Source organism: Microbacterium sp. X-17, assembly GCF_039615055.1.
Genome location: NZ_JBDHNI010000007.1, coordinates 1 through 55,683, shown reverse-complemented (window position 1 = coordinate 55,683; position 55,683 = coordinate 1). Strand labels below are relative to the sequence as shown.

At 70.8% G+C, this 55,683-nt stretch carries 56 protein-coding genes and 3 tRNA genes; 37 read left to right on the top strand and 22 right to left on the bottom strand.

Features of this window, described 5'->3' with window-relative positions:
- The 4 genes from ABCS02_RS29220 to ABCS02_RS29205 all read left to right on the top strand — a co-directional run bounded on the left by ABCS02_RS29220 (position 1) and on the right by ABCS02_RS29205 (position 4,849).
- Positions 1 to 1,425 (top strand): sensor domain-containing protein, encoded by a 1,425-nt coding sequence (locus tag ABCS02_RS29220; protein ID WP_345839234.1) that lies wholly within the window; start codon positions 1 to 3, stop codon positions 1,423 to 1,425.
- Between the two features lie 86 nt (positions 1,426 to 1,511).
- A complete protein-coding gene (locus ABCS02_RS29215) occupies positions 1,512 to 2,180 on the top strand; it encodes a response regulator transcription factor (RefSeq protein WP_345839233.1) in 669 nt (222 codons plus the stop codon).
- Between the two features lie 177 nt (positions 2,181 to 2,357).
- Positions 2,358 to 3,110 carry a glycosyltransferase family 2 protein gene (locus ABCS02_RS29210; protein WP_345839232.1) on the top strand — a complete coding sequence of 251 codons (753 nt, stop codon included), beginning with the start codon at positions 2,358 to 2,360 and terminating at the stop codon, positions 3,108 to 3,110.
- A 2-nt stretch (positions 3,111 to 3,112) separates the two neighbouring features.
- Entirely contained in the window at positions 3,113 to 4,849 is a 1,737-nt protein-coding gene (locus ABCS02_RS29205) for a DUF6798 domain-containing protein (protein ID WP_345839231.1), read from the top strand.
- A 117-nt stretch (positions 4,850 to 4,966) separates the two neighbouring features.
- On the opposite strand, the gene ABCS02_RS29200 is transcribed toward ABCS02_RS29205, so the two are convergent.
- Positions 4,967 to 5,037, bottom strand: a tRNA-Gly gene (locus ABCS02_RS29200).
- Between the two features lie 100 nt (positions 5,038 to 5,137).
- On the opposite strand from ABCS02_RS29200, the gene ABCS02_RS29195 reads away from it, so the two are divergent.
- The 6 genes from ABCS02_RS29195 (at position 5,138) to clpX (ending at position 10,065) form a co-directional block, all read left to right on the top strand.
- Positions 5,138 to 5,212 (top strand) — tRNA-Pro (locus ABCS02_RS29195).
- A 60-nt stretch (positions 5,213 to 5,272) separates the two neighbouring features.
- On the top strand, positions 5,273 to 6,649 hold the full coding sequence (gene tig, locus ABCS02_RS29190) for a trigger factor (protein WP_345839230.1): 1,377 nt from the start codon (positions 5,273 to 5,275) through the stop codon (positions 6,647 to 6,649).
- Between the two features lie 87 nt (positions 6,650 to 6,736).
- The gene (locus ABCS02_RS29185; protein ID WP_345839229.1) at positions 6,737 to 7,222 is read left to right on the top strand and encodes a tetratricopeptide repeat protein; all 486 of its coding nucleotides are present in this window, start codon (positions 6,737 to 6,739) and stop codon (positions 7,220 to 7,222) included.
- A 110-nt stretch (positions 7,223 to 7,332) separates the two neighbouring features.
- Complete coding sequence (locus ABCS02_RS29180; RefSeq protein ID WP_345839228.1) at positions 7,333 to 7,926, top strand: ATP-dependent Clp protease proteolytic subunit; 594 nt, start codon at positions 7,333 to 7,335, stop codon at positions 7,924 to 7,926.
- Between the two features lie 29 nt (positions 7,927 to 7,955).
- Positions 7,956 to 8,615: an ATP-dependent Clp protease proteolytic subunit gene (locus ABCS02_RS29175; protein WP_345839227.1), complete on the top strand. Its 660-nt coding sequence runs from the start codon at positions 7,956 to 7,958 to the stop codon at positions 8,613 to 8,615.
- 175 nt (positions 8,616 to 8,790) lie between these two features.
- Positions 8,791 to 10,065 (top strand): ATP-dependent Clp protease ATP-binding subunit ClpX, encoded by a 1,275-nt coding sequence (clpX, locus tag ABCS02_RS29170; protein WP_345839226.1) that lies wholly within the window; start codon positions 8,791 to 8,793, stop codon positions 10,063 to 10,065.
- Here clpX and ABCS02_RS29165 read toward each other — a convergent pair.
- On the bottom strand, positions 10,022 to 11,329 hold the full coding sequence (locus ABCS02_RS29165; RefSeq protein ID WP_345839225.1) for an ion channel protein: 1,308 nt from the start codon (positions 11,327 to 11,329) through the stop codon (positions 10,022 to 10,024). The genes clpX and ABCS02_RS29165 overlap by 44 nt on opposite strands.
- 80 nt (positions 11,330 to 11,409) lie before the next feature.
- On the bottom strand, positions 11,410 to 13,449 hold the full coding sequence (locus ABCS02_RS29160) for a M3 family metallopeptidase (RefSeq protein ID WP_345839224.1): 2,040 nt from the start codon (positions 13,447 to 13,449) through the stop codon (positions 11,410 to 11,412).
- A gap of 75 nt (positions 13,450 to 13,524) precedes the next feature.
- Here ABCS02_RS29160 and ABCS02_RS29155 point away from each other — a divergent pair, with 75 nt between their 5' ends.
- From ABCS02_RS29155 to ABCS02_RS29140, 4 genes are all read left to right on the top strand, one after another.
- The gene (locus ABCS02_RS29155) at positions 13,525 to 14,331 is read left to right on the top strand and encodes a methyltransferase domain-containing protein (protein WP_345839223.1); all 807 of its coding nucleotides are present in this window, start codon (positions 13,525 to 13,527) and stop codon (positions 14,329 to 14,331) included.
- A gap of 99 nt (positions 14,332 to 14,430) precedes the next feature.
- Positions 14,431 to 15,045 carry a helix-turn-helix domain-containing protein gene (locus ABCS02_RS29150; protein WP_345839222.1) on the top strand — a complete coding sequence of 205 codons (615 nt, stop codon included), beginning with the start codon at positions 14,431 to 14,433 and terminating at the stop codon, positions 15,043 to 15,045.
- Positions 15,042 to 16,325 (top strand): MFS transporter, encoded by a 1,284-nt coding sequence (locus ABCS02_RS29145; RefSeq protein ID WP_345839221.1) that lies wholly within the window; start codon positions 15,042 to 15,044, stop codon positions 16,323 to 16,325. The genes ABCS02_RS29150 and ABCS02_RS29145 overlap by 4 nt, the downstream gene beginning before the upstream one ends.
- Positions 16,322 to 16,507 carry a hypothetical protein gene (locus ABCS02_RS29140; protein ID WP_345839220.1) on the top strand — a complete coding sequence of 62 codons (186 nt, stop codon included), beginning with the start codon at positions 16,322 to 16,324 and terminating at the stop codon, positions 16,505 to 16,507. Before ABCS02_RS29145 ends, ABCS02_RS29140 begins: the two co-directional genes overlap by 4 nt.
- Before the next feature lie 12 nt (positions 16,508 to 16,519).
- Here ABCS02_RS29140 and ABCS02_RS29135 read toward each other — a convergent pair whose 3' ends face one another.
- The 5 genes from ABCS02_RS29135 to ABCS02_RS29115 all read right to left on the bottom strand — a co-directional run bounded on the left by ABCS02_RS29135 (position 16,520) and on the right by ABCS02_RS29115 (position 21,892).
- Positions 16,520 to 16,786, bottom strand: coding sequence for a hypothetical protein (locus ABCS02_RS29135; RefSeq protein WP_345839219.1), 267 nt, complete (start codon positions 16,784 to 16,786; stop codon positions 16,520 to 16,522).
- Complete coding sequence (locus ABCS02_RS29130; protein ID WP_345839218.1) at positions 16,786 to 17,256, bottom strand: GNAT family N-acetyltransferase; 471 nt, start codon at positions 17,254 to 17,256, stop codon at positions 16,786 to 16,788. The genes ABCS02_RS29135 and ABCS02_RS29130 overlap by 1 nt, the downstream gene beginning before the upstream one ends.
- 70 nt (positions 17,257 to 17,326) lie before the next feature.
- The gene (locus ABCS02_RS29125; protein ID WP_345839217.1) at positions 17,327 to 17,773 is read right to left on the bottom strand and encodes a GNAT family N-acetyltransferase; all 447 of its coding nucleotides are present in this window, start codon (positions 17,771 to 17,773) and stop codon (positions 17,327 to 17,329) included.
- Complete coding sequence (gene valS / locus ABCS02_RS29120; protein WP_345839216.1) at positions 17,770 to 20,379, bottom strand: valine--tRNA ligase; 2,610 nt, start codon at positions 20,377 to 20,379, stop codon at positions 17,770 to 17,772. Before valS ends, ABCS02_RS29125 begins: the two co-directional genes overlap by 4 nt.
- A 142-nt stretch (positions 20,380 to 20,521) precedes the next feature.
- Positions 20,522 to 21,892 (bottom strand): MFS transporter, encoded by a 1,371-nt coding sequence (locus ABCS02_RS29115; RefSeq protein ID WP_345839215.1) that lies wholly within the window; start codon positions 21,890 to 21,892, stop codon positions 20,522 to 20,524.
- A 46-nt stretch (positions 21,893 to 21,938) separates the two neighbouring features.
- On the opposite strand from ABCS02_RS29115, the gene ABCS02_RS29110 reads away from it, so the two are divergent.
- The 5 genes from ABCS02_RS29110 to ndk all read left to right on the top strand — a co-directional run bounded on the left by ABCS02_RS29110 (position 21,939) and on the right by ndk (position 28,360).
- Positions 21,939 to 22,589 (top strand): TetR/AcrR family transcriptional regulator, encoded by a 651-nt coding sequence (locus tag ABCS02_RS29110; protein WP_345839214.1) that lies wholly within the window; start codon positions 21,939 to 21,941, stop codon positions 22,587 to 22,589.
- A 218-nt stretch (positions 22,590 to 22,807) separates the two neighbouring features.
- Positions 22,808 to 26,194: an isoleucine--tRNA ligase gene (ileS, locus tag ABCS02_RS29105; protein ID WP_345839213.1), complete on the top strand. Its 3,387-nt coding sequence runs from the start codon at positions 22,808 to 22,810 to the stop codon at positions 26,192 to 26,194.
- On the top strand, positions 26,191 to 27,558 hold the full coding sequence (locus ABCS02_RS29100; RefSeq protein WP_345839212.1) for a folylpolyglutamate synthase/dihydrofolate synthase family protein: 1,368 nt from the start codon (positions 26,191 to 26,193) through the stop codon (positions 27,556 to 27,558). Before ileS ends, ABCS02_RS29100 begins: the two co-directional genes overlap by 4 nt.
- Positions 27,555 to 27,941: a DUF4233 domain-containing protein gene (locus ABCS02_RS29095; protein WP_345839211.1), complete on the top strand. Its 387-nt coding sequence runs from the start codon at positions 27,555 to 27,557 to the stop codon at positions 27,939 to 27,941. The genes ABCS02_RS29100 and ABCS02_RS29095 overlap by 4 nt, the downstream gene beginning before the upstream one ends.
- Positions 27,938 to 28,360 (top strand): nucleoside-diphosphate kinase, encoded by a 423-nt coding sequence (ndk, locus tag ABCS02_RS29090; protein ID WP_345839210.1) that lies wholly within the window; start codon positions 27,938 to 27,940, stop codon positions 28,358 to 28,360. Before ABCS02_RS29095 ends, ndk begins: the two co-directional genes overlap by 4 nt.
- 66 nt (positions 28,361 to 28,426) lie before the next feature.
- Here ndk and ABCS02_RS29085 read toward each other — a convergent pair whose 3' ends face one another.
- A complete protein-coding gene (locus ABCS02_RS29085) occupies positions 28,427 to 29,071 on the bottom strand; it encodes a vitamin K epoxide reductase family protein (RefSeq protein ID WP_345839209.1) in 645 nt (214 codons plus the stop codon).
- 319 nt (positions 29,072 to 29,390) lie between these two features.
- Here ABCS02_RS29085 and ABCS02_RS29080 point away from each other — a divergent pair, with 319 nt between their 5' ends.
- A complete protein-coding gene (locus tag ABCS02_RS29080; protein WP_345839208.1) occupies positions 29,391 to 31,889 on the top strand; it encodes an Rne/Rng family ribonuclease in 2,499 nt (832 codons plus the stop codon).
- Between the two features lie 30 nt (positions 31,890 to 31,919).
- Here the strand turns inward: ABCS02_RS29080 and ABCS02_RS29075 are convergent, their stop codons facing one another.
- A complete protein-coding gene (locus ABCS02_RS29075; RefSeq protein WP_345839207.1) occupies positions 31,920 to 32,195 on the bottom strand; it encodes a DUF4031 domain-containing protein in 276 nt (91 codons plus the stop codon).
- 259 nt (positions 32,196 to 32,454) lie between these two features.
- On the opposite strand from ABCS02_RS29075, the gene rplU reads away from it, so the two are divergent.
- The 14 genes from rplU to ABCS02_RS29005 all read left to right on the top strand — a co-directional run bounded on the left by rplU (position 32,455) and on the right by ABCS02_RS29005 (position 42,249).
- Positions 32,455 to 32,763 (top strand): 50S ribosomal protein L21, encoded by a 309-nt coding sequence (rplU, locus tag ABCS02_RS29070; RefSeq protein ID WP_345839206.1) that lies wholly within the window; start codon positions 32,455 to 32,457, stop codon positions 32,761 to 32,763.
- Positions 32,764 to 32,794: 31 nt separating this feature from the next.
- Positions 32,795 to 33,052: a 50S ribosomal protein L27 gene (gene rpmA / locus ABCS02_RS29065; protein ID WP_345839205.1), complete on the top strand. Its 258-nt coding sequence runs from the start codon at positions 32,795 to 32,797 to the stop codon at positions 33,050 to 33,052.
- A gap of 81 nt (positions 33,053 to 33,133) precedes the next feature.
- Positions 33,134 to 34,705 (top strand): GTPase ObgE, encoded by a 1,572-nt coding sequence (gene obgE / locus ABCS02_RS29060; RefSeq protein WP_345839204.1) that lies wholly within the window; start codon positions 33,134 to 33,136, stop codon positions 34,703 to 34,705.
- A complete protein-coding gene (gene proB, locus ABCS02_RS29055) occupies positions 34,702 to 35,550 on the top strand; it encodes a glutamate 5-kinase (RefSeq protein WP_345839203.1) in 849 nt (282 codons plus the stop codon). Before obgE ends, proB begins: the two co-directional genes overlap by 4 nt.
- Positions 35,551 to 35,559: 9 nt before the next feature.
- The gene (locus ABCS02_RS29050) at positions 35,560 to 36,828 is read left to right on the top strand and encodes a glutamate-5-semialdehyde dehydrogenase (protein WP_345839202.1); all 1,269 of its coding nucleotides are present in this window, start codon (positions 35,560 to 35,562) and stop codon (positions 36,826 to 36,828) included.
- A gap of 73 nt (positions 36,829 to 36,901) precedes the next feature.
- Complete coding sequence (locus ABCS02_RS29045; RefSeq protein WP_345839201.1) at positions 36,902 to 37,144, top strand: hypothetical protein; 243 nt, start codon at positions 36,902 to 36,904, stop codon at positions 37,142 to 37,144.
- Between the two features lie 20 nt (positions 37,145 to 37,164).
- Positions 37,165 to 37,767 (top strand): nicotinate-nucleotide adenylyltransferase, encoded by a 603-nt coding sequence (gene nadD, locus ABCS02_RS29040; RefSeq protein ID WP_345839200.1) that lies wholly within the window; start codon positions 37,165 to 37,167, stop codon positions 37,765 to 37,767.
- The gene (locus ABCS02_RS29035; RefSeq protein WP_345839199.1) at positions 37,764 to 38,996 is read left to right on the top strand and encodes a hypothetical protein; all 1,233 of its coding nucleotides are present in this window, start codon (positions 37,764 to 37,766) and stop codon (positions 38,994 to 38,996) included. The genes nadD and ABCS02_RS29035 overlap by 4 nt, the downstream gene beginning before the upstream one ends.
- 49 nt (positions 38,997 to 39,045) lie before the next feature.
- A complete protein-coding gene (rsfS, locus tag ABCS02_RS29030) occupies positions 39,046 to 39,420 on the top strand; it encodes a ribosome silencing factor (protein ID WP_345839198.1) in 375 nt (124 codons plus the stop codon).
- A gap of 126 nt (positions 39,421 to 39,546) precedes the next feature.
- Positions 39,547 to 39,619, top strand: a tRNA-Ala gene (locus ABCS02_RS29025).
- A 135-nt stretch (positions 39,620 to 39,754) separates the two neighbouring features.
- Complete coding sequence (locus tag ABCS02_RS29020; RefSeq protein ID WP_345839197.1) at positions 39,755 to 40,399, top strand: hypothetical protein; 645 nt, start codon at positions 39,755 to 39,757, stop codon at positions 40,397 to 40,399.
- Positions 40,400 to 40,441: 42 nt separating this feature from the next.
- Entirely contained in the window at positions 40,442 to 41,368 is a 927-nt protein-coding gene (locus ABCS02_RS29015; protein ID WP_345839196.1) for a S26 family signal peptidase, read from the top strand.
- Complete coding sequence (locus tag ABCS02_RS29010; RefSeq protein WP_345839195.1) at positions 41,365 to 41,544, top strand: hypothetical protein; 180 nt, start codon at positions 41,365 to 41,367, stop codon at positions 41,542 to 41,544. Before ABCS02_RS29015 ends, ABCS02_RS29010 begins: the two co-directional genes overlap by 4 nt.
- Positions 41,545 to 41,667: 123 nt before the next feature.
- Positions 41,668 to 42,249 carry a LamG domain-containing protein gene (locus tag ABCS02_RS29005; RefSeq protein ID WP_345839194.1) on the top strand — a complete coding sequence of 194 codons (582 nt, stop codon included), beginning with the start codon at positions 41,668 to 41,670 and terminating at the stop codon, positions 42,247 to 42,249.
- A 25-nt stretch (positions 42,250 to 42,274) separates the two neighbouring features.
- On the opposite strand, the gene ABCS02_RS29000 is transcribed toward ABCS02_RS29005, so the two are convergent.
- From ABCS02_RS29000 to ABCS02_RS28965, 8 genes are all read right to left on the bottom strand, one after another.
- Positions 42,275 to 42,847 (bottom strand): signal peptidase I, encoded by a 573-nt coding sequence (locus tag ABCS02_RS29000; RefSeq protein WP_345839193.1) that lies wholly within the window; start codon positions 42,845 to 42,847, stop codon positions 42,275 to 42,277.
- The gene (locus ABCS02_RS28995; protein WP_345839192.1) at positions 42,828 to 43,511 is read right to left on the bottom strand and encodes a hypothetical protein; all 684 of its coding nucleotides are present in this window, start codon (positions 43,509 to 43,511) and stop codon (positions 42,828 to 42,830) included. Before ABCS02_RS28995 ends, ABCS02_RS29000 begins: the two co-directional genes overlap by 20 nt.
- Complete coding sequence (locus ABCS02_RS28990; protein ID WP_345839191.1) at positions 43,511 to 45,013, bottom strand: hypothetical protein; 1,503 nt, start codon at positions 45,011 to 45,013, stop codon at positions 43,511 to 43,513. The genes ABCS02_RS28995 and ABCS02_RS28990 overlap by 1 nt, the downstream gene beginning before the upstream one ends.
- Positions 45,010 to 45,567 (bottom strand): hypothetical protein, encoded by a 558-nt coding sequence (locus ABCS02_RS28985; protein ID WP_345839190.1) that lies wholly within the window; start codon positions 45,565 to 45,567, stop codon positions 45,010 to 45,012. The genes ABCS02_RS28990 and ABCS02_RS28985 overlap by 4 nt, the downstream gene beginning before the upstream one ends.
- Positions 45,564 to 46,193 (bottom strand): hypothetical protein, encoded by a 630-nt coding sequence (locus tag ABCS02_RS28980; protein ID WP_345839189.1) that lies wholly within the window; start codon positions 46,191 to 46,193, stop codon positions 45,564 to 45,566. Before ABCS02_RS28980 ends, ABCS02_RS28985 begins: the two co-directional genes overlap by 4 nt.
- Complete coding sequence (locus ABCS02_RS28975) at positions 46,190 to 46,774, bottom strand: hypothetical protein (protein ID WP_345839188.1); 585 nt, start codon at positions 46,772 to 46,774, stop codon at positions 46,190 to 46,192. The genes ABCS02_RS28980 and ABCS02_RS28975 overlap by 4 nt, the downstream gene beginning before the upstream one ends.
- 4 nt (positions 46,775 to 46,778) lie before the next feature.
- The gene (locus tag ABCS02_RS28970; protein ID WP_345839187.1) at positions 46,779 to 47,444 is read right to left on the bottom strand and encodes a hypothetical protein; all 666 of its coding nucleotides are present in this window, start codon (positions 47,442 to 47,444) and stop codon (positions 46,779 to 46,781) included.
- Between the two features lie 238 nt (positions 47,445 to 47,682).
- On the bottom strand, positions 47,683 to 48,888 hold the full coding sequence (locus ABCS02_RS28965) for a hypothetical protein (protein ID WP_345839186.1): 1,206 nt from the start codon (positions 48,886 to 48,888) through the stop codon (positions 47,683 to 47,685).
- A gap of 157 nt (positions 48,889 to 49,045) precedes the next feature.
- Here ABCS02_RS28965 and ABCS02_RS28960 point away from each other — a divergent pair, with 157 nt between their 5' ends.
- Positions 49,046 to 50,362 (top strand): LCP family protein, encoded by a 1,317-nt coding sequence (locus ABCS02_RS28960; RefSeq protein ID WP_345839185.1) that lies wholly within the window; start codon positions 49,046 to 49,048, stop codon positions 50,360 to 50,362.
- Positions 50,363 to 50,378: 16 nt separating this feature from the next.
- Here ABCS02_RS28960 and ABCS02_RS28955 read toward each other — a convergent pair whose 3' ends face one another.
- A complete protein-coding gene (locus ABCS02_RS28955; RefSeq protein WP_345839184.1) occupies positions 50,379 to 50,585 on the bottom strand; it encodes a DUF6186 family protein in 207 nt (68 codons plus the stop codon).
- Positions 50,586 to 50,598: 13 nt separating this feature from the next.
- A complete protein-coding gene (locus tag ABCS02_RS28950; RefSeq protein ID WP_345839183.1) occupies positions 50,599 to 51,225 on the bottom strand; it encodes a hypothetical protein in 627 nt (208 codons plus the stop codon).
- 65 nt (positions 51,226 to 51,290) lie between these two features.
- Between ABCS02_RS28950 and ABCS02_RS28945 the strand changes: the two genes are divergently transcribed.
- Entirely contained in the window at positions 51,291 to 52,700 is a 1,410-nt protein-coding gene (locus ABCS02_RS28945; RefSeq protein ID WP_345839182.1) for an MFS transporter, read from the top strand.
- On the opposite strand, the gene ABCS02_RS28940 is transcribed toward ABCS02_RS28945, so the two are convergent.
- Positions 52,687 to 53,523 carry a UbiA family prenyltransferase gene (locus ABCS02_RS28940; RefSeq protein ID WP_345839181.1) on the bottom strand — a complete coding sequence of 279 codons (837 nt, stop codon included), beginning with the start codon at positions 53,521 to 53,523 and terminating at the stop codon, positions 52,687 to 52,689. The genes ABCS02_RS28945 and ABCS02_RS28940 overlap by 14 nt on opposite strands.
- A gap of 81 nt (positions 53,524 to 53,604) precedes the next feature.
- On the opposite strand from ABCS02_RS28940, the gene ABCS02_RS28935 reads away from it, so the two are divergent.
- Positions 53,605 to 54,759 (top strand): glycoside hydrolase family 3 N-terminal domain-containing protein, encoded by a 1,155-nt coding sequence (locus ABCS02_RS28935; RefSeq protein WP_345839180.1) that lies wholly within the window; start codon positions 53,605 to 53,607, stop codon positions 54,757 to 54,759.
- Positions 54,760 to 54,825: 66 nt separating this feature from the next.
- On the opposite strand, the gene ABCS02_RS28930 is transcribed toward ABCS02_RS28935, so the two are convergent.
- Positions 54,826 to 55,683, bottom strand: an 858-nt coding sequence (locus tag ABCS02_RS28930; RefSeq protein ID WP_345839179.1) for a hypothetical protein, incomplete at its 5' end; no start/stop codon positions are given.

Sequence of the window (55,683 nt, the reverse complement as noted above, 5' to 3'; positions counted from 1 at the left end):
ATGAACGAACAGAGCACCGTCCCGCTGCCCGCGGGCGACATCCCCGGCCCGGTCGCCGCGTCTGCCAGTCTGGATGCCGTGACCGCACCCTCCGCCGCCCCGCGCGCCGTCTCCCGTACGTCGTACGGGTCGTTGTGGCGCGGGGTCCCGCGCGAGCTCGGCTTCCTGCTGCTGACCATGCCCATCGCGATCATCGGCCTCTCGGTGCTGGCGTCGCTGTTCTGGACCGGCCTCGGCACCATCGTCATCTACGTCGGCTTCTTCATCGTCGTCGCCACCTTCTACACGGCGCGCGCGTTCGGCGTCGTCGAGCTGACCCGCCTGGACTGGGCGGGGAGGCCGGCCATCCCGCGCCCGGTGTGGGAGCCCGCCGACAAGCCGCGCACGTTCTGGCGCATCCTCTTCGGTCCGTGGGCGAACGGCCACTACTGGCTGTACCTGCTGCACGGGATGATCATCAACCCGATCGTCAGCGTTATCAGTTGGAGCATCACGATCGCCTGGACCTCCGTCGCCCTGGGCGGCCTCACCGGCTGGCTCTGGCTCGGCTTCATCCCGAACGGGAACCGCGAGTTCTACCTCTCCCGGGTCGTCGCGGACGCGGTCTTCGGCATCCACTCGACGTTCGACCCGGTCGCCGGGGACCGCATCCTCTACCTGATCGCCGGCATCCTGTTCGCCGCGACGCTGCCTTTCGTCACCCGCGCCCTCACCCTGGTGCACCACGCCGTCGCCCGCGGCCTGCTCGGCGCCTGGCCGTCGGAGGCCCTGCAGCGCGAGGTCGCGGACCTGTCTTCCCAGCGCGGCGCCGCCGTCTCCGCCGAGGACCGGTCGCTGCGCCGCCTGGAGCGCGACCTCCACGACGGCCCGCAGCAGCGGCTCATCCGGCTGCAGATGGACATCGCCGCCGCCGAGCGCAAGCTGTCCGACGACCCGGAGGCCGCCGCGTCGCTGCTCCGCGAGGCGCGCAAGCAGGCCGGGGACACCCTGGAGGAGCTGCGCGCCCTGTCCCGCGGCTTCGCCCCGCCGATCCTCCAAGACCGCGGCCTCGGCGCGGCGGTCGACTCGCTCGCCGCGCGCAGCACCATCCCGCTGACGGTCGAGTCGACGCTGGAGCCGGGGGAGCGGTTCAGCCCGGAGGTCGAGCGCAACGCCTATTACGTGCTGGCGGAGCTGTCCGCGAACCTCGCGAAGCACTCGGGCGCGACCGCCGGCCGGCTGGTCCTGGAACGGACCGTCGACACCGCGGGCGCCCCGTGGCTGTCGGTGTGGCTGACCGACAACGGCCACGGCGGCGCGACGATCGTGCCGGGACACGGGCTGAGCGGGCTGGCCGAGCGGGTGCACGGCCTCCGCGGCGAACTCGTGGTGGACAGCCCTGCGGGCGGCCCGACGGTGATCGGGGCGCGGCTCCCGCTGACGTAGTCGCCCGCCACATTCGGCCCAAATGGCCGAATACGCCGTCGTATTCGCGCCATTCGGCACGAATCGTCGGGCTCTAGGGTGGAGGGGTGTCTGATCCCGGCCCCCTCCGCCTCGTCGTCGCGGACGACTCCGTCCTCCTCCGCGAAGGCCTGGTGCGCCTCTTCGACGAGGCCGGCTTCGAGACCGTGGGAGCGTTCGGCGACGCGGACTCCCTGCTCGCCGCCCTCCCGTCGCTGACGCCCGACGTGGCGGTGCTGGACGTCCGGATGCCGCCGACGTTCCGCGACGAGGGCGTCCGCGCGGCCCTCACGCTGCGCTCGACGTTCCCGTCGGTCGGTGTTCTCCTGCTCAGCCAGTACGTGGAGGGCACCTACGCCCAGGAGCTGCTCGCGAGCGGCCGCGGCGGCACCGGCTACCTCCTGAAGGACCGCATCGCATCCCTGGACGAGCTGCGCGACGCCGTCACCCGGGTCGCGGCTGGCGGCACCGTCCTCGACCCGGAGGTGGTGCGCGAACTGCTGGTGCGCCGCACCGACCCGCTGGCGGCGCTCACTCCGCGTGAGCGCGACGTGCTGACGCTGATGGCGGAGGGCCGCACCAACGCTGCGATCGCGGCGCGCCTGGTGATCGGAGTCGGTGCCGTGGAGAAGAACGTGACCGCGATCTTCCAGAAGCTTGCACTGGAGGACTCCGGTGACGACCACCGGCGGGTTTTGGCGGTGCTGGCCTTTCTCCAAGCGGGTCTCCCCTCCTGATCAACCGACCGGACGACCGTTTTTCACCCTCGTTTCACCCGCGCGACGGCGCGGCGCGCGTGGGCCGTTGACGCGCGAAGGTTTGTGAGGCTCTAGTATTCTTTCTCGGCCCCCGTTTTCGACGCCGGGCTCAGTGGCCCTCCGACCGGCCCTGACCTCGATCTGGATTTCCACCGAATGCCCCCTTCCTTCTCGCATCACGCGCCGCGGCTCTCGGTCGTCGTACCCATTCACAACAGCGCCTTCGTCCTCGCCCGCACTATCGAGCGCTGGACCGCCCACCTGACGGAGGGTCACAACGAGGTGATCCTGGTCGAGAACGGGTCGACCGACGTCACCTGGGAGCTCGCCCAGGAGCTCGCGCGCGACACCCCGCACGTCAAGTTCGTCCTCCTGCAGAGCGACCGCGGTATGGGCAACGCCCTGCGTGCGGGCATCGCCGCCAGCCACGGGAACCGGGTCCTCCTGACCGCGGACGACCTGCCGTTCGACTTCGGCGACCTGGAGGAGGAGTCCAAGCTCGACCCCGTCCCGGCCGTCGTCATCGGCTCGAAAGCGCACCCCGGGTCCGAGATCTCGCGCGCCGTGCACCGCCGCCTGCTGACGCACGTCTACAAGCAGCTCCGGTCCGCGATCCTGGACTCGGCGGTCGGTGACTCGCAGGGGACCATCATCGCCGACGGCGCCTGGCTGCGAGCAGTCGCGCCGTCGGTCTCGGAACCGGGTTTCCTCTTCACCACCCAATTGATCTACATCGCCGAGCTGCTCGGCATCGATGTCGTCGAAGTGCCCGTGACCCTCTCGGCCGACCATGCGCCGAAGAAGTCGACCGTCCGTCTCGGGGATGTCTGGGAGATGGGGGCCGGACTGTTCCGGCTTCGCCGTCAGCGCCGTCAGCTCCTTCAGAGCGTCCAGCAGGAAGCAGTGTGAGTGTGACCGAAAGCAAGCCGATGGAGTTCGTTCGACGGGCCGCGTCCTCCACCTGGCTGATGGCCCTCGTGCTCGCCCTCCTCCTGGGCGTGCTCGTGAACTGGGGCGCGCCGCTGCTCGGCTACGTCGCCGGCATCGGCGACCATCAGGTGCTCTCGCCCCAGGGCATCCAGTGGGCCAACCCGAACGCGTTCGTGGGCGACTGGTTCATGGAGGCCTCGCCGCAGCCGCACTGGTTCTTCGACATCGTCACGTACCTGGGTGCGCTGGTCGGGCGCATCTCGATCGCCTACTTCCTGTTCTGGTGCGGCGGTCTGATCGCCTTCGGCTTCGCGACCGCCATCCTCGCCCGGCACTGGACCCCGCGGACGCGCTGGATCGCGGGCGTGGCCTTCACGCTCGTCGCGTCGCAGACGCCGTGGTCGATCGTCGGCACCGGTTCGCCGATGATCTCGATGGCCCTCCCCGCCGTGACCGGCGGCTTCCTGGTGTACCTGTTCGTGGCCGCGCTGATCACGTCCCGCCGGATGCTGACCGCGATCCTCGGCCCGGTGGTCGCCATCGTCCACGTGCAGCAGGGCAGCGTCGTACTCATCATCCTGCTCGTCGTGCTGGCGATCGAGCTGATCCGCGACCGCCGGGTGGACTGGACGCTGCTGATCGGAGCGGGCGCGACGGCGGCCTTCGTGATCTTCGGACTCGTGCTCCGCCCCGTGGCGGCGAACCTCTCCGACTTCGTCGAGGTCTGCAACACGGTCATCCCGTACCACTGCGCCGCGCACACCTGGGCGGTCACCAAGATCTTCGGCGGCATCGGCCTGATCGCCCTGTCGGCGCTCACGGTCTTCTTCGTGGCGAGGCGCGAGCGGATCTTCTGGCTGGCCGGGGTCGCCCTGCCGGGCCTCGGGCTGCTGCTCGGGATGCTGTCCGACTTCTTCCAGATCCCGGTCGTCGGCGAACTCGCGCAGGCCACCAACGTCTACCGTCTCGCCGCCCTCGTGCTGCCGTTCGGCGTGTGGGGCATCCTCTACCCGCTGCTGAAGCCGGAGTGGAGCCGCCGCTACGCGCTGATCGTCGGCGTGTGGGTCGTGAGCTTCGGCCTCTTCCTGGTCGACCCGAGCTGGTACCAGGTCTACGCCAAGAACCCGGTGTTCCTCCTCGGCATCCTGGTCTGCGCCGGCTTCGTCGTGCTCGGAGCCCGATACCTGGGCAGCCGCTACTCCGGAGAGTTCATCACGGGGATCGGAGCGCTCGCCCTCGGCACACTGTTCGTGCTGATGACCGCGGTCGGCGGCCAGCTCATCGCGCGCCCGCTGACGATCACGTTCACCCCTGACGCGTACATCCGCCAGTGGGGTCGCTCGGTCGAGCGGATCGTCCCGGTCGGCGAACAGCTCGTCGCCCCACCGATGAGCTCGTGGGTGAAGCTGGCGACCGAGCGCGGGGTGGTGGCCGACTGCAAGGACGTCCCCTACGGCGGCACGGCCTGGAAGCAGTGGAACGAACGCCTGACCGACCTCGGCGGTGTCCTCCAGTGCGTCGGCGACCACCCTGCCCAGTTCGGCGCCCTCGACGGCCCCCAGCTCGTCGCCCTCGCCGACAAGTACAAGTCCCACTACATCGTCCTCGACGGCTCGGCGCCCGACCAGATCACGGAACTCCAGGACCTGGGGTGGAAGAAGGTCGTGAAGCCGGTGGGGGATATCACGGCGGTGTTGATGAAGAGTCCGGACGCCTGAGGACGGATGCGCAAGAACGCCCCACCCGGTTTCGGGTGGGGCGTTCTTGCGTTGGAATACGGAGAAATCGCGTCTGGTGGTCCCAAAGACCGAGGAACACCCGGAGCTTCTCTTCGGAGGGGATGACGGGAATCGAACCCGCGTAATCAGTTTGGAAGACTGAGGCTCTACCATTGAGCTACATCCCCGAAGGCCGTCCGCTGCGGATGGCCGACGACCATCGTAGTACACGCGGGGGGATGCCCGCGTGCAGTAGACTTGCGCACGGTCTTTCGCACCGCTTGAAGCCGGGGCGTAGCTCAGCTTGGCTAGAGCGCCCGCTTTGGGAGCGGGAGGTCGCAGGTTCGAATCCTGTCGCCCCGACGAGGACCTCGTTCCTTGCGAGTAGACCATCGTTCGAACATTCAGGAGAACCCAGACATCGTGAAGACCACGGTCGAGAAGCTCAGCCCCACGCGCACCAAGCTCATCATCTCGGTGACGCCGGAGGAACTGCAGCCGTCCATCAAGCACGCCTACGAGCACATCGCGGAGCAGGTGAGCATCCCCGGTTTCCGCAAGGGCAAGGTGCCGCCGCCCATCATCGACCAGCGGGTCGGCAAGGCCGCCGTCCTGGAGCACGCGGTCAACGAAGGCCTCGACACCTTCTACCGCCAGGCGGTCGAGGAGAACGACGTGCGTCCGCTCGGCCGGCCGCAGGCCGACATCACCGAGTGGCCCAGCGAGAGCGACTTCTCGGGTGACCTTCTGCTCACCATCGAGGTCGACACCCGCCCGGAGGTCACCCTTCCCGACTTCGGCGACATCACCCTCACCGTCGACGCCGCCGAGGTGTCCGTCGACGACGTCGAGGAGGAGCTCGACCGTCTGCGCAGCCGTTTCGGCACGCTCGTGACGGTCGACCGCCCGGCCAAGTCCGGCGACTTCGCCCAGATCGACCTGACCGCCGTCATCGGCGGCGAGGAGGTCGACACCGCCGCGAACATCTCCTACGAGATCGGCTCCGGCGAGCTCATCGACGGCATCGACGAGGCGCTCGACACGCTGACCGCCGGCGAGACCACCACCTTCGAGGCCCCGCTCATGGGCGGCGACCACGAGGGCGAGAACGCGCAGATCACCGTCACCCTCAACGCCGTCAAGGAGCGCGAGCTCCCGGAGGCCGACGACGACTTCGCGCAGATCGCCAGCGAGTTCGACACCATCGGCGAGCTCCGCACCAGCCTCCGCGGCCAGGTCGAGCGCGCCAAGTCGTTCGGCCAGGGCACCGCGGCGCGCGACCAGCTGGTCGACAAGCTGCTCGAACTGGTCGAGATCCCGGTCCCGGCCTCGCTGGTCGAGGACGAGGTGCACCGCCACCTCGAGCAGGAGAACCGCCTCGAGGACGACGAGCACCGCGCCGAGGTCACCGAGTCCAGCGAGAAGACCTTCCGCACGCAGATCCTCCTGGACGAGGTGGCGCAGGCGGAGGACGTCAAGGTCAGCCAGGACGAGCTCACCCAGTACCTCGTCCAGGGCGCCGCCCAGTACGGCATGGACCCGAACGAGTTCGTCAAGATCCTCAGCGAGAACGGCCAGATCCCGTCGATGGTCGGCGAGGTCGCCCGCAACAAGGCGCTCGCGATCATCCTCGGCAAGACCGAGGTCGTCGACACCAACGGCAAGAAGGTCGACCTCAGCGAGTTCGTCGCCCTCCCCGGGGACGAGGACGAGGACGCGGCTGCGGACGAGCCCGCCGCCGACGAGCCGGCCGCCGAGGAGAAGCCGAAGAAGCGCGCCGCCAAGAAGAAGGCGGAGTAACACCCTCCACACGAAGGCCGGGCGTCCCACGGGATGCCCGGCCTTCGTGCTGTCCGGTAGCGTGACGGCAGCGGACGAGGGAGCGACGTGGACGACTGGCGGCAGCGGGTGGACGCGGTGTGGGCGACGACCGACGAGCTGGGGGAGGACGGCACGGTCGCGGCGATCGACGCGCTCGTCGCCGAGCGGCCCTCCGGCGACCCGGTCGCGCTGTTCGAGGCGGGAGGTGCGCGCGACTTCGCGGGCCGTGAGGCGGAGGCCGAGCCGTTCTACCGGGCGGCGCTCGCGAACGGCCTGGTCGAGCCGGAGCGCGGGCAGGCGATCGTGCAGCTCGCGAGCACGCTCCGCAACCTCGGCCGGCCCGGTGAGGCGCTGGCGCTGCTGCGCGACCTCCTGGAGGCCGAGCCCGAGCATCCGCTCGCCGACGCCGCCCACGCCTTCGCCGCGCTGGCCCTGTTCGACGACGGCCTCCCGGCCGACGCGCTCCGGGAGTCGCTGCGCGCGCTCGTCCGGCACCTCCCGCAGTACGGCCGGGCGGTGGAGGCCTACGCCGCCGCGCTCGACGACGACTGATGCGCCGCGGCAGGCCCCGCGACACCCGCTCTGCCCAGGGCGAACAGCGCGGAAAAGCGTTCCCCGCTCCGATAGATTCGATCCCAAGCGACAAAGGAAACGGAGCGAACATGGCCGACATGGGTATCCAGCCCAGTGTTTTCGACAGACTGCTGAAGGACCGCATCATCTGGCTCGGTTCCGAGGTGCGCGACGACAACGCCAACGAGATCGCCGCGAAGCTGCTGCTCCTCGCCGCAGAAGACCCCAAGCGCGACATCTACCTCTACATCAACTCGCCCGGCGGCTCGATCACCGCGGGCATGGCCATCTACGACACGATGCAGTTCGTCCCGAACGACATCGTCACGGTGGGCATCGGCATGGCCGCCTCGATGGGTCAGCTGCTGCTGACGGCCGGCACCAAGGGCAAGCGGTACATCACGCCCAACGCCCGCGTGCTGCTGCACCAGCCGCACGGAGGCTTCGGCGGCACGGCCAGCGACATCCAGACGCAGGCCCAGCTCATCCTCGACATGAAGAAGCGCCTGGCCGAGATCACGGCCGCGGCGACCGGCAAGTCGACCGAGCAGATCAACGCCGACGGCGATCGCGACCGCTGGTTCAGCGCCCAGGAGGCCCTGGACTACGGCTTCGTCGACCACATCCGGGAGTCCGCGCTGGACGTTTCGGGCGGCGGCGGCACCGACCAGGACTCCAAGTAGCGGCCCGCCGGAAGGACAAGGACATCACTATGAACACCCCCATGCTCGGCGGGTCGGCCCTCCAGGCGCCGGGCTCCCGCTACATCCTCCCGTCGTTCGAGGAGCGCACGGCCTACGGCTACAAGCGCCAGGACCCGTACGCGAAGCTCTTCGAGGACCGCATCATCTTCCTCGGCGTGCAGGTCGACGACGCGTCGGCGGACGACATCATGGCCCAGCTCCTGGTGCTCGAAAGCCAGGACCCGGACCGCGACATCGTCATGTACATCAACTCGCCCGGCGGCTCGTTCACGGCCATGACCGCGATCTACGACACGATGCAGTACATCCGCCCGCAGATCCAGACCGTCGTGCTCGGCCAGGCGGCCTCCGCCGCGGCCGTGCTGACCGCCGCCGGCACCCCGGGCAAGCGCCTGGCGCTGCCGAACGCGCGCATCCTCATCCACCAGCCCGCCGTCGGCGAGGCCGGCCAGGGGCAGGCGTCCGACATCGAGATCCAGGCGAACGAGATCATGCGCATGCGCACCTGGCTGGAGGAGACGCTCGCGAAGCACTCCAACCGCTCGGTCGCCCAGGTCAACAAGGACATCGACCGCGACAAGATCCTCTCGGCCGAGGAGGCGCTGGAGTACGGCCTTATCGACCAGGTGCTGACCAGCCGCAAGACGCTGCCGGCGCTCGTCAAGTAGCTCTTCATCGCTGAACGCCCCCGTCCATACCGGACGGGGGCGTTTCGCGTGCCGCGACTGGGCGTGTCTGCTCCTGGCATAAGGGCCCCGCGTGTCGAATCGCCTCCGGTGCGCCCCAATGTCGCCGTCTCGGGTTAGGCTCGACGGAGAGACCCGAAGAAGGAGGGGGAGACGGATGGCACGCATCGGGGAGAGCGCCGATCTGCTCAAGTGTTCCTTCTGTGGCAAGAGCCAGAAGCAGGTGCAGCAGCTGATCGCCGGTCCTGGCGTGTACATCTGCGACGAGTGCGTCGAGCTCTGCAACGAGATCATCGAGGAGCGGCTCGCGGAGGCGGGCGAGGAGGCCTCCGGCGAGTTCGACCTCCCGAAACCGAAGGAGATCTTCGGCTTCCTCGAGGAGTACGTCATCGGCCAGGAGCAGGCGAAGCGCGCCCTGGCCGTCGCCGTCTACAACCACTACAAGCGGGTGCGGGCCAAGCAGACCCTCACCTCCGCCGACGCCATGGACGACGTCGAGATCGCCAAGTCGAACATCCTGCTGATCGGCCCGACCGGCTGCGGCAAGACCTACCTGGCCCAGACGCTCGCGCGCCGGCTCAACGTGCCGTTCGCGGTCGCCGACGCCACCGCTCTGACGGAGGCCGGCTACGTCGGCGAGGACGTCGAGAACATCCTGCTCAAGCTCATCCAGGCCGCCGACTACGACGTCAAGCGCGCCGAGACCGGCATCATCTACATCGACGAGGTCGACAAGATCGCCCGCAAGGCCGAGAACCCGTCGATCACGCGCGACGTGTCCGGCGAGGGCGTGCAGCAGGCGCTGCTGAAGATCCTGGAGGGCACCGTCGCCTCCGTCCCGCCGCAGGGCGGCCGCAAGCATCCGCACCAGGAGTTCATCCAGATCGACACGACGAACGTGCTGTTCATCGTGGCCGGCGCCTTCGCCGGGCTGGAGGACATCATCTCCTCGCGTGCAGGCAAGAAGGGCATCGGCTTCGGCGCCCCGCTGCACTCCAAGGGCGACGACATCAACCTCTTCTCCGAGGTGCTGCCGGAGGACCTGCACAAGTTCGGCCTCATCCCGGAGTTCATCGGCCGCCTCCCGGTCGTCACCACGGTGACCCCGCTCGACCAGGATGCGCTCATGCAGATCCTGACCGTGCCGAAGAACGCGCTCGTGCGGCAGTATCAGCGCATGTTCGAGCTCGACGGCGTGCAGTTGGAGTTCGAGCACTCGGCCCTGGAGGCCATCGCCGACCTCGCGGTGCTCCGCAAGACCGGCGCCCGCGGCCTCCGCGCGATCATGGAGGAGGTGCTCGGCCCGATCATGTTCGAGGTGCCGTCCAGCTCCGAGGTCGCCCGGGTTGTCGTCACCAGGGAGGCCGTGCTGGAGAACGCGGCTCCGACTATCGTCCCGCACCGCCCGCGGCGCGAGGAGAAGTCGGCGTAAGCGTCGCCGGCTTGATCAGGAACTCGGGCGCCTTCGTCACCATCAGCCACGCCGGGAGCACGGCGAGCGACAGGATGGGCAGCACCAGCAGGTTCTGAGTGACGGCGACGCCGATGAAGATGGCGATCCAGCCGTCCCGGGTGACGGCGAGCGTGATCCCGAAGACGCCGGCGGCGACGGCCACGGGCAGCGGGATGCCCGGCACCAGGGCGACGGCGAGCGTCCCGATCGCGGCGCCGATGAACACGGCCGGGAACACGCGGCCGCCGCGGAAGCCGGCGCTGGCCGCGACGAGCAGCGCGGCCAGTTTGACCACGATGATCAGCACGAGCTGCCCCGTCGGGTAGTCGGCGCGGTTCACGACGAGCGTGCCCATCTGCTCCAGCCCTTTGAACAGGGTGATCGGCCCGCCGAGCGCGCCGAGCAGGCCGAGCACCACGCCGCCGGCGAGCGTGACGAGCAGCGGATGCCGCAGCGCATGGAACGCCCGGTGGATCAGCGGGAACAGCACGGCGCCGAGCAGCCCCAGCGCGGTGGAGACCACCCCGATGATCAGCGCGGCCAGCACATCCCAGCCGGTCACCTGCGTGTACGACGGCATCGGGATCCCGAAGTGCGGGTGCGCCAGCAGCGTCATGGTCAACGAGCCGGCGGCCGCCGAGACCAGCGGCAGGAACAGCTTGTCCCACAGCGCGCCGCCACCCTTCACCGCCGCGACGACGCCCGTGAAGACCAGCGCGGCGGCCACCGGGGTGCCGAACAGGGCTCCGATCGTGCCTGCGGCGGCCATCAGCATGACGATGCGCGCCGGGACGGCCTTCCAGAGCCGGCCGACCAGCGCGACCAGGAGGCTGACGTTGATCGCGATGATCGGGTTCTCCGGCCCGAGGCTTACGCCGCCGGCCAGCCCGAGCACCGCCGCGAGGGCGAGCGAGGGAACGGCCCCGACCTTCAGCGGCGTGGAGACGAGATCCGTCGTCGCCGAGTCGGGCCCGGCGTGGCCGGGGACGAGCCAGACCGTCAGGCCGACCGCGAGGCCGGTGACGGTGAGGATCAGGAAGATCCACCAGCCCGACGACGGGTCGATCCCGAGCGCCTTCGGGAGCGAGGTCCAGATGCCGTCGTCGATGACCGCGGCCAGCTCGTCCACCGCCCACAGGGTGAGCGCGCTGACCACGCCGATGACGACCGCGGGGATGGACAGGAGGAGCAGCGACCGCACGGAGGGCGCGGCCAATTCCGGTTCCGGTGCCGTCGAGGTCATGCTGCTGCCCCCTTCTCGCGTTGCGCTCAGGCTAGAGGGCCACGCGGGAAGGGGGCTAGGTGCAGTTCGGGACCGGCGGCTCAGCCGTCGAGGCCGCGGCGCTTCAGCAGCGGCTCGATGACGGCGTCACGCCCGCGGAAGTCGCGGTACGCCTCCAGCGGGTCCTTCGAGCCGCCGACGCCGAGGAGGCGGCCCCGGAACCGGTCGCCGTTCTCGCGGCTGAGGCCGCCGTTCTCCTTGAACCACTCCACCGTGTCGGCGTCGAGGACCTCGCTCCAGATGTAGGAGTAGTACCCCGCGTCGTAGCCGCCGGAGAAGGTGTGCGCGAAGTAGGTGCTCGCGTAGCGCGGCGGCACGGCCGGGTTGTCGAGGCCGACCGCCGCGAGGGCCGCCGCCTCGAACGCGGCGACGTCGGTCACGGTGTCGTCGGCGGTGATGGCGTGCCACGCCTGGTCGAGCAGGGCGGCGGCGAGGTACTCGCTCGTCGCGAAGCCCTCGTTGAACGACTCGGAGGCGTGCAGCTTGTCGATGAGCTCCTGCGGCATCCGCTCGCCGGTCTCGTGGTGCACCGCGTAGTTCGAGACGATCTCGGGCCACAGCATCCACATCTCGTTCACCTGGCTGGGGAACTCGACGAAGTCGCGGAAGACGTTGGTGCCGGCGAACTTGGGGTAGGTGACGTGCGCGAACAGGCCGTGGAGGGCGTGGCCGAACTCGTGGAACAGCGTGTTGGTCTCGTCGTAGGTGAGCAGGGTCGGCTCGCCGGCGGCCGGCTTCGGCACGTTGAGGTTGTTGACCACGACGGTCGGGTAGCCGAGCAGCTCGGACTGCGAGATCAGCGGGTTCATCCAGGCCCCGCCGCGCTTGGAGTCGCGGGTATAGAGGTCGAGGAGGTACAGGCCGAGCCCGGAGCCGTCCTCGTTGCGCACCTCGAAGACGCGCGCGTCCGGGTGGTAGGCGACTAGGTCGGGCCGTTCCTCGAAGGTGATGCCGTACAGGCGGGTGGCGGCGAAGAAGACGCCGTCGCGCAGCACGCGCTCCGCCTCGAAGTACGGTCGCATCGCCGCGAAGTCGACGTCGTAGGTCGCCTGGCGGACCGTGTCGGTGAGCTTCGCCCAGTCCCAGCTCTCGACCGTCTCACCGGCGCCGAGCTGTTTCTGGAGGTCCGCCTGCTCGGCGCGCGCGTTGCGGGCGGCGGGAGGCGCGAGCCGACCGAGCATGTCCGCGACCGCCTGCGGGGTCCGCGCCGTCTCGTCCGCCGTGACGAAGGCGGCGTGCGTGTCGAAGCCGAGCAGGCGGGCGCGCTCGGCGCGCAGCCGCGTGATCTCCAGCACCAGGTCGCGGTTGTCGTGCTCGCCGCCGCGGATGCCGCGGGAGCGGGAGGCCGCCATGATCCGCTCGCGGGAGCGGCGGTCGGTGAGGCTCGCGAGCCACGGGTGGCCGGTCGGCAGGACGAGGGTGACGACGTACTTCCCGTCGAGTCCGCGCTCGCGGGCGGCCTCCGCTGCCGCCGAGAGCTCGCCTTCGCCGAGGCCGTTCAGCTCCTCGGCCGAGTCGAACACGACCGCGAGCTCGTTGGTGTCGGCGAGCAGGTTCTTCTCGAAGCGCGTCGTGAGCGTGGAGAGGCGCTGGTTGTACTCGCGCAGCCGCTTCTTCTGCTCGTCGTCGAGCCCGGCGCCGGCGAGGGTGAACTCGGTGAAGTAGCGCTCGATGAGGTACACGCCCTCGGCGTCGAGCCCAAGGTCGTGGCGCCGCTCGTGCAGCGACGCGATGCGGGCGTAGAGCGCCGGGTTCAGGCGGATGGCGTCCTGGTGGGCGGAGAGCAGGGGAGCGATCTCCTCCTCCAGCGCGTTCGTGAAGTCGGTGCTGTCCGACGAGCTCTTGTTGAAGAACACCTCGGCGACCCGCTGCAGCACCTGCCCGGAGCGCTCCAGCGCGAGCATCGTGTTCTCGAACGTCGGCTCGTCGGGGGAGGACGCGATCGCCTCGACCTCGGCCAGCTCCTCCGCGAAGCCCTGCTCGAACGCGGGGCGGTAGTGCTCGTCCCGGATGTCGGCGAACGGCGGGAGCTGGTAGGGGAGCGGACTGGGGGAGAGGAAGGGGTTCGAGGAGTCGGCCATGCCCTCAGCCTAGAGGCACCGAATGTTCACCCGGCACGCCCCGGTGGCGGTCGCGGCCGAACCTAGGATGGCCGCATGAAGGTCGTCGATCGGTATCTCCACGGTCATCACGCGAGCGTCCTGCGGTCCCACGAGTGGCGGAATCTGGCGAACTCGGGCGCCTATTTCGCCGGTCTGCTCCGCCCGGGGATGACCGTCCTCGACGTCGGCAGCGGCCCGGGCACGCTCACGTTCGACATCGCGGCGCGGGTGGCGCCCGGCGCGGTGACCGGCGTCGACCGGAGCGCCGACATCGTGGCGCACGCCACCGGGGCCGCGAGCCGGCGCGGTGCCGCGGGCGTGTCGTTCGCTGTGGGTGACGCGTACGCGCTCGACTTCCCGGATGACTCCTTCGACGTGGTGCACGCGCACCAGGTGCTCCAGCACCTCTCGGATCCGGTGGCCGCGCTGCGGGAGTTCCGCCGGGTCGTGCGCCCGGGCGGCTTCGTCGTCGCACGCGACGTGGATTGGGGCGGCACGATGTGGGCGCCGAAGCTGCCCGGCCTGGCCGAGTGGATGCGGATCACCCAGACGATGCAGCGCGGCAACGGCGGCGAGCCCTTCGCCGGCCGGTTCCTCCGCGCCTGGGCGCTCGACGCCGGCTTCGCGGACGTGACGAGCTCCGCGTCGGTGTGGTGCTTCGCGTCGGACGAGGAGCGGCGCTGGTGGGGCGGCCTCTGGAGCGAACGGGTGACGCACTCCGACTGGGGCGCGCAGGCGCGGGAGGCGGGCGAGGCGGACGCGGAAACGCTCGACACGGTCTCCCGGGCCTGGCTGGAGTGGGCCGCGGACGCGTCGGGGTGGTACGGGATGCCGCACGGGGAGATCATCGCGCGCGGCTGAGCCGTCCCTTCCGAACACTCGGTTGCAAAGAGTTGATTGCAAACGAAGAATTGCAAAGAAATGCTTGCAAAGAACTCTTTGCATGGCTACTCTGGTCCCATGTCCACCGATGACGAGTACGAGCCGCACTTCGAGTCTCTCGGCATGCCCGCCCTGCGCGCGCTCGCCCACCCGCTGCGCGTCGAGATCATGAACGAGTTGTCCGACTTCGGCCCGGCCACCGCCTCCATGCTGGCGGAGCGGCTGGGGGAGTCGAGCGGGGCCACCAGCTACCACCTCCGCCAGCTCGCCAAGCACGACATCATCGTGGAGGACACCGAGCGCGGCAGCGGCCGCGAGCGCTGGTGGCGGATGGCGCCGGGCGGCGTCACCATCGGCGGCGCTGAGACGCTGGAGACGCCCGCCGGCCGCGAGGTCACTGAGCAGATCTCGCTGAGCTGGGCGCAGAACAACGACCGCCGGCTCACCTCGTACCTGCGCCGCGGGCTGGACACCTTCGGGCCGGAGTGGGTGGAGGCCTCGGCACTCTCGACCTCCCACCTGGAGTTGAGCCGCGACCAGCTCGCCGAGTTCGCCACCGAGTACTACAAGCTGCTCAACCGCCTCAAGGAGAAGTGGAAGACCGAGCCGGCCGGCGAGCGCAAGCGCATCCAGGCGCAGTTCAACGCGTTCCCGCTGGTCGAGCAGGAGCACCGCGCGGAGGAACGGCCGTGACCACGGCGACGACGGAGAAGACCCGCCTCGGCGACGGCTTCGGCCGGCTCTGGAGCGCCGCCATCGCGAGCAACCTCGCCGACGGTATCGGCCGCACCGCGGTCCCGCTGATCGCCACCACGCTGACCCACGATCCCGCGCTCATCGCCGGGCTGACCGCCGTGACCTTCCTGCCCTGGCTGCTGTTCGGCATCCCGGCCGGGATGCTGCTCGACCGCGTCGACCGGCGGGCGGCGATGGCCGCCGCCAATGCCGTCCGGTTCGCCGTCGCCGCCGTCGTGGCGCTGCTCATCGCCACGGACGCGCTGACCATCTGGAGCCTGTACGCCTGCATCCTCGCCTTCGGGCTCGGCGAGACGGTCTTCGACACCGCGACCACCACGGTCACGCCCAGCATGGTGACCCGCAGCCAGCTCGACCGGGCGAACGGGCGGCTCCAGTCCGCCGAGATCGTCGTGGAGAACTTCATCGCGACGCCGATCGCCGGCTTCCTGTTCGCTGCCGCGATCGCGCTGCCGCTGTGGCTGACCGGCGCCGGGTTCCTCATCTCGGTGCTGCTCGTCCTCACCATTCCGGTGGCGGCGGCGCGCGCGCACCTGATCGGCGAGGAGGGCGGGGAGGCCGCGCCTCGCCCGCGGCTGGGCGCTGTCGTGCGCTTCCTCTGGGACGACCGCTTCCTGCGGAAGATGATCGTCCTCACGTCGATCACCGCGTCCGCGCTGGCGTTCGCGCAGGGCAGCGTCGTGCTGCTGCTCCTGCAGACCTACGCGCTGCCTGCGTCGCTGGTCGGCGTCGTCACCGCGGTGATCGGTGCGGGCGCGCTCGTCGGCGCGCTGTGCGCCAGCGGGTTCGTGACCCGGTTCGGCCGCGGGCGCGTGATGTACGTGGCCATGCTGCTCGGCGGCCTCGGCCTCCTGGGCGTCGGGCTCACCGACAACATGGTGGCCGGCATCCTCGCCTACGCGCTCGGCGCCTTCGGCGTCGCGGTGTGGAACGTCCCGTGGGGCGCGCTGCGGCAGGCGATCGTGCCCGGCGCCATCCTCGGCCGGGCGATGGGGATCGTCCGCACCATCGGCTGGGGACTGACGCCGATCGCCACGGTGCTCGGGGGCTTCGTCGCCCGCGTCGACCTCCGCCTGCCGTTCCTCATCGGCGGCGTGGTCGTGGTGGTGCTCGCCCTGATCGCCACGCGCCTCCTGCTCAGCGCCGGCCGCTACGGCCAGGCCGCTGAGGCCTCAACACCAGAAGAACAGACCATCCCGGAAGGAACCGCATCATGACCGCCATCGCCGTGCCCGTGCACCGGCCGTTCAGCCACCGCGCAGCACTCCGGCTCGGTCGCGCCCTCACCGCGTGGGGGATGCGCCAGCCTGCCCGCCACAACCGTCACGCCGAGCTCGTCGCGACCGTCGAGCAGACCCGCGACCGGGCCGCGCGGACGCTGCCGCAGCTCCCGCGCTGAACCGCCGGCCGGCTACGCCTCGTCGTAGTCCGAGGGCTCGGTCTCGACCACCTGCGTGATCGTGGCCGAGTCCTCGTGCGCGTTGTAGCGGATGATCGTGCCGTCGTCGAGCTCGACGACGGGGTTGCCCTCCAGCCAGGTCAGCGTCCAGCGCCAGCCCGCGGTCTCGATGTCGGTCGCCGCGAGCTCCTCCTCGACGGTGGAGACGGCGTAGGTCACGACCTCGGGGAGGTTCGCCGGCGGGGTCTCGCCAACGGCCCAGCGGGTCCCGAGCTGCATCAGGCGCTCTCGGCGTTCTGGGCGGCCGCGAGGTCGATCTCGTACGTGACCCACGCGGTCCTGCTCGCGACCGAGTCGTAGACGCGCTGCGCGTCCGCGTTGTCGGTCGCGGTGATCCACTGCACGACGCCGAGGCGGCGTTCCTCCGCGAGGGCGCGGACGGCCGCGATGAGCTGGTGGCCGACGCCCTTGCTGCGCTCGTCCTCCAGCACGTAGAGGTCGTCGAGGAAGAGCCCGCGGTCGCCCTCCAGCGGCCGGGCGAACTCGCGCACGTTGGCGAGGCCGACGATGCGGTCGCCGTCCACGGCGACGAAGCCCTGCTCCTCGTGGTCGGGATCGCTGAGCCAGGACCACAGGACGAGCGCCCTCTGGTCGGTCAGCTCGGTGTCGTAGAACTCCGCGTACTTCGCGTACAGGTCCAACCAGGCGAAGAAGTCGCCATCCTTGACCGGTCGAACTACCGTCGACATCAGCCCCTCCGTTCGCCTTGCTCCCCGGCTCAGGAGTCCGGGAGTCGTATCGACCCTATCGCGGACCCGTTCAGGGGACGAGGTCGTAGGTGACCCACTTCGTCTTCTCCGCCACACGATCGTAGAGGCGGCGGGCCGTCTGGTTGTCCTTCGCGGTGATCCAGCGCACGACCGAGAGGCCGCGCTCCTGGGCCAGGCCGCGCAGCTTCTCGAGGAGGGCGGTGCCAGCCCCTTCGCCGCGCGCCTCCGGGAGGACGAACAGGTCGTCGAGGTAGAGACCGGTGCTGCCGTCGAGCGGACGGGCGAACTCGCGCACGTGGGCCAGGCCGATCGGGGTGCCCTCCGCGTCGACCGCGAAGTAGGCCTCCAGGCTGTTCTCCGCGTCGGTGATCCAGCTCCACACGAGGAGCGCCTTCTCATCCGTCACGGGGGTCTCGTAGAACTCGCCGTAGCCCGCGTAGAGGTCGAGCCAGGTGAAGAACTCGTTGTCCTCCACGCGCCGAACGTCAGCCGTCATCGTTCCTCCTCGCTCAGCGTCTGCGCAAGGAGGATATCCGTTACTTCGAGCGTGTCGGCGGCTACGAAACGCAGTTCTGCGATTCTGCCCACCGAAGCCAGGTCCGCCGAGGCCGACTCGATGGCGGCCAGTTCGTCCGCCGGCGCGCCGATGACGGCGGAGTCGACGGGCGTGCGCTGGGAGGCCTTGGCGGCCGTCTTGGCGCCGCGGATGCCCGTCAGGGCTCGGCCGACGACGGTGAGGACGGAGCGGGCGTCATCCCAGTCCTCGGCGACCTCGGCGGTCTGCGGCCAGGGCGCGAGGTGCACGGATCCGGTCTCCGACCAGCTCCAGGCCTCCTCGGACGCGAACGGCAGCACCGGCGCGAACAGGCGCAGGAAGGCGGACAGGGCCGTGCGGAGGGCGACCACCGCGGACACCTGGCCGGCGTTGTGCTCGCCGTAGGCGCGCTCCTTGACCAGCTCCAGGTAGTCGTCGCAGAACGTCCAGAAGAAGGTCTCGGCCGTCTCCAGCGCGCGGGCGTGGTCGTAGCCCTCCAGCGCGGTGGTGGCGTCGGTCACGACATCCGCGAGCTGCTGCAGCATGCTGCGGTCGAGCGGCGCGGTCACCTGGGCGAGGTCGAGCGACTCCGGGGCGTCGAAGCCGTGGATGAACTTCGCCGCGTTGAGCAGCTTGATCGCCAGGCGGCGGCCGATCTTGATCTGGGTCGGGTTCTGCGGGTCGAACGACGCGTCGGTGCCGAGCCGGGAGGACGCCGCCCAGTAGCGCACCGCGTCGGAGCCGTGCTTCTCCAGGATGTCGGCCGGCGTGACGACGTTGCCCTTCGACTTCGACATCTTCTTGCGGTCGGGGTCGACGATGAAGCCGGAGATCGCGGCGTTGGACCACGGCGCGACGCCGTGCTCCAGCTGCGAGCGCAGCACGGTCGAGAACAGCCAGGTGCGGATGATGTCCTGGCCCTGCGGGCGCAGGTCGAACGGGTAGACCGCCTGGAACAGCTCAGGGTCGTCCACCCAGCCGCCCGCGAGTTGCGGGGTCAGCGAGGAGGTCATCCAGGTGTCCATCACGTCGTGCTCGCCGACGAAGCCGCCGGCTTGGCCGCGCTGCGACTCCTGGAACCCCGGCGCCGGGTCGGAGGACGGGTCGACGGGGAGGCTGTCCTCCGCCGGCAGGATCGGCTGGTCGAACAGCGGGTTGCCCACGCCGTCGAGCGGGTACCAGACCGGGATCGGCACGCCGAAGAAGCGCTGGCGCGAGATGAGCCAGTCGCCGGTGAGGCCGTTGACCCAGTTCTCGTAGCGGACGCGCATAAAGTCGGGATGCCAGTCGAGGCTGCGGCCGAGCTCGATGAGGCGCTCGCGCAGCTTCTCGTCGCGGGCGCCGTTCTTGACGTACCACTGGCGCGTCGAGACGATCTCCAGCGGCTTGTCGCCCTTCTCGAAGAACTTGACCGGGTGCTGGATGGGCTTGGGCTCGCCGACCATGTCGCCGGAGGCGCGCAGCAGCTCCACGACGGCCTGCTTGGCCGAGAACACGGTCTTGCCCGCGAGCTGCGCGTAGGCCTCGCGGCCCTCGTGGCTCTCGATCGCCGCCGGCGGCTCCGCGATGATGCGGCCGTCGAAGCCGATGATCGCGCGGTTCGGGAGGTCGAGCTCGCGCCACCAGGTGACGTCGGTGATGTCGCCGAAGGTGCAGATCATGGCGATGCCGGTGCCCTTGTCGGGCTGCGCGAGGTGGTGGGCGACCACGGGCACGTCGACGCCGAACACGGGCGTGCGCACCGTCGTTCCGAACAGCGGCTGGTAGCGCTCGTCGTCCGGGTGCGCCACGAGCGCAACGCACGCGGGGAGCAGTTCGGGACGGGTGGTCTCGATGTAGATCGGGCCGTCGGCGCCGTGGAAGCCGACCCGGTGGTACGCGCTCGGCTGCTCGCGGTCCTCCAGCTCGGCCTGCGCGACGGCGGTGCGGAAGGTGATGTCCCAGAGGGTGGGGGCGAGGGCCTGGTACGCCTCGCCGCGGGCGACGTTACGGACGAAGGCGAGCTGCGAGGTGTGCAGCGCCTCCCGGCCGATGGTCCGGTAGGTCTGCGACCAGTCCACGGAGAGCCCGAGCGTGCGCCAGAGCGCCTCGAACTGCTTCTCGTCCTCCACGGTCAGCCGCTCGCACAGCTCGATGAAGTTGCGGCGCGAGATCGGCTTCTGGTCGGCCGCCTTGGCGCTCTTGTTGTCGCCGCCCTCGAACGGAGGCACGAAGTCGGCCTCGTACGGGAGCGACGGGTCGCAGCGCACGCCGTAGTAGTTCTGGACGCGGCGCTCGGTGGGCAGGCCGTTGTCGTCCCAGCCCATCGGGTAGAAGACGCGCTTGCCGCGCATGCGCTGGTAGCGCGCCACGATGTCGGTGTGCGTGTAGCTGAACACGTGTCCGATGTGGAGGGAGCCGGAGGCCGTGGGCGGCGGAGTGTCGATCGAGTAGATCGCGGCGCGGCCGGCGGCGATGGCGCCGTCCCGATCGAATTCGAAGGTGCCGTCCTGCTGCCAGCGACCGCCCCAGACGGCCTCCAGGCCCTCGAGTGCTGGCTTGTCGGGCACGGGGTTCGCGGCGGTCATGGCTCTCCGATTCGATATGTGCGGCACCGCGTCAGGGGTGCCTAAGTGTGTGGGTCGCGTTAAAGCGTACCGGAGCGCGCCGAAGGGCACGTCGTTGTCACTTCCAGGCGCGAAAAGCGACAACGACGTGCCCCTCGATTGGTTAGGCGGCTGCGGAGGCCTCCACGGCTTCGATGGTCTGGGCGTCGGTGGTGCCCTCGTCGATGATCGGGCGACGGCGGCCAGCGGCCCAGGCGGCGACCAGCGTGATGATCGACATGACTGCGAGCACGACGCCCGGGTGCCACCACGCGTTGTGGACGGCCTGGCCGAACACCAGCGTCAGCGCCGGCACGAACGAGGTGACCAGCGCGGCGACGCTGTACGCGACCGAGAGCGCGCTGTAACGGATCGGGCTCGGGAAGAGGTCGGACATCAGGCCGCCGAGGCCCGCCCAGGACAGGGTGGGCAGGATGCCGCCGATGATCATGCTCCCGACGAGGATGCCGAACGACGCGCTCTGCAGCAGGAAGTATATCGGGAAAGCGACCACGAGCGTGCCGATCGCGCCGATGGCGACGACGCGCGCCGAGCCGATCTTCGCGGCCCACAGCCCGAACAGCGGGATCGTGACGAGCTGCAGCAGCCCGCCGATCGTGGTCGCCACCAGCAGGTCCTGGAACTTGAACCCGAGCACGGCGGTGCCGTAGTCGACCATGTAGGTGTTCATCAGCGAGTACGAGCCGATACCGAGCACGGCGGCGCCGATCGCGATGACGAACGCGACAGGGGCCTTGGTGAAGACGTCGAGCACCGGGAAGCGGTCGCGGCGGCCGGTCTCCACGAGCTTGCGGAACACCGGGGTCTCGTCGATCGACCAGCGCAGGTAGAGCGAGACCAGCAGCAGCGGGAACGCCGTGAGGAACGGGATGCGCCAGCCCCACGACGCGATGTCGGCCGGCGACATCGTCAGTGTCAGGACGATGAAGACGACCGCGCTGAGGATGGAGCCGACCGGCGAGCCGAGCTGGGGGAGGGCGGCGTAGAAGCCGCGGCGCTTCGGGTTGGCGTACTCGGTCGCCAGGAGGATCGAGCCTCCCCACTCGCCGCCGAGCGACAGGCCCTGGACGAGGCGCAGCAGGACGAGCACGACCCCGCCGACCCAGCCGGCGGCGGCGTAGGTCGGCAGCACGCCGACGAGGCCGGTGCTGATCCCCATCAGGAGGATCGTCATCAGCAGCACGGGACGGCGGCCGATCCGGTCGCCGAGGTGGCCGAAGACGACGGCGCCGACCGGGCGGATCACGAAGCCGGCCGCGATGGCCAGGAAGCCGGCGAGGACGCCGCCGAACGGGCCGAGCGGGGTGAAGAACAGCGGGCCGACGAAGAAGGCGGCGAAGTACGCGTAGAGGTAGAAGTCGTACGATTCGAGGGAGGTCCCGACGAACGATGCGATGGCGACGCGGCGAGCGGTGCCCGGCGTGATGCCCGGGCGATCGGTCTCGCTGACGGCGAGCGTGGGGGTGGAGGTCACGGGTGTCCTTCTGACGGGGGTATTTGAACCGGGTCCAATATTAGGCGTGAGGAGACAACGCATCGTGACACCGCGGCATTCCGACGGCCAGGGCGCGCCCGGATCCGGCCGGCCCCGCGCCTCGTCGCGCCGCATGCTGGCCGAGGCGGCGGGCGAGCTGTTCCTGGAGCAGACCTACGCCGGGACGACCGTCGACGACATCGCCCGCCGGGCCGGCGTGAGCCGGGCGACGTTCTTCAACTACTTCTCCGCCAAGAGCGACCTGCTCTGGCTGGAGGTCGACGAGTCCCTGGCGGCGTTGCCCGCCATGCTCGCCGAAGCCGGCGACGACGTGGAGCCGATGGCGGCCGTGCTCGCCGCGGTCCTGCGGCTGGCCGACGGGTTCGGGCCCGAGCGGCTCCCGCTCGCGGTGACGCAGGTGGAGCTGATGGGCACCGACGCCGAACTGCAGGCGTCCGCACTGCCGCGCTTCCTCTCCGTCGTGCGTCAGGTGGCCGCCGCGATCGCCCGGCGGTCGGGCGACGATCCGGGCGGCCTCCTGCCCCGGGCGGCCGCCACGGCGGTCGTCGGAGCGGCGGTCGCGGCCGCGGGCGTCTGGGCGCGCGCCGGCGTGGGCCGCGGCCCGCTGACCCCGGTGGTGCGCGACGCCATCGAGCCGGTGTGCGCCGGCTACGCGGCGGCGCTCGCGAACCGATAGAATGGTGCGAACGACGTCGACCCGGCTATCACCGGCGAGTCTTCGGAAGAACGGCGGGCCCTCGCCCGCTCAGTAGAACCGAACGGGGCAGGCCCGTCACAGCCGCAGAACGAGAGGCTTCATCCGGCGCCGCAGGCGGAGGGGGCAAGCGGGGTGGTACCGCGACGGGCGTGCGAGCGTCCGGCGTCCTCGTGCAGATCACGACTGCCAGGAGAGAGATGCCGTACCCCAAGTCCGCACCGGACGGAGCGCCCGAGCCCACGGGGCGCCAGCCTCAGGACGTCACGCCGTCCCCGGTCTTCCCGGAGATCGAGACCGATGTCCTCGCCTTCTGGGCGGAGGACGGCACCTTCCGCGCCTCGGTCGAGAACCGCGAGGGCGCGCCCGAGTGGGTCTTCTACGACGGCCCGCCGTTCGCCAACGGCCTCCCGCACTACGGCCACCTGCTGACCGGCTACGCCAAGGACGTCTTCCCGCGCTTCCAGACGATGCGCGGCAAGAAGGTCGAGCGCCGGTTCGGCTGGGACACCCACGGGCTCCCCGCCGAGCTGGAGGCGGAGCGGCAGCTCGGCATCACCGACAAGAGCCAGATCGAGGAGATGGGCCTCGCCGCCTTCAACCAGGCCGCGAAGGACTCCGTGCTGCGCTACACGCGCGAGTGGCAGGAGTACGTCACCCGTCAGGCGCGCTGGGTCGACTTCGACAATGACTACAAGACGCTCGACACCTCCTACATGGAGTCGGTGATCTGGGCGTTCAAGCAGCTCCACGAGAAGGGGCTCGCCTACGAGGGCCACCGCGTCCTCCCGTACTGCTGGCGCGACCAGACCCCGCTGTCCAACCACGAGCTGCGCATGGACGACGACGTCTACAAGATGCGTCAGGACCAGACCGTCACCGTCACCTTCCCGCTGACCGGCGCGAAGGCGGAGGCCCTCGGCCTCACCGGCGTGCGCGCCCTGGCCTGGACGACGACCCCGTGGACCCTGCCGACCAACCTGGCGCTCGTCGTCGGGCCGGACATCGAGTACGCGGTCGTCCCCGCCGGCCCCAACGGCGCGGGGGACGTGCACGGGCGCGCGATCGGCCGGCACAGCGCCGGGCTGCGCGAGGAGGACTCGCTGAGCGGCGAGTACCTGCTGGCCGTCGACCTCGTCGGCAACTACGCGAAGGACCTCGGCTACGGCTCCCCGGAGGCCGCGCGCGACGCGGTCAGCCGCACGGTCCGCGGCCGCGAGCTGGAGGGCGTCACCTACGACCGGCTCTGGGACTACTACGCCGACACCGAGAAGTACGGCACGCAGAACGCGTGGCAGATCCTCGTCGACGACTACGTGACCACCGAGGACGGCACCGGCATCGTCCACCAGGCCCCCGCCTACGGCGAGGACGACCAGCGCGTCTGCGAGGCCGCGGGCATCCCGGTGATCATCTCGGTGGACGACGGCGCGCGCTTCCTCGCCGAGGTGCAGGACGTGGCCGGCCTCCAGGTCTTCGAGGCGAACAAGCCGCTGACCACGCTGCTGCGCGAGGACGGCCGGCTGCTGCGCCAGGCGAGCTACGAGCACTCGTACCCGCACTGCTGGCGCTGCCGCAACCCGCTGATCTACAAGGCGGTGTCGAGCTGGTTCGTGCGCGTCACCGAGTTCCGCGACCGGATGGTCGAGCTCAACCAGGGCATCAACTGGGTGCCGGAGAACGTCAAGGACGGCCAGTTCGGCAAGTGGCTGGCCGGCGCCCGCGACTGGTCCGTGTCCCGTAACCGCTACTTCGGCTCGCCGATCCCGGTGTGGAAGAGCGACGACCCGGAGTTCCCGCGGGTCGACGTGTACGGCTCGCTGGAGGAGCTGGAGCGCGACTTCGGGAGGCTGCCGGTGAACGCCGCGGGCGAGCCCGACCTGCACCGCCCGTTCATCGACGAGCTCACCCGGCCGAACCCGGACGACCCGTCCGGGCGCTCGACCATGCGCCGCATCCCGGACGTGCTCGACGTCTGGTTCGACTCCGGCTCGATGCCGTTCGCGCAGGTGCACTACCCGTTCGAGAACCACGACTGGTTCGACAGCCACAACCCGGCCGACTTCATCGTGGAGTACATCGGGCAGACCCGCGGCTGGTTCTACCTGCTGCACACGCTCGGCACCGCGCTGTTCGACCGCCCCGCGTTCACGAACGTGATCTCGCACGGCATCGTGCTCGGCAGCGACGGCCAGAAGATGTCCAAATCGCTGCGCAACTACCCGGATGTCAACGAGGTCTTCGACCGCGACGGCTCCGACGCGATGCGCTGGTTCCTGATGTCGAGCCCCGTGCTGCGCGGCGGAAACCTCATCGTCACCGAGGAGGGCATCCGGGAGGGCGTCCGCCAGGTGCTACTGCCGCTGTGGAGCACGTGGTACTTCTACTCCCTGTACGCGAACGCCACGGGCTACGAGGCGACGCGCTCGACGGCGTCCACCGACGTGCTCGACCGCTACCTGCTCGCCAAGACACGCGACCTGGTGGAGGCCGTGACCGCCGACCTGGAGGGGCTCGACTCGACGCTCGCCTCGGCCAAGCTGCGCGATTTCGCCGACGTGCTCACCAACTGGTACGTGCGCCGCTCGCGTGACCGGTTCTGGACCGGCGTGGCCGAGGACGGCTCGGGCGCCGAGGCGTTCGACACCCTCTACACGGTGCTGGAGACCCTGACCCGGGTCGCCGCCCCGCTGCTCCCGCTGGTCAGCGAGCGCATCTGGAAGGACCTCACCGGAGGCCGCAGCGTGCACCTCGAAGACTGGCCCGACGCTGAGGAGTTCCCGGCCGACGACGCACTGGCCGACGCGATGGACCGCATCCGCGCGATCAGCTCGACCGCGCTCTCGCTGCGCAAGCAGTCCGGCCGCCGCGTGCGCCTGCCGCTCGCGTCGCTGACCGTGGTGGCATCAGACGCGGACGCCCTGCGGCCGTTCGAGGGCATCCTGCGCGACGAGCTCAACGTCAAGGCGGTCGAGCTGGTCGAGCTCGCCGACGACAGCGCGGACGCCTACGGCATCACCAGCAAGCTGACCGTGAACGCCCGCGCCGCGGGTCCCCGGCTCGGCAAGCAGGTGCAGCAGGTCATCCAGGCCGCCCGCGGCGGCGACTGGTCGGAGCACGACGGAGTCGTTACCGTGGGCGGCGTGGAGCTGGTCGAGGGCGAGTACGAGCTGGTCCTGGAGACCGCTCAGGCCGACGACGAGGCGACCTCGGCGCTGGCGCTGCTGGCCGGCGGCGGCTTCGTCCTGCTCGACACGGCCACGACGCCTGCACTGGAGGCCGAGGGTCTGGCCCGCGACGTCATCCGCGCCGTGCAGGACACCCGCAAGGCGGCCGGGCTCGACGTGAGCGACCGGATCGAGCTGAGCGTCGCGTTCGAGCACGACGACGACGTGGCGGCCATCGCGCTCGCGGGCGAGGCCGTCGACATCGCGGCCGAGACCCTGGCGCTGGAGTTCGAGTTCGTCTCGGCGGGGGAGCGCTCCGGCGACGGCCGCGACGACTTCAGCAAGGACTTCGCCGCGGGACTGTACGCGAACGCGGGCCGGTTCACGGTCGGCGTGACGAAGGTGGAGGCGACCCGATGACCGACGACGACGACCTGCGCGAGGAGGCCGAGGCGGTCTACCAGGCGCTCCTCGCCCGCGTCGGCGAGGGCGCCCCGGAGCGCCGCCTCGACGCGACCCGCCGTGCCGTGGAGCTGCTCGGCGACCCGCAGCGGGCGTACCCGATCATCCACATCACCGGGACGAACGGGAAGACCTCGACCAGCCGGATCGCCGAGAGCATCCTGCGCGCCTACGGCCTGCGCACCGGCCTGCTGACCAGCCCGCACCTGGTGCGCTTCAACGAGCGCATCATGATCGACGGCGTGCCGATCACCGACGAGGCCCTGGTCAGCAACTGGGAGGACGTCCGCCCGTACCTGGAGATCGTCGACGCCGAGCTGCAGGAACAGGGCAAGGCGCCGCTGACCTTCTTCGAGGCGCTCACCGCGCTGGCGTTCGCGGCCTTCGCGGACGCCCCGGTCGACGTCGCCGTGATCGAGGTCGGCATGGGCGGCGAGTGGGACTCCACCAACGTCGGCGACGGCCAGGTGGCCGTCTTCACGCCCATCTCGCTCGACCACACCAAGCAGCTCGGCAACACGGTGCGGGAGATCGCGCGCACCAAGTCGGGCATCATCAAGCCGTCCGCCGACGTCGTGACCTCGGCGCAGGCCCCGGAGGCCATGACCGAGCTGGAGGAGGCCGCCCGGCTCACCGAGTCGACCCTCGCGGCCCAGCCGCAGGCGTTCGACGTCGTGAGCACGCAGGTCGCCGTCGGCGGCCAGCTGGTCACCGTGCGCGGCCGAGCGGCCACCTACGAGGACGTCTTCCTCCCGCTCTACGGCGATCACCAGGCGCAGAACGCCGCGGTGGCGGTCGCGGCGGTCGAGACCTTCCTCGGCCGCGGCACCCAGCCGCTGAAGACGGACCTGGTGGAGGAAGGCTTCGCCACCGCCACCTCGCCCGGCCGCCTCCAGCTGATCGGCGTCGAGCCGACCATCCTGGTCGACGCCGCCCACAACCCGGCGGGCGCCGCGACCCTCGCCGACGCGCTGCGGAGGTACTTCGACTTCGACGAGCTCACCTTCGTGGTCGGCAGCCTCGGCGACAAGGACGCCCGCGGCGTCATCCGCGCTCTCACCCCGGTCGCGACGCAGTTCTTCGTGACGGAGCCCGCGTCCGACCGCGCCCTGCCGGCCGAGGACCTCGGCGACATCGTGCGCGAGGAGGCCGGCGACGAGGCGACGATCGTCTACAGCGACGGACTCGACGCCCTGGAGGCCGCCCGCGAGTGGGCGGGTGAGGAGCCGCGCCGCGCCGTGGTCGTCACCGGCTCCATCGTGCTGGTGGGCGCCGCGATGGCGTACGCCGACGAGCAGGGCTGGAAGGACGCGACCGCGTGAGCGACGCCAAGCAGCCGCGCGCCCGCCGGCAGCGCTCCCTGCGCGAGAGCCTCGGCTCGATCGTGCTCGGCTTCGAGCTGATCGTGGTCTTCCTCGGCGCGCTCGTGCTCTTCGGGCTGAACGCCCTGCCCGCGTGGGCGGCGCTCGGCGGGGGAGCGCTCGTGGTCGTGCTGATGATCGCGGCCATCGGGCTCATGCGGAACCGCGTCGGCGTCGTCCTCGGCTGGATCGTCCAGCTCCTCGTCGTCGCCGCCGGCTTCCTCCAGCCCGCCTTCTTCATCGTGGGGGCGATCTTCACGGCCATGTGGACCTACTGCATGATCGTCGCCTCCCGCATCGACCGGAACAACATCGACCGGAACAACCGAACGGAGACCAGATGACCACCGCCGTCGAAGAGACCCTCGTCCTCGTCAAGCCCGACGGAGTCGCCCGCAACCTCACGGGCGAGATCCTGCGCCGCATCGAGGCCAAGGGCTACTCGCTCGTCGACCTGCGCATGCTGCAGGCCGACCGGGAGCTGCTCGCGAAGCACTACGCCGAGCACGAGGGCAAGCCCTTCTACGAGCCGCTCGTGGAGTTCATGGAGTCCGGCCCCGTCGTCGCCCTGCGCGTCGCGGGCAACCGCGTGATCGAGGGCTTCCGCTCGCTCGCCGGCGCCACCGACCCGACCACCGCGCTGCCCGGCACGATCCGCGGCGACCTGGCCCGCGACTGGGGCCTGAAGGTGCAGCAGAACCTGGTCCACGGCTCGGACTCGCCCGAGTCGGCGCAGCGCGAGCTCGCGCTCTGGTTCGGCTGAGCAGTCGCCGAAACGAGAACGGCTCCCGGCCTCATGGCTGGGAGCCGTTCTGCGTTGTCGGGCGGGTCAGACGAACGCGCGGTGGATCCAGTCGAGCTGGATCTGCGCCAGCACCGCGACGATCGCGTAGCTGACGATCGTGATCAGCGGCACCCAGCTGTAGAGGGTCCCGAAGAACCGGCGCGCACGCTCGGGGACGGGGATGTGCCCCTCCTTGAGGTTGTAGAGCGTCACCGCCCAGAACGTCGGGATGGTGACGGTCCAGGTGACCATGCACCAGGGGCAGAGCACGTTGAGCACGGTCAGCGACTCGGTGATGAGGAAGATCACCAGCACCAGGGCGAGCACGACGCCGGCGTTGAAGGCGATCCAGTACCAGCGAGCGAAGCGCCCGGCGGCGAACAGGCCGACGCCGACCGCGATGGTGGCCGTCCAGCCGGCGAGGCCGAGGAGCGGGTTCGGGAAGCCGAGGAGGGACCCTTGCCACGACCCCAGGTTCTTGCTGCAGCCGACGAGCACGTTGAAGTTGCAGGAGAGCTGGGCGTGGGAGTCCGCGAGCAGGTGGAACTTGTCCTGCGTCAGCATGAACGCGGCCCAGAAGCCGATGGCTCCGGCGACGATCAGGAAGATCGCGAGGGCGGTCGGGCGGCGGTACTCCACGGGAGCGGGATCGGTCGTCTGGTCGGCGGTCGCGGTCTTCGAGGCTGGCACAGTCGGATTATGGCATGACGCGGCGCGCCCGATCTGTGAACGCGGGTTGCGCCGGTCCACGGCCCCCGACATGCGATAATCGTTGGATACGTCGTCCCGGCAGCATGCCGGCCGACACGAACAGAAGGCTTGAGGGCGCCAGGTGCGCCCGAATGAACAGCCGGCCATGCAGGCCGGCACAAGACAAGGGAGAGCCGGACGCGGGTGCCACGAGCACCGGCAGTCCGAGCCAGGATTACGGCAGGCGCCGCGCGCGGCGCCTCCGACGGAGAGTACCCGGTGAGCGGGTTGCCGCCACCGGTCGAGGAGTGCACCAGCGATGGTGGAAAACGAGAATATCGACAGCACGAGCAGCAACGATGAGGGAGCGGGAGGCCGCAGGCGCCGGGGCATCTTCGGCAGCAGACGGGTGACCCGTCCGGCCGGGACCGCCGAGACGCCGGTGTTCGCCGGTGAGCGCGAGATCGCCGAGCAGGAGGTCGTCGCCGAGCAGGCGGTGACCGACGTGACGGTCGCCGTCACCGAGGAGACGGCCGCGGCCGTCCCCGCCGCGGAGTCCGCCGTCGACGTCGCGACGATCGCCGCCGACGGCCACGAGCCCCCGGCCCTGCCGGAGCGCCACGGCGAGGAGCCGGAGGCGGCCGGCGCCGTCATCCCCGGCCTGCCGCCGACCACGCTCCTGTTCCAGGCGCCTGACATCCTGCCGCTGCCCCCGCTCCCGGACGAGGAGCCCACCGGCACCATGCGCCGCCGCTCGCGCCGCCGCGCGGGCGAGAACGGCCGCACCGAGGCGAACGACCCGGCGAACACCGTCGTCAAGGTCCGCACGCCGCGCGAGCCGGAGCTGATCACCGAGCCGCAGAAGGTCAAGGGCTCGACCCGCCTGGAGGCCAAGAAGCAGCGCCGCCGCGACGGCCGCGACGCCGGCCGCCGCCGCCCGGTCATCACCGAGGCGGAGTTCCTGGCGCGCCGCGAGTCCGTCGACCGCCAGATGGTCGTCCGCTCGAAGGGCGGGCGCATCCAGATCGGCGTGCTGGAGGACAAGGTCCTGGTCGAGCACTACGTCGCCCGGTCGCAGGAGGCCTCCCTCATCGGCAACGTCTACCTCGGCCGCGTGCAGAACGTGCTGCCGAGCATGGAGGCGGCCTTCGTCGACATCGGCCGCGGCCGCAACGCCGTGCTCTACTCCGGCGAGGTCGACTGGGACGCGGTGGAGACCGGCAACCAGCCCCGCCGCATCGAGCTCGCCCTCAAGGCGGGCGACCGCGTGCTCGTCCAGGTCACCAAGGACCCGGTCGGCCACAAGGGCGCGCGCCTGACCAGCCAGATCTCGCTGCCCGGCCGCTACCTCGTGTACGTGCCGAACGGCTCGATGAACGGGATCAGCCGCAAGCTGCCCGACACCGAGCGCTCGCGGCTCAAGAAGATCCTCAAGGAGGTGCTCCCGGAGAGCGCCGGCGTGATCGTGCGCACCGCCGCCGAGGGCGCCACCGAGGAGCAGCTCACCCTCGACGTCACCCGCCTCACCGCGCAGTGGGCGGACATCAGCCGTCAGGTCGAGACGCAGCAGGCGCCCGCGCTCCTGCACAGCGAGCCCGACCTTCTGATCAAGATCATCCGCGACGTCTTCAACGAGGACTTCCAGAAGCTGGTCATCGCCGGCGACGACGCGCGCCAGACGATCGAGAGCTACCTGCGCCAGGTCGCCCCCGACCTGATCGACCGCGTGGAGGCCTACACCGGCGACCGCGACGCGTTCGACGAGTACCGGGTCACCGAGCAGATCGAGAAGGCGCTGGAGCGCAAGGTCTGGCTGCCCTCCGGCGGCTCCCTGGTCATCGACCGCACCGAGGCCATGACCGTGGTCGACGTCAACACCGGCAAGTTCGTCGGCTCCGGCGGCAACCTGGAGGAGACGGTCACCAAGAACAACCTGGAGGCCGCGGAGGAGATCGTCCGCCAGCTCCGGCTGCGCGACATCGGCGGCATCATCGTCGTCGACTTCATCGACATGGTGCTGGAGTCCAACCGCGACCTGGTGCTGCGCCGCCTGATCGAGTGCCTGAGCCGCGACCGGACCAAGCACCAGGTGGCGGAGGTCACCTCGCTCGGCCTCGTCCAGATGACCCGCAAGAAGCTCGGCCTCGGCCTGCTGGAGACCTTCAGCGAGGCCTGCGAGGTCTGCGCCGGCCGCGGCGTGATCGTGCACCACGACCCGGTGGTGAAGCACCGCCAGCCGCAGCAGCAGCAGCCGCAGGGCGAGCGCCGCCGCGGCCGTGGCGGCAGCGGGAACGGCAACGGCGGCGGTCAGCAGCAGGCGAGCGTGCCGCACACCACGGGCACGCACGCGATCACCGACGACGCCAAGAACGCGCTCGCGCAGATCGCGGCCTCGACCATCCACCCGCACCACGAGGGGGAGGCCGCACCGGCCGAGGCCGCGCCCGCTCCCGAGGCGCCCGCCGCCGACGCCGCGCCCAAGAAGCGCCGCCGCAAGGGCAAGGGCCCCCGCGACGAGCAGCGTCCGGCCGAGGCCCCGGAGGCCGCTGCCGAGCCCGCCGCGGCACAGGAGTCTGCTCCGGCTGCCGACGAGCACCCGCACCTGGACTTCCCGGTGATCGACCTGCCCGAGCCGACCGCCCCGGTGGCGCAGGCTCCGGTCGCGACCGCTGTGGAGACCGAGCTGCTGCTCGACTCCGTGCTGGACTCCCTCCCGCAGCCGAAGGCGCCGGGCCAGGGTCGCAGTCGAGGCAGCCGCCGGGCGAGCACGGCCGTCATCAGCGGCGGCCAGATCGCCGGAGAGCGCCGCGAGGACTGATCCGCCCCTCGTGCGCCGTCGCCGACTCTGTCAGTGACGGCGCACGCGGTCGCGCGCCCGCACACGCAGGCCGCTGGCGATGAGCCGGGCGACCAGCTCCTTGCCGCCGACCGCCACCGCTCCCGCCGCCACGAGCTCGTCGTAGCGGCGGTCGGGCACGTCGTAGTGGTCGAGGTCGAACGCGCGCGCCGGGACGTTCGCGGCGACGGCGAACGCGTGCAGCTCGTCCAGCGAGGAGTCGCTGACCAGGTGCGACCACAACATGCCGTGGGCGGGCCATGCCGGGGGATCGATCAGGACCGTCATACAATGATTGTAGGAACCGGTCCCGTCCAGGGTTCCGGTCGGTCTCGACGCCCCCTCGCTGAATTGACGGGTCGTGCGGCGTCGGGTAAAGTTGACCGTTGGTGTGTGCCGGTAGCCCGGTGCACCTCCACGGTTTTCTGAGAGCCACCCGCCGCCATCGGCGGGCGAGAGCTCGCCAGTAACTCCCTGAACAAACAAGAGCAGGACAGGTCCACGGCATCGCCGGGGGAGCTGATCCCCGACGAAAAGGTACGTGAAAGTGGTTTACGCAGTTGTGCGCGCCGGTGGCCGGCAGGAGAAGGTCGAGGTCGGCACCATCGTGACGATGGACCGCATCAAGGCCGACAAGGACGGCAACGTCGAGCTGGCCGCCGTCCTGCTCGTCGACGGTGACAAGATCACCTCCGACGCGAAGTCCCTCGCCAAGGTGACGGTGACCGCCGAGGTCCTGGGCGACCTGCGCGGCCCGAAGATCGTCATCCAGAAGTTCAAGAACAAGACCGGCTACAAGAAGCGCCAGGGCCACCGTCAGGAGCTCACGCGCGTCAAGATCACCGGCATCAAGTAGCCGACAGAGAACCTCTCGAGGAGAAGAAGACATGGCACACAAAAAGGGCGCGAGCTCCACTCGCAACGGTCGTGACTCCAACGCGCAGCGCCTCGGCGTGAAGCGCTTCGGCGGCCAGACCGTCAACGCCGGCGAGATCCTGGTCCGCCAGCGCGGCACGCACTTCCACCCGGGCGCGAACGTCGGCCGCGGTGGCGACGACACGCTGTTCGCCCTCTCGGCCGGCGCGGTCGAGTTCGGCACCAAGGGCGGCCGCAAGGTCGTCAACATCGTGGCCGCCGAGGCCTGAGCCTCACCCACGACAGCACTTCACGGATGGGCGGGCTTCGGCCCGCCCATCCGTCGTTATACAGAGATCTGAGGAGCACCCATGGCCACGTTCGTGGACCGCGTGACATTGCATCTGCGCGCGGGCAACGGCGGAAACGGGTGCGTCTCGGTCCGCCGCGAGAAGTTCAAGCCGCTCGCCGGCCCCGACGGCGGCAACGGCGGCAACGGCGGCGACATCGTGCTTGTGGCCGACCCGCAGGTCACCACGCTGCTCGGCTACCACCGCCACCCGCACCGCTCCAGCGACAACGGCGGCTTCGGGATGGGCGACCACCGCAGCGGCTACACCGGCGTCGAGCTCGAACTGCCGGTTCCGGTCGGCACCGTCGTCAAGTCGCCCGACGGCGAGGAGCTCGCCGACCTGACCGAGCCGGGCATGCGCTTCGTCGCTGCCGCCGGCGGTCTGGGAGGGCTCGGCAACGCCGCCCTCGCGACCCAGAAGCGCAAGGCTCCCGGGTTCGCGCTGCTCGGCACGCCCGGCTGGGAGGGCGACGTCCTCCTGGAGCTGAAGACCGTCGCCGATGTCGCGCTCGTCGGCTACCCGTCCGCGGGCAAGTCGAGCCTGATCGCCGCGCTGTCGGCGGCAAAGCCGAAGATCGCGGACTATCCGTTCACCACGCTGCACCCGAACCTGGGCGTCGTGCAGGCCGGCGATGTGCGCTACACGGTCGCGGACGTCCCCGGCCTCATCGAGGGCGCGAGCGAGGGCCGCGGCCTCGGGCTGGAGTTCCTGCGCCACGTCGAGCGGTGCTCCGCCCTCCTGCACGTGCTCGACTGCGCCACGCTGGAGCCCGGCCGCGACCCGCTGAGCGACCTGGAGGTCATCCTCGGCGAACTGGCCGCCTACCCGGTGCCCGAGGGCCAGGTGCCCCTGCTGGAGCGCCCGCAGCTCATCGCGCTCAATAAGATCGACGTCCCGGAGGGCCGCGAGCTGGCCGACTTCGTCCGCCCCGACCTGGAGGCGCGCGGCTACCGCGTGTTCGAGATCTCCACGGTCAGCCACGAGGGCCTGCGCGCGCTGTCGTTCGCGCTGGCCGAGCTGGTGGAGGATGCCCGTGTGGCCGAGGCGGCGGAGGCGGAGATCCGCCCGCGCATCGTCATCCGGCCGAAGGCCGTGGACGACTCCGGCTTCACCGTCAAGGTCGAGGGCGGCTCCGACGGCCCCGTCTTCCGCATCCTCGGCGCGAAGCCGGAGCGCTGGGTCGCCCAGACCGACTTCGCCAACGACGAGGCCGTGGGCTACCTGGCCGACCGGCTCGCCAAGCTGGGCGTCGAGGACCGCCTCTTCACCGCGGGCGCCGTCGCCGGCTCCACGGTCGTGATCGGCCGCGACAACGGCGTGGTCTTCGACTGGGAGCCGACGCTGACCTCCACGGCCGAGCTGATCACCTCGCCGCGCGGCACGGACGCGCGCATCGACGCGAGCGCGCGCCCGACCCGCAACCAGCGCCGCGAGGAGTACTTCGAGCGGATGGACGGCAAGGCCGAGGCCCGTGCCGAGCTCCTCCGCGAGAAGGAGGCCGGCCTCTGGCAGGACGACGACTACGACGACTACGACGGCCAGGACTCCGGATCCCGGGGTGAGGCGGAAGGCGGGACGGCCAGGCAATGACGATCGACCAGCGCGCCCAGGTCCCGACCGCACGACGGATCGTCGTCAAGGTCGGCTCGTCGTCGATCAGCGGCGACAACGCGGGGCAGATCGGCCCGCTGGTCGACGCCCTCGCCGAGGCCCACGGCCGCGGCTCGCAGGTCATCCTGGTGTCCTCCGGCGCGATCGCCACCGGCATCCCGTACCTCTCGCTGGACGGCCGCCCCACCGACCTGGCCACCCAGCAGGCGGCGGCCGCCGTCGGCCAGAACGTCCTCATCTACCGGTACCAGGACAGCCTGGACCGTTACGAGATCGTCGCGGGGCAGGTGCTGCTGACCGCGGGCGACATGGAGAACCCGACCCACCGCAGCAACGCGAAGCGCGCGATGGAGCGGCTGCTCGACCTGCGCATCCTGCCCATCGTCAACGAGAACGACACCGTGGCCACCCACGAGATCCGGTTCGGCGACAACGACCGGCTCGCCGCGCTGGTGGCGCTGCTGGTGGAGGCCGACCTGCTCGTCCTGCTCTCTGATGTGGACGCGCTCTACACGAAGCCGCCGCAGGAGCCGGGCGCCGAGCGCATCGGGCACGTCGGCTGGCAGGACGAGCTCGCGGGCGTCGAGATCGGCTCCACCGGGCTGTCCGGGGTCGGCACCGGGGGAGCGCTGACCAAGGTGTCGGCCGCGCGTCAGGCCGCCGAGCGCGGGACGGCCGTCATCCTCACGGCGACGACCCTCGTGGCCGAGGCGCTGCGCGGCGAGACCGTCGGCACCTGGTTCGCTCCCGCGCCCAGCTCGGACGCCCCGGCGGCCACCGCTCCGGCGCACGACCCCGAGGCCGCTGAGGCCGCCACGGCCTAGACTTGACGCATGTCCTCGACCGTCGCCGCCCCCACCTCGCTCGCTGATCGCCTGGCTGCGGCCAAGGCCGCGTCGCTGCCGCTGGCGACGGCGACGACCGAGCAGAAGAACGCGGCGCTGCGCGCGATCGCCGAGGGCGTCGTCGCGGCCGAGGAAGGCATCCTCGCCGCCAACGAGCTCGACCTCGCCAACGGGCGTGAGAACGGGCTCTCCGCCGGCCTGCTCGACCGGCTGACGCTGACCCCGGCCCGGCTGCAGAGCCTCGCCGACGCGGTGCGGGAGGTCGTCGGCCTCACCGACCCGGTCGGCCAGGTGGTGCGCGGCAGCGACCTCCCGAACGGCGTGAAGATCGCCCAGACCCGCGTGCCGTTCGGCGTGGTCGGCGCGATCTACGAGGCCAGGCCGAACGTCACCATCGACATCGCGTCGCTGGCGATCAAGAGCGGCAACGCGGTCGTCCTGCGCGGCGGCACCGCGGCCCTCAACACCAACGCCGTGCTCGTGGAGGTCGTCCGCGACGCGCTGGCGAGCGCCGGCCTCCCCGCCGACGCCGCGCAGACCATCGACGAGTTCGGCCGCGACGGAGCCGCCGAGCTGATGCGCGCCCGCGGCCTGGTCGACGTGCTGATCCCGCGGGGGAGCGCCGACCTGATCCAGGCCGTCGTCACGCAGTCGAGCGTCCCGGTGATCGAGACCGGCGCCGGCGTCGTCCACATCGTGCTGGACGAGAGCGCGCGCGAGGACTGGGCGGTCGACATCGTCCGCAACGCCAAGGTCCAGCGACCCAGCGTGTGCAACGCCGTGGAGACCCTGCTGGTGCACCGGAACGCCGCGGAGCGTCTGCTGCGCCCCGTGCTCGGCGCGCTCGCGGAGGCCGGCGTCACCATCCACGCCGACGAGACCGCGCTGCCGTACGCCCCCGGCGGCGTCCCGGTCACAGACGAGGACTACGCGACCGAGCACATGAGCCTCGACATCTCGGTGCGCGTCGTGGACGACCTCGACGCCGCCATCGCGCACATCCGCCGCTACTCCACCCAGCACACGGAGGCGATCGTCACCAACGACCTCGCCAACGCCGACCGCTTCCTCGCGGAGGTCGACTCGGCGGTCGTCATGGTCAACGCCTCCACCCGGTTCACCGACGGCGGCGAGTTCGGCTTCGGCGCGGAGGTCGGCATCTCCACCCAGAAGCTGCACGCGCGCGGCCCGATGGGGCTGCCGGAGCTGACGAGCACCAAGTGGATCGTGCGCGGGTCCGGCCAGATCCGCGGCTGAACGACCGCTAGACTGAGGAACGGCCTCGCGCCACCGCGCCTTCATCACAGCGCCCCCGAAAGGAACACCACCGATGTCCCAGTTGACGACCATCATCGCCGCGGCCGCAGCGGAGACCCACGTCGAGCTGCCCATGCCCACCTGGGCCTACGGCACGATCGCGATCGTCACCTTCCTGTGCCTCCTCGGTGTCATGTTCAGCTTCCGCGACGTGTCCAACCGGCACAGCCACCGCTCGGCCCCCGACGCCGCGGCGCACGCCACCGCCCCGGGCGCCACCCACCACGGCACCGGTCACCCGACGCAGGGGCACTGAGGCCTCACCGACCCCCACACATGGAGCTGACCGAGAAGAGCCGTCCACGCATCGGCGTGATGGGCGGCACGTTCGATCCGATCCATCACGGCCACCTGGTCGCCGCGAGCGAGGTCGCGCAGTCGTTCGACCTCGACGAGGTGGTCTTCGTGCCCACCGGCCAGCCCTGGCAGAAGGGCGAGGTCACGACCGCCGAGCACCGCTATCTGATGACGGTGATCGCCACGGCCTCCAACCCGCGGTTCACCGTCAGCCGGGTCGACGTCGACCGCGTCGGGCCCACCTACACGATCGACACCCTGCGCGATCTGCGCGCGGAGCGACCGGACGCGGAGCTCTTCTTCATCACCGGCGCCGACGCGATCGCGCAGATCCTGAGCTGGCGCGATATCGACGAGCTCTGGAAGCTCGCGCACTTCGTTGCTGTGAGTCGCCCGGGACACGACCTCAATATTTCTGGATTGCCGAAACAGGACGTAAGCTTGTTGGAAGTTCCGGCCCTGGCGATCTCGTCCACCGACTGCCGGAGCCGGGTGAGCAGGGGATTCCCCGTCTGGTACCTCGTCCCCGACGGGGTGGTCCAGTACATCTCCAAACATCACTTGTATCGGAGCGTGGAATGACGTCATGGCCTGAACAGCCAGCGGAAGCGAGCCAGCCGCCGCAGACACGGCGACAGGCCAGAGAGAGCGAGCGTACGGCGGCTCGTCAAGCGGCGCGCCGCGCGGGCACCTCCGAGGCGACCCCGGCGGGGGAGATCCCCGAGACGTCGGCGACGCCCGGCGCCGAGGCGCAGGCCTCCGATGAGGAGCAGGCTCCCGCCATCCCCGCCTCCGCGTTCGCCGAGCCCGGCGTCTCGTCGGGCGGCAGCTTCGACAACCTCCTGTTCAGCGCTCCGCAGCGTCCGGCCGCCGACCCCGGCTCCGACGCCTCGTCGTTCGACCTGTTCCGTCAGGCGCCGGACCCGTCCAAGCCCGAGCCGGTCACGCAGCCGATGTCCGTGCTGCCGTCGTCCGCCGCGGCTCCGGTCCGCGCCACCTCCCCGCAGATCACCACGGCTCCGTCTACGGCGTCGGACGACGAGTCCGATCCGACCGGCGAGCGCACGCTCACCCGCCGTGAGCTGCGCGCGATGCTGCAGGCGCAGGCGGCGAACCAGGCGAGCCACTCGCCGGCCATCGCCGAGCCGATCATCCCCGTGACCTTCACCGATGAGACGGCTCCCGTGTCCGCGGCGCAGCAGGCCGACACCGCGGTGACGTCCTCTCCGGCGTCCGTCTTCACCGGCTTCGGGTCGCAGGCCGCTGCCGCTCCCGCGCCGGCCGCTGCCGTGCCCGCCGAGGCGGACGAGGACGTCTCCGCCCAGGAGCGCCGTCCGTTCACACCGCCGACCGGTCACTGGTCGACGGCGGCCGAGCTGGAGGACGGCTCCGAGCCGATCACCTCCCGCAACGTCGGCCACTCGACGGCGGCAACCACGACCAACGCGCTCATCCTCCCGTCGCTGCCGCAGGCGGACGCGACCGGCCCGCTGACCAGCACGGGCGAGATCCTCGTCACCGGCTCGATCGACCTCCCGCGCACGCTGGGAGCGACCGGCGCCCACGACCGCATCGACTCCTCGGACATCGACCGGCTGCTTGACAGCGAGGTGAACGAGTTCAACACCTCCGAGGTCGCGCCGGTGCGCGCGTCGCGTGCGATCAGCACGCACACGTCGACGCGCGGCGTGATCGCCCCGCCGAAGAAGCGCGGCAACGCCCTCCCCGTCGTGCTCATGGTGACCGCGGGTGTCCTCGCGGTCGGCGTGATCGGCCTGCTGATCGCGGCGTACGTGCTCCACGTCTTCTGATGACCCGCGAACGCCTCTTCTCGACCCGCACTCTCCCGAAGGACTCTCTGTGACCGCATCCCCGCACGCCCGGGACATCCTCCAGCTCGCGGCCGCGGCCGCCGACTCGAAGGGCGGCATCGACCTGGTGGCGCTCGACGTCTCCGGCCCGCTGCCGCTGACGGACGCCTTCCTCCTGGTGTCGGGCTCGGTCGAGCGCAACGTGATCGCGATCGCATCCGAGGTGGAGGACCGCCTCAACGACGCGGGCGTCCGCACGCTGCGCCGCGAGGGCAAGTCGGAGGGTCGCTGGATCCTCCTCGACTTCGGTGACCTGGTGGTGCACGTCTTCCACGAGGAGGACCGCATGTACTACGCCCTCGAGCGCCTGTGGAAGGACTGCCCAGTCCTCCCGCTGGAACTGCCCGTCCACAGCGCGGAGTAGGCAGCGCGGAGCGGCGGCACGCGCACACGCCCGGGCTGCACGACCGATTTACGTTGCGCCGCCCGCGTGTAGTACGCTTGATGAGTTGCCCGGGGGAGCCCGGACAGCGCAAGACAAACTGAATACGGGTCTGTGGCGCAGCTGGTAGCGCACCTGCATGGCATGCAGGGGGTCAGGGGTTCGAGTCCCCTCAGATCCACTTCTGGAAGGCCGTCTTCCGCGTAATCACGCGGAAGGCGGCCTTTTTCGTGGTCAGGCGTCATTCTCACGCTGTCGGGTGATCTCTTAGGTGAAGCACCACCTCGCACTCGCCGACACCTGCAAAGGAACGACCATGACCATCACCGATTCGAGCCGCAGGAGGCGTCGCCGACTGACGCCGCTGGCCCTCATCGCGGGAGCGGTGGGAACCGTGCTTCTCGCGCTCAGCCTCACCGGGACCCTGTCGGGGTTCGTGGCGAGCATCACCAACACGACGAACACCGCCGGCACCGGTGCACTCGTCATGCAGGAGAAGGACTCCACCGGCACCATCACCTGCCTCAGCACGAACGGCGGCTCGGTGTCGACCAACGCCGCCACCTGCTCGACCATCAACAAGTTCGGCGGCAACCTGGCGATGGTGCCCGGCACCGCGGTCTCCACGAACATCACGATCACCAACACGGGCACGGTGCCGGCGAACACGTTCACGCTGACCCCGGGCACGACGTGCACCCAGTCGGCGAACGGCGCCGCGAACGGGACCGCGACCGACCTGTGCGCGAAGCTGAACGTGGTCATCACCTCCGGGGCGACCACGGTCTACTCCGGCACCGTGGCGGCACTCGCCGGGCACGCGGCGTTCGCGCTGGCGACCCCGGTGGCGCCGGGCACGACGGTGCCGTTCACGTTCGCCGTGACGCTCGCGTCGACGGCGGACAACACCTACCAGGGCCTGCAGGCGTCGCTGCCGCTCACCTGGGCCTTCGCCAGCTGAGTCCGGTTCCCCCTCCCCACCCGAAGGGCCAGGCGGTGCAGCGTGCCACCCCCGTCGCGCTGCACCGCCGTCACCACCATGAACGCTCCCGCTCGCACCCGTGCCCGCCTCGCGGCGATCATCGCCGCCGGCCTGGTCGGCGCCCTGATCGCGATCCTCGTCGCGTCCTGGAGCGCGGGGTGGCGCTGGTTCATCGTCGAGTCACCCTCGATGGGTCGGACCGCCCCCGTCGGCACCCTCGTCGTCACGACACCCGTCGCGGCATCCGCCGTGCACGTCGGTGACGTCATCACCTTCGACCCGCCGACCTCCCCGGACGAGACCTACACGCACCGGGTGCGGGAGATCACCCCCACCGGGCAGCTGATCACCCGCGGCGACATCAACGGGGCGACGGACCCGTGGCAGCTCAGCGGACACGACCTCGTGGGCAGGGCCGCCGCGATCCTCCCGGGCTGGGGCTGGCTCATCCGCTCCCTGCCGTTCCTGTTCGTGGGTGGGGTGGTCGTGTGGGCGCTCACGGACTGGTTCGCGACCGCGCGCTGGCGGGCTCCGCTGCGCGTCATCGGCGCGAGCCTGGTGTTCGCCGTCACCGCCGCGATCCTCCGCCCGTTCGTGGGCGTGATGGTCCTGGCCACGCAGTCCACCCACCACGGGGCGAACGCGACGCTCGTGTCCACCGGGCTGCTGCCCATCCACGTGCAGGCCGTCGGCGGCACCGGCGTCGACCTGGTCAGCGGGCAGGTCGGATCCGTCCACGTGCCCCGCCTCGCCGACGACGGCTACTACCACCTCGCCGCCACACCTACGTTCAACCTCCTCGGCTGGATCATCGTCGGAATCGTCTGCGCGGCGCCGCTGCTCTGGTGCCTGATCGTCGGACTCCCCGGCGAGGAGCCGCAGTCCGCGGAGCCGAGGCCGGACGAGCCGCACCGCGGGAGGACCAGGCTGGGGGAGGCGACAGCGTGACGCTCACCACGCGCGTCCTCCGCCGCCTCCCGTTCCGCTGGCCGGTCGCTGTGGGGCTCGCGGCGATCGTCGCGCTCGTCGTCGTCTCCGGAATCGTGCCGTCCACGTCGGGCGGGTTCCTCGCGCAGGTGACGAACGCCACGAACACGGCAGGCACCGCGCCCTACTTCACCTGAAGGGCGGCGATCAGCGACCCCGGCCTGGGCCCACTGGTCGCCCTTCCGCTCACCGAGGCGGCGGGCTCCACCACCGCGACCGACATCTCCGGCACCTCGAACACCGGCACCTACCGCGGGCCGATGACCACGACCGGAACCCTCACCGCCTCGGACGCCTGCCCGCGCGACCCGGGCACGGCCTGGCAGCCTCGCGCGACCGTCAGCTACATCACGTCCGCGACGTCGCGCACCGCCCCGACCCAGTACTCGCTCGAGGTCTGGTTCAACACGCTGGCGACCGGCGGGACGCTCATCGGCTGGGGCGACACCAACACCACCGCCGCACCGCTGACGACCGACCGGCAGCTGTTCATCAACAGCACCGGGAACCTCGTGTTCGGCGTGCTCGACTCCAGCGACGTCAAGCACACCATCACGGCGCCGACAGCGCTCACCACGAGCACCTGGTACCACGCGGTCGCGACGTTCTCACCGGCGACCGGGATGAGGCTTTACCTCAACGGCGCCCTCGTCGCCTCCGACCCGACCGTCACGACCTCATGGTCGTACTTCGGCTACTGGCGGTTCGGCTACGACAACCTGACCGGCTGGGCCACGCCCACCCCGTCGTACTTCTTCCACGGGTCGATGCGATTCGCGGCCGCGTACTCCGCCGTGTTCACGCAGGCCCAGGTCACGGCCCACTACAACGCGGGTCGGTGAGTTCCGTGGCCGTCCGGCCGCCGGCTCATTCCGCCGCGACCGGCGGCAGCGCCCGGCGCCCGCCGCGCCGCGACGGCGGCTTCTCCCGCCGCCGCCCGAACACGATCACCGCGACCAGCGCCGCCACATAGGTCGCGACCGCCGCGATGCCCAGCGGGGTCCTGGCCGCGAGCGCGATCGTGCCGGCCACGGGGATGACGCCGACGAAGCTGCCGACCGACGAGACCACGTACGGCAGCGGGTCCTCCGTCGCGTTGGCGTCGCCCTTCAGGCGCAGCGTCGTCACGCCGCCCTTCGTCGCGGCCTCCTTGACGCGGTGCGTGATGAGGCCCGTGCCACCGTCCTGCCGCGGCACCGTGACGATGTCGCCCTTCACGACCTCCGACGCGGGGACCGTGCGGTAGAAGATCAGCGACCCGACCGGCAGTGTCGGCTCCATCGAGCCGGAGATCACGACGACCGGGCGCAGGCCGAACACCGCGCAGACGGCGACGGTCACGATCGCGACCGCGCCGAGGACGGCCGAGAAGGTGAGCAGGGCCGAGCCGAGCCACTGCCAGAGGGAGCGGCGGGGGCGCTCACGACGTCGACGCGCCATCGAACTCCACCTCCAGTGCGGTCTGACCGAAGTTGTAGGCGACGGTCGGCGGAGTGTCCTGGTAGTAGAGGCTGATGGTGAGATCGTGCCGGCTGCCGACGTTGCCGGCCACCCACGCGCTACCGTCGCTGAGCGCGGGCGCACCGCGGGGCGCGAGCCTCCCGATCACGCCCGACGCGCTCGCGACCGGGACGCCCTGGGTGGGGTCCGTCGCGCTCCCGCCGACCAGGAGCTGCCCGGTCGTCGTGTCCACGACGGTGACGAGGAGGAATCCGGTGATGTTCGGGCTGCTGCCCGCCTGGCCGTAGCCGGCCGGGTCCGACGGCTTGACAGTGACCGTCACAGCAGAGGCGAGGTCGGGGGAGTTGTTCGCCACCCCGAGGTTCACCGTGACCGTGCGGCCGGGCACGAAGCTGTCGTCGCCGGCAATCGGTACGGCTACAGCCTGACCCGGCTGCGCCTGGGCGACCTGCTCGCCCGGGAGGATGGAGACGATGTCGAACGGCGCGGAGCCGATGCCGTCCGGGCCGACGTTCAGCAGGGCGGAGTCCGTGAACGCGCTCATGGTCTGTCCTGCCGTGACCAGCGCGGCGGTCACGACCAGCGTGCCGGCGGCGACGGTGGCCAGGGCGATCCGTCTCTTCGGTGTCTTCCGGTGCTTCATCACGCCCCCGGCGGGATCATGGTCGTCAGCCCCTGAACGGCGGTCGTCGGCGTGGTGTTCGCCGCCCAGTTGTTGATGATGGACGAGTACGTGTTGTTGTTGCCGCCCGCGGTCCCGCCGCCCCAGTTGACGTAGGAGCCGTCGGCGTTCAGCGCGGCGCCGGAGTAGCCGAACGCGCCGACGGCCTTCACGCTGCTGCCGAGCGGGAGGATCTGGGCGGGGGTGACCTGGTTGGTGGTCGACGGCGTGCCGAGGGTCGGGTCGGGGCCACGGCCGAACGAATAGCGGCCGTAGATGTAGACCTGGCCGGAGGCGCCGAGCACCTGGACATAGTCCTGGCTGGGGGCGACCGCTTCGACGGGGTCGTCGTTCGGCAGAGTCAGCGCTATCGGCTGAGCGCTGACGGGGCCGGAGACGTACGGGCGACCGTTGCCGTAGTTTGTCGCGTCGCCCCAGGTCACCAGGTGACCGCCGTCGAAGACGAGCTGGTTGCCGTAATAGTGGCCGGTGAGCGAGGTGATGGTGCAGGTGTCGGCGGCGGAGCCCATGACGACGCCGACGGTGTCGCACCCGGACTGCGCGAACGCCGACAGGATGGTCGACCGGAACGGGGCGTTCCGGTTGACGCCCAGGTTGTCTCCGGACGGATCGGACGCGAACGACGATCCCGAGTTCGCCCAGCCCCACCAGAACACACCGGTGGTCGAGTCGTTGGGGTTGAAGTTGCCGCGGACCGCCCAGCCGTTCCACATCCCGGCGCCGATGCTGTGCACGCCGGACATGATCAGGGACGGCGTCGGCGAGGACGCGGTCGCCGTGCCCTGGCCGGTGATCCCGCGAGCCTGCGGGTACCCCCAGGTGTAGAGATCGCCCGTGCTGGTGAGCGCCATGAAGACGCCGGAGGACGAACGCAGGTCCACGACGGTACCGGGGATGGTGACCGGGCCGGGCTGCGTGTACGGGATCGGCGAGCTCGGGCGTCCCATCACGTTGTTCGCGTTGCTGCCGCCCCAGGTGTAGACCGTGCCGTCGTCGGACAGCGCGGCCAGCCCGGTGTAGTTGATGTCGGTCGGGTAGTAGTCGTCGAGGCTCGTGCCCGCGATGCGCACGATGTAGCGGTGGTTCCGACCGGTGTAGCCGGTGTTCGGGAGGATCACAGGCGACGGCGGGGCCGTGGAGGGGACGGTCAGCGTGCCGTTGCCGGCGAGGCCGTTCCCGCGGAAGCCCCACACCCAGAGCGTGCCGTCGTCCTGGAGCGCGGTCGCGGTGTTGGCGAGGTACGTGTTCGTCGGAACCATCCGGGTGCTCTGGGTGGTGAGCGGCGACTGGACCGCCGAGGTCTCCGCCTGGGCGGTGTCCCGGTAGGCGGCGGACGTGGACGGCACGATGAGGAGCGCGGTGAACGCCGCGGCGACGAGGCCGACGACGCCCGCGACGCGAGGTCCGGTACGTCTCAGCGCCGGGCGTCTGCGCGCCGCTCGATCGAGCGATGGGCGTTTCATACCTGTTCACCGGCCTTTCGACGACGGAGTCGGAGCAGGACGCCCGCGACGAAGAGCGCGAGCGGGACGCCGACGCCGATGACGGTGAGACCGGTGTCGGCGAGCGGCGGGGTCGGGGCGGCCTCCAGCGAGCTGAGCCGGAGCGTGAACTGCGCGCTCAGTCCCTGGTACTCGTTCCCCGCGGCCGAGTCGAGGACGACTTCGCCGGAGACGGTCTTGGCGCCGCCGCCCGCGACCGTTCCGAGCGGTACGGCGTCGCCGCCGATCAGCCGGCGCAGCGGGGTCTGGGGGATCACGGTCACCCCGTCCACCCGCACGCTGACCTGCAGCGCGTCGTCGATCCGGGAGGCGTCGCCTGCGACGTCCAGCACCGCGAGGGAGACCGTCGACGCGGAGGACGACGGGTTCTGCACCGTCGCCGACCACTCGCTCTGGTGGCCGGGCCCCGGCATCTGCACGGTCACGATTTGCGTTGCGGCAGGTGCGGCGGCGGCAGGCAAGGTTCCGCACAGGCTGAGCAGCGCGACGGCGGCGACGATGACGGCGCGCCTCACGAGGTGGCCCCGTCGAACCGGACACCGAGCACGAGGGCCCGGTTGAAGACGTAGGGGTTCCCGATCGCGTGCGGCAGGGACACCTGCACCTCGATGGCTTTGGGAACGGATTGACTCCAGCCCGTGACGACAGGCGGGGACGCGTTGATCGCGGCGGCGGTGGAGGCGCTCGCGACGGCCGTCCCGTCGACGGAGATCGTGTAGAGCGCGTAGTCGTAGGGGTCGGCTCCCGGCCCGGTCGCGCCCGGGTCGCTCGGCCTGCTGCCGGGGTACGCGTTGTACAGCGTGATGCGGACGGGGCCGGTCGCCGGGGTGGTCGTGACGACCCGCAGGTCCACCGTCGCGGCCGAGGCGAGCGTGATGGCGCCGCTTCCCGAGGTGTCGAGCGCGAACGGGGTGGGGTTGCCCTCCTGGACGGCCCCTCCCGAGTCGAGGAACGCGATGTTGTAGCCGCCACCGATTGCGCCGTTCGTGCCGAGTCCGGGCGTCGACTGATCGGTGAACGCGGCGGAGGTGGTGCCGATCGCGGAGGCGCCGAGGACGACGCTGAGGCCGAGGAGGCCGGTCGCGGCGAGCGCACCGCGCCGGGGTCGCGTGGAGGTCGAGGCCGCCCGCCGCCCGCTCACAGGCTCGCCCCGGTGAACATGAGCCGGATGGGGGTCGTCGAACCGTTCACCGACGCCGGCGCGTCGGCCGGCAGGGTGACCTCGACGTCCAGCACCCGGTCGGCGCCGGGCGCGGTGGCCCCGGTGAGCGGGATGTCCGCCGCGCCGGTCGCCGGTACTGCGGCCGCGTACACGTGGCCTCCTTCGGAGATGGTGAAGCGCAGTTCGGGGAACAGGGGGTTGGGGGACGCCGGGTCGACCAGGTGGACGCTGATCGCTCCGGCGAGTCGCGGGCTGTTGTTGCGGACGGCCACACGGGCCTGGACCGAGGAACCGGGTTCGAGCACCGTGGCCGGCAGTGCGACCACGACCGGGTCGGGGCGGCCCTGCTGCCATTCGGCGGCGGTCGGCGTCCAGCCGGGCAGGTCGCTGCCCGCCGTCTGCAGGTCGAAGGTGTTGCCGGTTCCGTCCAGCGCGACGGTGACGTCGGTCCAGTTCACTGTGCTCGCGGCGGTGACGGCGATCGCCGAGGCGACGCAGACTCCCGCCAGTGACAGTGCAGGACGACGCCACCGTCGCGCCGGCATGGTGGATGAGGGCATCAGGTCAGGGAGTCGAGGTGCCGTTGAACTGAGCCTGGATGTAGGCCTTGGAGCCGTTCAGGTCGTTGTCGGTGTAGGTGGACCCCGACTCCGCCTGGGTGAGCAGCCGCACCTCGATGGTCACGTCCGACTGCTCGCCGGCGGCGAGGCCGTTGAGCGCGAGGGTGCTGAGCTGGGCGTACGTCTGGTCGGTCACGCTGATCGGCGTCGCCCCCAGGGAGGTCGCCGGCTGCGTGATCGTGAACCGCAGGCTGGCCAGGTAGTTCGGATCGGTGACGTCCGGGGGTGCGTCCGGGAGCTGCAGGAGCCCGAGCGACAGCGTCGAGTTCAGCGTCGCGGACGCGTTCCTGACGGGGATGTCGACCGAGATCGGGGTGCTCCCGGGGAAGAGCGTGTTCGCTCCCACGAGCTCGATCGGCGCGCCGGCCGGGGTGTTCGCCTCCTGCCACGAGCCGGGGATCTGCGCACCGGTGACGGGGTCGGTGTCGACCACCTGGATGTTGTACTGATCGGCGCCGATCCCGTTCGCCCCGAGGTTCAGGTTCGCGAAATCGGTGAAGGCGGCGGCGGTGATCCCGGCCGCGACGGCGACGACGGCGCCGAGGCCGATCACCGCCTTGGTCCTCCTGGACATGCCGTGCTTCTCGGGCGCGGCGGCTTGCTGCGTCATTGCTCTCCCTTGGTGTCTCGGACGGCCTCGCCGTCATCAGGGACGTGACGGTAGCACCGCGGTTTTCCGGTGCCGGGGCGCGGGAATCCGGGATTCTTCGGAGAGTGGACGGCCGGCGATCACGGCTGAAGGCGTGGGATTCGTCTGGGCTTTCACCCTCGCCGCGCCCGGGCGTGTCGCGGCGACGGCCGCGCCTCACGCACGGGTGAGATTCGCCGGTGGAGAGAGGATCCGGCTCTCACCTCACGGGCGGGGACTCGACCGTGACGCGGATGCCGTCGGTGGTTCCGCGGATGCGCGCGCTGTGGACGCCGGCCGGGCCGGGAAAGTCCGGGCCGCGCCCCCAGAGCTCAGTGCCGGCCGCGTAACGCGCTTCGACCGACTCCTCCGTCATGTCCGGGTCGTGCCAGAGCGGCAGGATCACCTCGCACTGGACGCCCCGCCCGTCCGCGATCGTGCAGGCGGCGGCGTCGCTGTCCGCGGTCTGCTGGAGGAAGGTCCGGAGCTCCGCCTCGTAGGTCGCCAGGATCGGGCCGGCCTCGTCGGCCGGGGGCGGCGGATCCTCGCCGGCCAGCGGCAGGCCCACGAACCCGTTGAGCGCGCTCGCGCTGTCGGCGGCGCGGGCCGAGAATGCGGTCCGCGGGCGCGCGAGGCGGTCGGCGACGTCGGTGACGGAGGTCAGCAGGCGCGCCACGGACTCCGGATCGCTCGTCTCGATGTCGACCCGGGGTCGCTCGTCGGTGCGCTGCTCGGTGTGGACGATCCGGGACACCTGCGGCTGGGCCGCGAGCTGGTCCAGGGCGCCGAGCAGCTCCAGGGACGGGCCATCGGCGGCGATCTCCACCGAGCCCGAGCGTGAGGTCGCGTGAGGCGGCAGTTCCACAGTGACCCTCGTGAGCTGTCCGGTCCCGAATCCCGGGATGCCGCGAAGGGCCTCCGCCGTGCTGACGAGCGGAGCCGACCCGACCGACAGGACCTCGGACTTGATGTCGACCCGCTCGGCGACGGGCATCCGGCGCAGCGCGTCCGCGGCCTCCAGCGCCGCCGGGAGCCGCGCCGTGCCCCGCTGCGAGCGTGCGTCGGAGATGGTCACGGGCGCGAGGCCGCGACCCTCCGGCACGACGGCTTCGAGTATCACGTCCTCGGCAGCGGTGAACGGCGTGGCGTCGAGGGTCGCGGCCGCCGTGGCTGCCGCGGTGGTCAGGTCGCCCGCCGTCCGCAGCCGGACGTGGATGGCGACGGTCCACGCGCCTCCGCTGTATCCGCCCGTGACGCTCGATCGCGCGGACTCGACGCCCGGCTGCCCACGCACCTCGCGCGCGACCCTCGCCGCCGCCTCGGCCAGCTCGCTCGGCGGCTCCGTGCGCGGTGCGCATCCGGTGAGGAGCGATGCGAGAGCGGCGATGACGGAGAGCAGTGCGAGTGGGCGACGCGGTGGAGCCATCCCGCCAGTCCACCCCGGAACGGCGACGGAGAGCGTCCCTCTCGGTGCGGAACCGCGTCATCCGGACGGTGTATCCGCGTGCCCCCGCACCTCAGGAAAGCGCCCATCGCTTAGTATTCACCCAGTTCCGTTCGTCGAACCGCACCGGGGGATCCGCATGACCGACCTGCCTCGCCGTCAGCAGCGTGCGCGCGGGCCTGCGCCGGTGCGGCACGGGAGGCTGCCCCGGCGGAGGCTGATCGCCTCGGTGTCGAAGCTGCTCGCGGGCGTCGTCGCAGTGGCCGTGGTCAGCAGCTTCTCGGTCGCCGCGTACGCGGTGTGGGACGTCGCGCGCTCGGTCAAGCACGGCGTCACCCTCGTCACGCTGCCGGGGCACACGGCCGTCCCGCAGGACATCCCGAACGTGGGCGCCATCCCGGGCGGCGTCAACCTGCTGCTGGCGGGCACCGACAGTCGCACGGGTCTCGGCGGCGTCTACAACTCCGCCGCGGAGCAGGACGCCAGCTCGGGCGCGGGCAACAACGACGTCACGATGCTGCTGCACATCGCGCAGGACCACAAGAGCATGATGGTGATCAGCTTCCCGCGCGACCTCATGGTGCGCATCCCGACCTGCCCGACACCGGACGGCAAGGACACGGTGAGCGGGTCGTCGTACGCGCAGTTCAACACGTCGCTGTCGCGCGGCGGGCTGGCCTGCGTGGTGCTGACGGTCGAGAAGCTCACCGGCGTGACGATCCCGTTCGCGGCCGTCATCAACTTCGACGGCGTGAGTGCGATGTCCACGGCCGTCGGCGGCGTGACGGTCTGCCTGGCCTCGAAGGTGAAGGACGACTACACCAACCCGCCGCTCGACCTCCCGGCGGGGGAGAGCACGCTCGTGGGGGACCAGGCGCTCTCGTTCCTGCGGAGCCGGCACGGCGTCGGAGACGGCAGCGACCTCGGCCGCATCTCCAACCAGCAGGTCTTCCTCTCCGCGCTCGCGCGCAAGATCGTGAGCGGGGGAGTGCTTGGCAACCCGGTGCAGCTGTACGCGCTCGCCAAGGCCGCCGTGCAGAACGTCACGCCGTCGCAGACGCTCACCAACCCGACGACGCTGGTGGAGATCGCGCTCGCGCTCAAGGACACCGGCCTGCAGAACATGGTCTTCCTGCAGTACCCCGCGGTGACGGACCCGGACAACGTCAACCGCGTCATCCCGGACGAGGAGGCCTCCACCGCGGTGAACAACGCGCTGGTCAACGACCAGCCGGTGGCGCTCACCGGCACGACCGGGCGCGCCGCGGAGGACCCGAGCGCGACGGCGACGCCGACGCCCACCGCCACGGAGACCGCTGCCCCGCCGGCCGTACCCGCCACACCGACCGGCACCGGGACGCCCGCGCCGACGAACTCGTCCGGCGCGGTCGAGCTGCCCTCCAACGTCACCGGTCAGACGGCAGCACAGCAGACCTGCACGAAGGGCAACAACTAGTCGGACCGTCGGCTGGTCAGGCTGTCGGCGGCGTGACCAGGAAATGCCAGCCGATCCACCACCAGAACAGCAGGATGGTGACCCGCGCCGCGCGGTCGGCCATCACGCGGTCGAGGAGGCTGCCGAGCGGGGCGATCCGGTCGGGGCGGCGCCGGGACTGGACGACGAGCGCGACGATCAGAACGCCGCACAACACGAAGCCGCCGATGGTGACCCACCTCATGCCGGCCCCCCGTTCATGCCGGCCTCCCGCGCCGCAGCAGCGCGTACCCGCCGAGCAGCCAGCACGCGACCAGCAGCACCCGCGCCGGCGGCCAGGCCAGCACAGGGTCGAGCAGATCGGAGAGCGCCGGGTAGGCGGTCGTGCTCCCCGAGAGGTCGCGGCCGAGGAAGAACACGCCGATCTCCCACAGGCAGCCGGCGACGAGGACGATCGACCACAGGATCGCCGCGCGGCGCACGGCCGATCCGGGCGATCCGGTCTCCGGCCGGGACCGGTCTGCCCAGGCCACCGGCAGCAGCAGCACGCCGAGCCCGACGACGATCGCCGTGTCCGCCGGGCTGTAGAGCTGGGTGAAGCCGAGCGTCAGGGACGCGACCGCGATCAGCGTCCCGGCGAGGACGCGGCGGGAGACGGTGTCGCGGGCGGCGGGCATCCGCAGCGGGACGCGCAGCCAGCCGAGCGCGTCGAGCGTGAGCACCGCTGCCCCGGCGACGTAGATCCCGGAGTCCACGGGCGCCCCGCGCACCGCGTGGAAGACGGCCGTGATCACGAGGACGCCGATCCAGCCGGCCCGCATGACCGTGGTCGGGTCCGGCCGCCGCCGGCCGGAGGATCGCTCGGAGCGCGACAACTCGGACACGAGCCAAACCGTACGCCTGGCGCGCATGCTTGCGCGATCAGCACGCCGGGACGTTGAATGAGGACATGGCCACCGAGAAGATGACGTCCCTGCAGTTGCGCGTCCTGCTGATCGCGATCCTGGCCAGCTTCGTGGCGTTCCTCGACGGCGCGGTCATCAACGTGGCGCTGCCCGCGATCGACCGGGAGCTCGGCGGGGGCCTGCCGCTGCAGCAGTGGGTCGTCGACGCCTATCTGGTGACGCTCGGCTCGCTGATCCTGATCGCGGGCTCGCTCTCCGACGTGTTCGGGCGCAAGCGCATCCTCTACGTCGGGCTGATCGGGTTCGGGATCACGTCGCTGCTGTGCGCGTTCGCGCCGAGCGGGGTGTTCCTGGTGCTCTCGCGGGCCCTGCAGGGCGTGGCGGGAGCCCTGCTCGTCCCCTCCTCGCTGGCCATCATCATCTCCCGGTTCGAGGGGCCGGCCCAGGCCAAGGCGATCGGGCGCTGGACGGCGTGGACCGGCATCGCCATGATCGCGGGCCCCGTGGTCGGCGGGTTCTTCGTCGACGCGCTGTCCTGGCGCTGGGTGTTCGTCATCAACGTGGTGCCGATCGCGGTGACGCTCGTGCTCATGTGGACGCTGGGCGACACCGACAAGGGGATGGGCGGCCGCGTCGACATCATCGGCGCCGTGCTCGGGTCGGTCGGTCTGGCCGGGACCGTGTTCGCACTGATCGAGCAGGGCGCCTACGGGTGGGGCAGCCCGCGGGTCTGGATCCCGTTCGTGGTCGGCGTGCTGTCGCTCATCGGCTTCTTCTTCGCCGAGACCCGGGTCAAGCAGCCGATGCTGCCGCTCGGACTGTTCTCGGTGCACAACTTCTGGGTGGGCAACCTGGCCACGGCGTTCGTCTACGGCGCGCTGTCGTTCGGGCCGCTCATGGTGACGCTCTTCCTGCAGCAGGTCGCCGGGTTCTCGGCGTTCGTCGCGGGCTTCGTGTTCATTCCGTCCACGCTCTGCATGCTGCTGCTGTCCAGCTACTTCGGCGGGCTGGCCGGGAAGTACGGCCCCCGCTTCTTCATGGCGGTCGGGCCGATCGTCGCCTCGGCCGGTTTCCTCTGGCTGCTGATGGTCGGCACCAGCGTGGACTACTGGTTCGAGCTGCTGCCCGCGGTGCTGCTGTTCGGTGTCGGGCTGTCGATGACGGTCGCGCCGCTGACCAGCGCGATCCTGGGCTCCATCCACCCGGGCCAGGCGGGCATCGGCTCCGCGGTCAACAACGCGGTCGCCCGCATCGCCGGACTCCTGACGATCGCGATGGCGGGCATCGTGATCGGTCAGAAGCTGGACGTGGACGGGATGCACCGGGCGATGCTCGCGACGGCGGGCCTGCTCATCGTCGGCGGCGTGGTGTCGGCGATCGGCATCCGCAACCACGAGCCGGCCGCCGCGCCGATCGCGGTCGCGGCGGAGAAGCCTCCCGCTATCCCGAAGTGATCGACTGGCCGGCCAGGGCCAGCATCGCCACGTCGACGACCGCGCAGGTCATGATGAGCTGCATGAGCAGCCGCGTGGGGCTGCGTCGCAGCAGCAGCACGACACCCGCGACGACGGCTGCCAGCCCGATCACGAGGCCGACGAGGAGCAGCGGACGCACCGGGAGTCCCGGTCCGGACGTGATCAGCACGGTCGCGACGGCGAGGCAGCCGAACGCGAGCAGGCCGCTGGCCCGCGCGCCGAGGCGGTGCGGGAGGCCGCGGATGCCGGTGCGGGCGTCGTCGGCGAGGTCAGGCAGCACGTTGGTGACGTGCGCCGCGACGCCGAGCAGCGCGCCGGCCGCGAGGACCCACGGCGCCGGCCACGCCGGCTGCTCCTGGCCGAGCGTCGCGATCGCGGGGAGGAGCCCGAAGCTGACGGCGAACGGCACGAAGGAGGCGGCGGTCGACTTGAGCCCCAGGTTGTAGGCCCAGCCGCCCGCGATCGCGACCGCGTGCGCGATCAGCGCGCCGACGCCGAGGAATGCGGTGACGGCCAGAGAGAGGACGAGCGCGACGAACGCGGACCCGCGAACGAGGCCGAGCGGGACGTCGCCGCGCGCCGCAGGCTTGTCCGCTCGCGCGACCTCCCGGTCCCTGGCGGCGTCGAGCCAGTCGTTGGACCAGCCGATCGAGAGCTGCCCGAGCAGGATCGCGAGCGCCAGGACGACGAGCCGGCCAGGCGGGTAGCCGAGGCCGACGCCGAGGCCGACGGCGACCACCGTCACCACCGCGGTGGGTCCGGGGTGGCTGGCGAGCAGCAGCGAGATCGGCTTGGACGCCATGCCGCCATCGTAGGACGCGCCGCCGCGGGAGGGCGACGGCACTCGGAGGGGCCGTCAAGGGCTGAGGGTTACCATCGGGTGATGCGCCGCGCCCGAGGGATGACGGCCGCCGCCCTCCTGGTGCTCGCGACGACGCTCGGTGGGTGCGCGGCCGGCGGTTCGGCGCACCCTCGGGAGGCCACTCCGAGTCCGTCGGCCCGGGCGACCTCGGCTCCCGCCCCGATCCAGGGCTACGCCGACGAGCGCCTGCGCAACATGACCCTCCGCCAGAAGGTCGCGAGCCTGTTCATGCTGCACGCGTCCGGCACCGACCCGGCGGCGCTGCGCGGGTTCGTGGACCGCTACAGCCTGGGCGGCGTCATCCTGATGCCGGACAACATCCCCGCGACACCGCAGGCGCTCACGGCGGAGACCGCGGCCACCCGCGCGTCGGACCCGGGCCTGCCGCCCCTGGTCGGGATCGACGAGGAAGGCGGCGACGTGACCCGGCTGCCGTGGGACGGCCAGCCCGGCGCCGAGACCCTGCGCACGCTGCCGCCCGCCGCGACGCAGCAGGCGTTCGCGCAGCGTGCCGCACTGCTGAAGCAGGCCGGCGTGAACCTCAACTTCGGGACCGTCGCCGATGTGACGGCCGACCCGCACTCCTTCATCGCCGACCGCATCCTGGGCACCGACCCGGCGTCGGCCGCCGCGCGGGTTGCGGCGTCGGTGACGGGGGAGCGCGGGACGGTGCTCAGCACGCTCAAGCACTTCCCCGGCCACGGCGAGACGGACGCCGACTCGCATCACGCGGTTCCGACCGCCGCCGTCGACCACGCCCGCTGGGCCGCGCAGGACGCGCCGACCTTCCGCGCGGGCATCGCGGCGGGGGCGGAGGTGGTGATGTTCGGCCACCTCGCCTACAGCGGGGTGGACGCGGCGCCGGCCTCCCTGTCGCCGGCCTGGCACCGCATCCTCAGCGACGAGCTGGGCTTCCACGGCGTGAGCATCACCGACGACTTGCGGATGCTGCAGGACACCGGGCTGCCGCAGTACCAGGACGCGGGCGCGAACGCGGTCGCCGCGATCGCGGCGGGCAACACCATGGTGCTGATGATCCAGGGCGCCGAGGACCCGGACGCTCTGATCGGCGCGGTCGTCGCCGCCGTGCAGAGCGGCCGGATACCCGTCGCGCAGGTGGACGCGGACGCCCAGGCGCTGCTCGTGCTGCGGCGGTCGATCGCCGCGAGCGGCTGACCGCCCGGGATGAAATGCGGATGGACCAGGCAGAGCGGTGCGCTCCGCCTGGTCCATCGCGTCGTCTCAGTACTTCAGCGTCAGCGAAGCCTGGTACTTCGGGAATCGCGCGAACGTGTACAGGATGATCAGATCCCCGCCCGGATTCGTGGTGTTCGACGCCTTGGCGCGCACCGCAGGCACGATTCCGGCGCCGGTGAGGGAGCCTGCGCCGACGGACTGGCTCGTCTGCTCGGTGTTGTCGATGGGCATGCCGGAGTACGGGAACCCATCCTGCGTCTTCCAGACCAGGTTCGGGCTGCCGGTCGTCCAGAACTGCAGGCGATACTCCATCGAGCCGGTGACACTCGAGAGGCCGGAACCGAGGACGAGCCCCTTCGGGGTCATCGTGTTCGTCGACGCGATCGAGTTGTTGAGCCACTGGCCGGTGAACTGATCGATGATCGTGCCGTCGGGAAGGGTGACGCGGTTGGGAGTCACGTCGATCGTGTTGCTGGTGAGGAGGTTGAACGGATTGGCCATCAAGATCGAGATGGCGCCATCGCTGTACGTGACCCTCAGCGTCATGGTGGCGGAGAGGTAACCGGAGGCGCTGACCGTGATGTCGGTGCTGTCGTTGGTATCGAGGCCCGTCACCGGGATGGTGACGAGGTTCCCGCCGCCGGTGGGGACGACCGCCGGACCGTCGACGACACCGGGCTTGCTGTAGGCGACGTTGACGCTGGCCGGAAGCTGGCCGCCCGCCGCCGGCGTGAGCTGGACGGCGAGGTTCGCCGTGTATCCGCTGCCGATGATGTTCTCGGGGTCGAGGAAGGCGATGACACCGGGCGTGGACGCGGCGTACGCGGGGGATGCCGTCATGAGCGCGATGGCCGGGACGGACCAGGCGGCCGCGCCGATGAGGTTGCGGCGGCCTAGCTGGTC

Bases quoted from the DNA above. Each gene is read 5' to 3' on its own strand.
- ABCS02_RS29125 (WP_345839217.1), bottom strand. From the start codon at position 17,773: ATGACGGCTGACGTTCGGCGCGTGGAGGACAACGAGTTCTTCACCTGG.
- ABCS02_RS28975 (WP_345839188.1), bottom strand. From the start codon at position 46,774: ATGCCCTCATCCACCATGCCGGCGCGACGGTGGCGTCGTCCTGCACTG.
- ABCS02_RS29210 (WP_345839232.1), top strand. From the start codon at position 2,358: ATGCCCCCTTCCTTCTCGCATCACGCGCCGCGGCTCTCGGTCGTCGTA.
- ABCS02_RS29000 (WP_345839193.1), bottom strand. From the start codon at position 42,847: ATGGCGCGTCGACGTCGTGAGCGCCCCCGCCGCTCCCTCTGGCAGTGG.
- ABCS02_RS28995 (WP_345839192.1), bottom strand. From the start codon at position 43,511: ATGAAGCACCGGAAGACACCGAAGAGACGGATCGCCCTGGCCACCGTC.
- ABCS02_RS28960 (WP_345839185.1), top strand. From the start codon at position 49,046: ATGACCGACCTGCCTCGCCGTCAGCAGCGTGCGCGCGGGCCTGCGCCG.
- ABCS02_RS29100 (WP_345839212.1), top strand. From the start codon at position 26,191: ATGACCGACGACGACGACCTGCGCGAGGAGGCCGAGGCGGTCTACCAG.
- ABCS02_RS29180 (WP_345839228.1), top strand. From the start codon at position 7,333: ATGGCCGACATGGGTATCCAGCCCAGTGTTTTCGACAGACTGCTGAAG.
- ABCS02_RS29175 (WP_345839227.1), top strand. From the start codon at position 7,956: ATGAACACCCCCATGCTCGGCGGGTCGGCCCTCCAGGCGCCGGGCTCC.
- ABCS02_RS29050 (WP_345839202.1), top strand. From the start codon at position 35,560: ATGTCCTCGACCGTCGCCGCCCCCACCTCGCTCGCTGATCGCCTGGCT.
- rpmA (WP_345839205.1), top strand. From the start codon at position 32,795: ATGGCACACAAAAAGGGCGCGAGCTCCACTCGCAACGGTCGTGACTCC.
- ABCS02_RS28990 (WP_345839191.1), bottom strand. From the start codon at position 45,013: ATGAAACGCCCATCGCTCGATCGAGCGGCGCGCAGACGCCCGGCGCTG.
- nadD (WP_345839200.1), top strand. From the start codon at position 37,165: ATGGAGCTGACCGAGAAGAGCCGTCCACGCATCGGCGTGATGGGCGGC.
- ABCS02_RS29150 (WP_345839222.1), top strand. From the start codon at position 14,431: ATGTCCACCGATGACGAGTACGAGCCGCACTTCGAGTCTCTCGGCATG.
- proB (WP_345839203.1), top strand. From the start codon at position 34,702: ATGACGATCGACCAGCGCGCCCAGGTCCCGACCGCACGACGGATCGTC.
- ABCS02_RS29080 (WP_345839208.1), top strand. From the start codon at position 29,391: ATGGTGGAAAACGAGAATATCGACAGCACGAGCAGCAACGATGAGGGA.
- obgE (WP_345839204.1), top strand. From the start codon at position 33,134: ATGGCCACGTTCGTGGACCGCGTGACATTGCATCTGCGCGCGGGCAAC.
- ABCS02_RS29020 (WP_345839197.1), top strand. From the start codon at position 39,755: ATGACCATCACCGATTCGAGCCGCAGGAGGCGTCGCCGACTGACGCCG.
- ABCS02_RS29140 (WP_345839220.1), top strand. From the start codon at position 16,322: ATGACCGCCATCGCCGTGCCCGTGCACCGGCCGTTCAGCCACCGCGCA.
- ABCS02_RS29005 (WP_345839194.1), top strand. From the start codon at position 41,668: ATGACCACGACCGGAACCCTCACCGCCTCGGACGCCTGCCCGCGCGAC.
- ABCS02_RS28965 (WP_345839186.1), bottom strand. From the start codon at position 48,888: ATGGCTCCACCGCGTCGCCCACTCGCACTGCTCTCCGTCATCGCCGCT.
- ABCS02_RS28935 (WP_345839180.1), top strand. From the start codon at position 53,605: ATGCGCCGCGCCCGAGGGATGACGGCCGCCGCCCTCCTGGTGCTCGCG.
- ABCS02_RS29220 (WP_345839234.1), top strand. From the start codon at position 1: ATGAACGAACAGAGCACCGTCCCGCTGCCCGCGGGCGACATCCCCGGC.
- ABCS02_RS29160 (WP_345839224.1), bottom strand. From the start codon at position 13,449: ATGGCCGACTCCTCGAACCCCTTCCTCTCCCCCAGTCCGCTCCCCTAC.
- ABCS02_RS29035 (WP_345839199.1), top strand. From the start codon at position 37,764: ATGACGTCATGGCCTGAACAGCCAGCGGAAGCGAGCCAGCCGCCGCAG.
- ABCS02_RS29165 (WP_345839225.1), bottom strand. From the start codon at position 11,329: ATGACCTCGACGGCACCGGAACCGGAATTGGCCGCGCCCTCCGTGCGG.
- ABCS02_RS28970 (WP_345839187.1), bottom strand. From the start codon at position 47,444: ATGACGCAGCAAGCCGCCGCGCCCGAGAAGCACGGCATGTCCAGGAGG.
- ABCS02_RS29045 (WP_345839201.1), top strand. From the start codon at position 36,902: ATGTCCCAGTTGACGACCATCATCGCCGCGGCCGCAGCGGAGACCCAC.
- ndk (WP_345839210.1), top strand. From the start codon at position 27,938: ATGACCACCGCCGTCGAAGAGACCCTCGTCCTCGTCAAGCCCGACGGA.
- clpX (WP_345839226.1), top strand. From the start codon at position 8,791: ATGGCACGCATCGGGGAGAGCGCCGATCTGCTCAAGTGTTCCTTCTGT.
- ABCS02_RS29135 (WP_345839219.1), bottom strand. From the start codon at position 16,786: ATGCAGCTCGGGACCCGCTGGGCCGTTGGCGAGACCCCGCCGGCGAAC.
- valS (WP_345839216.1), bottom strand. From the start codon at position 20,379: ATGACCGCCGCGAACCCCGTGCCCGACAAGCCAGCACTCGAGGGCCTG.
- ABCS02_RS28940 (WP_345839181.1), bottom strand. From the start codon at position 53,523: ATGGCGTCCAAGCCGATCTCGCTGCTGCTCGCCAGCCACCCCGGACCC.
- ABCS02_RS29130 (WP_345839218.1), bottom strand. From the start codon at position 17,256: ATGTCGACGGTAGTTCGACCGGTCAAGGATGGCGACTTCTTCGCCTGG.
- ABCS02_RS29075 (WP_345839207.1), bottom strand. From the start codon at position 32,195: ATGACGGTCCTGATCGATCCCCCGGCATGGCCCGCCCACGGCATGTTG.
- ABCS02_RS29155 (WP_345839223.1), top strand. From the start codon at position 13,525: ATGAAGGTCGTCGATCGGTATCTCCACGGTCATCACGCGAGCGTCCTG.
- ABCS02_RS28945 (WP_345839182.1), top strand. From the start codon at position 51,291: ATGGCCACCGAGAAGATGACGTCCCTGCAGTTGCGCGTCCTGCTGATC.
- ABCS02_RS28955 (WP_345839184.1), bottom strand. From the start codon at position 50,585: ATGAGGTGGGTCACCATCGGCGGCTTCGTGTTGTGCGGCGTTCTGATC.
- ileS (WP_345839213.1), top strand. From the start codon at position 22,808: ATGCCGTACCCCAAGTCCGCACCGGACGGAGCGCCCGAGCCCACGGGG.